Below are 55,623 nucleotides of genomic sequence, written 5' to 3' on the forward strand. Positions count from 1 at the left end.
CGGGTGGCAGGGGTGGGCGGAAGAACACGTCCCACGGTATCGCACTGAAATGGTTGCGGTAGCCCTGAGTGAAGCCGTCAGCGGGCTTTAGATCGCTGATGATCGACTCTTCCAGCACCTGAGGCTGCTTGCCTTCGTGGTACACGCTGAGCAACAGCCACAGGTCGTTGCAGGCTTTGCGCGGGTGTTCGCTCAGGGTGAACAAGTGACCACTGCGCAACGCGGGCTGATCGCTTTTGCCTTCGGCCAACTGGTAGTCGGTTCGGTGGCGTTCGAGGGCTTGCTGGGCCAACTGTCGGCCGCGATGTTCGGTGCCGATCAGAACCGGATAGTGGTAATCCTCCAGCGCTGGCGTGAACTCGGCAGTGAAGGTGTTTTCAATCAGCAGACTCGGCCGTGTCAGGTCGTAATCGCGGCGGGTAACGGTGCTGGTACGTGTGCTGAAGCGTTGGGAAAACTGTTCAACCACCGGGTAATCGGCCACGGTTCCGGTGCCTTGCCGGTAGGGCGTTTCGCCCAACGCAGGAAAGTAAGCTTGGCTGTCAGTGAATACCAGCAGGTGGCCGTCTTTCGTATGTTGGTGATGCCAGGCAATACCGTCTTCGGCACACAAGCGTTGCAGGAATAAGTAATTGTTTTCGCCGTATTGAGTGCAGTACTCGCGCACAGGGCTGGTGCGGACATTAAAAGTAAATGCGTCAGCCTGAATACCATGGCCTTGCAGGACTTTGGCGATGATCTGCGGCACGCTGTGGTGTTGGAAAATTCGCTGGTCGTAGCTGAACTGCAAATAGTGGAGTGCCGGCACCAGGGTCAAATGGTAGCGGGTCAGGCGCTTACCGACTTCGCCCACGCAAATATCTTCGATGCGCCCGTGAATGCCTTCGCCATTGTGGCCAAATTGCAGATACGCAGACTGACTTAGCAATGTTTCAAGAGCGATATCGGGGTTTTCACTGACCAGTTCAACCCCAATTGCGTAGAGCTGGCTGATGGCTTCAACACCGTTAAAAGAGAGCACTTTTAAGTCGTTGCGAACGGCGGGAATTTGTATCGAGAAATGTGCCATGTTGGCCGATACGAACATACGCTTACCCTTGAGTGGGATTTTGAATGCGGGCCTCAAAACCTTTGAAATAATGAGTTCTATCGGAGAAAAACTAGTGTGACGCGCCCAATTACCACACAAGATTAGTACCAACTATATAAATCAATATAGCTATCAGATAGTTACATCATCCGAGATTAAATCCTTTTCAGTTAAATCAGTGAAAAACCCAGAAGTTGCGCAAGAAGTTGCACACTGCTGCGCAACTTCTTGCGCACCCGTCTACAGAGTTCTAACTGCTTGGCCTGCAGCAATGTATCCACATGGTTATCCCCATTTAAGTGCGCAACAAATTGCACACTTAAGACATTACCAAAGGGTAGATTTTGTCGTGCCGCAGCGGGCCAAAGGGCACTGTGCGGATCGAGTGCTGAGGGGGTATTTTTGTAGTCACTGACAAGGAGTAAAAGCTGTTGTCGACGGCCCAGCGGCCGTTAAATCTGCATCTTTGGTACTTACTGTGTCTAAACGCAACCGGGCGGCTCAAGGCCGCCCGGGTCAGGGTTAAACAGGCAATGTCAGAGGTGAGACTCGGCGTATTCGGCCAGAATCGAACGTGGCACCCCTTGCAGCGCGATGTGCACGCCGTTGGGGAAGTCTTTGAAACGCTCCGTCAGGTAGGTCAGCCCCGAACTGGTGGCTGACAGGTACGGTGTATCGATCTGCGCCAGGTTGCCCAGGCACACCACTTTGGAACCGGCGCCCGCACGGGTAATGATGGTTTTCATTTGGTGCGGTGTGAGGTTTTGGCACTCATCGATCAAGATCAGGCTTTGCTGGAAGCTGCGACCGCGAATGTAGTTCAGGGATTTGAACTGCAAAGGCACCTTGCTCAGGATGTAGTCGACGCTGCCGTGAGTGTTTTCATCATCCATGTGCAGGGCTTCGAGGTTGTCGGTGATGGCTCCCAGCCAAGGCTCCATTTTCTCGGCTTCGGTACCCGGCAAGAACCCGATTTCCTGATCCAGGCCCTGCACGCTGCGGGTACAGATAATCCGCCGGTAACGCTTGCTGACCATGGTTTGCTCAATCGCCGCCGCCAGTGCCAGGATGGTTTTACCCGAGCCCGCCGCACCCGACAGGTTGACCAGATGAATATCCGGGTCGAGCAATGCAAACAGCGCCAGCCCCTGATAAATATCCCGCGGCTTCAAACCCCAGGCTTCTTGATGCAGCAACGGTTCCTGATGCATGTCCAGAATCAGTAATTGATCCTTGCGTACCTCTTTGATCCAGCCGACAAAGCCCTGCTCATCGATGATGAATTCATTGATGTGCACTGCCGGCAGATTTTCGTTCATCTGAACCTGATGCCAGGTACGGCCATGTCCCTGACGGGTTTCGACCTTGTTGACCCGGTCCCAGAACGAGCCGGTCATGGTGTGATAACCGCGCGACAACATCGAAACGTCGTCAACCAGTTGGTCAGTGCTGTAATCCTCGGACTCGATCCCGCAGGCCCGAGCCTTGAGGCGCATGTTGATGTCTTTGGTGACCAGCACCACACGCAACTGCGGCTCACGAGCGTGCAGGTCAATCAACTGGTTGATGATGATGTTGTCGTTGAGGTTTTCGGGCAACAGCGCGTTAGGCTCTCGGCGCTTGCTCATCATGATCGACAGGAAGCCTTTGGGCGCTCCCTTGCCACGCTGGATCGGCACGCCCTTTTCGACGTCTTCAGGGCAGGCAACCCCCAGTAACTGATCGATCAAACGGATGGCCTGACGACACTCGGCTGCCACCAGTAATTTGCCGGTTTTGAGCTTGTCCAGTTCTTCGAGCACCGTCATGGGGATGGCGACGTGGTGCTCCTCGAAGTTCAGCAGTGCGTTTGGATCGTGAATCAGAACATTGGTATCGAGTACATAAAGGATTGGCTGGTTGGAAGAAGGAGTGCGTCCGTGATCATCCATACTCGGTCACCTTTGTGGGAGCCAGTCGACGCAATACCGCAACAGTGCTGCGCCTCGAAGTGACTGCCGTAAATAACCTGCCCGATGGGTCTTGGAAGACGCCACCTGTGTTGCAGGTTTCGGCCGTCTGTCTTCGTAATACTCCTAAATGTGTGACAAAAAAAAGCTTTTTTACCGATTCAGCACTTTATTTTTTTGAATGACGAATAGCCTTGGCGGATGTCGAAAGCGGTACTAAAGTCATGTATTAACCGCATGTTTCTACAGCACTTCGCAATCTTCCCACCCCAAGCCACTTTGCGCCGTCGCCTTGAGCAACCAGGGTAATGCGGTGCGCACCTTGTCCTGAGTGTCGTGAAAGGTAATCACACCGTGACGCCAGAGCAACATCAGACTCAACACCCGCTGTGCTGACTGTTCAGCGCTAAGGCTGGCTGCCATGTCCTGGGCATCAATATCCCACAGCGCCACCTGCAAACCCTGCGCCTCGAAAAACGCCCCGCTGTCTGCCCGACGCTGCCCATAGGGCGGGCGAAACAGAGGCACGTAATTGAGCGGCACAACCTGCTTGAGCAAGGCAGTGCTGCGCAAAATCGAGTCCTGCCAATCCTGCCAGTGGCTGTGAGAGCGATATTCCCATCCCTGCACACCTACGCACTGCCCCTTGTACAGCGCTTGCAACGCCTGCTCACCGCCTTTGTCCAGACGCACCTGCACACTGTTGCCCAGCACAAAAAACCTCGCACTCAAGGACTGCTTGCGCAAGTAATCGGTCAACCAATCGGTAGTGCCGGGCAATTGGGTGGGACCGCTGTCGAAGGTCAGCATAAACAACCGGTCATGCATCCCGTCTCCGTTGCTTTCCTGCTCGCCGAACAGCTCGATTTCGCTGCTGATTTGCGGAAACAGCGCGGCCTTGCGCAGTTGTTCATCCAGATAACGCTGGTGGAATTCACGGCTTGGCTCAGCCCAGGTTACGTAAAACGAGTCATCCGCGATTGCAAACTTGCCTGCCTGCTCACGAAGACTGTCCATGCCGTCGACGTAATAGCAAAATGAAGCGTCCTGATCGCAGCTTTGCTGGGCAAAGTTATAGTTGGTCAACAGTCGCTGCCACATCCGTTTGCGCACGCTATCAATGGCATCGAGGTTGATGATTTTCAGGCCCAGGCGCTGCTTGAGGGCGTTTTCATCCAGCGCTTCGCTGGCCAGCAGGGCGTGGGCGAAGGTGAGAATTTCAGCCCGTGAGGCCACATCGAATAAAGCTGGACTGATCAATTGCTCGGGCCAGGTGCTGCGATCCAGGGTCGCTGGCTCATTGGGGGCTGCAACTGCCCCCAGACACACCAGCCAGGCCGAGAAAAAAAGAGCGATGCGCACGGGTCAATCTCCCAGTAAAAACTGCTCGCACTATACCTGTGGGAGCGGGCTTGCTCGCGATCGCATCAACACAGTTCTGTTGAAGGACTGGGTTATTTGCATTGCATTCACGCTCGCGCCCACTAACTTTGCGCAGTGCCTATCACCGTCATAGGTGGAGTCAAACCGCCCAACCCCCTAGAATCCCCCGACGCTAAAAGGAGACGACCTCATGCTGATGGTGATTTCACCCGCTAAAACCCTCGACTACGAGACGCCGCCGGCCACTGCGCGTTTCACCCAGCCGCACTACCTGGACCATTCCCAGGAGCTGATCGAGCAATTACGTGAACTGAGCCCGCAACAGATTGGCGAGCTGATGCACTTGTCCGACAAGCTTTCAGGCCTCAATGCAGCGCGTTTCGGCAGCTGGACACCCGCGTTCACCCCCGAAAATGCCAAGCAGGCACTGCTGGCGTTCAAGGGCGATGTGTACACCGGGCTCAACGCCGTGGACTTCAACGAGGCGGACTTCGACTACGCGCAAACCCATCTGCGCATGCTCTCGGGGCTGTACGGCCTGTTGCGTCCGCTGGACCTGATGATGCCGTATCGCCTGGAGATGGGCACCAAACTGGCCAATGCCCGCGGCAAGGATCTCTATGCGTTCTGGGGCACCCGTATCAGCGAGTGGCTCAACGAAGCGCTGGCCGAGCAAGGCGATGACGTGTTGCTCAACCTGGCGTCCAATGAGTACTTCTCGGCAGTCAAAAAGTCAGCCTTGAACGCACGCATCATCAACACCGAGTTCAAGGACCTGAAAAACGGTCAGCACAAGATCATCAGCTTTTACGCCAAAAAAGCCCGCGGGATGATGAGCCGGTTCGTGATCAAGGAACGCATCAACAACCCCGATCACCTCAAGCAGTTCGATGAGCAGGGTTATCGTTTCAGCGCAGAGCAGTCAAAGCCCGACCTGCTGGTGTTTTTGCGTGACCACGCTCCCGAATAAGCCCCCTCATGCTGATGCACCCCAGTTGCAGTGAACATGCGCCCTCGCCATTGGCATCTAAGCTTCAGTAGGATGTACGTTCATTTTCTGTGAGGGGAGCGTCATGCTTATCGGCGTTCTACTGATCATCACGTGGCTGATCCTGCTGCTGCGTTATCCGTCCAAAGCCTTCCCGGTGTCGATGGCAGCACTGATCGGGTTGGCGCTAGTGGCCATATCGGTGGCGTGGCTGGATCATCGCGAATCTCAACAACTGGCACGCCTGGAGCTGCGTATCGTCTATGACCCTGTGCAGTGCCCGGCAGACCGGCCACTGCAACTCACGCTGCAAAACCGCAACACCGTGCCATTGGTCGAACTCGGCTGGCGCATCGCGGCCTATGCACCGGGCGATACCGTCAACCTTGCCGACAACCTCTACACCGCCCCGCGCTACCGAGGGCCTGGCGAGCTGCAACCCGGAGCAAGCTGGCAGGACTGCCTGCCGATGCCGCCCCTGCGTGCCGGTTATCGTGCGCAAACCCTCGAGTTCCGTGCAGAGCGTCTGCAAGGCAGCTTTTCCAACTAAGGATTTTTCAATGCTCCGTGTTTTGATCACCGGTTGCTCCAGCGGTATTGGTCGCGCCTTGGCCGACGCCTTCAAGGCGGCGGGTCATGAGGTGTGGACCAGCGCCCGCAAGCCTGACGATGTGGTCCGATTGGCCGCAGCGGGGTTTAACGCGGTCCAGCTAGACGTAAATGACCCGCTGGCGCTGGCACAGCTGGCCGAACGCCTGACACAAGACGGTGGCGGGCTGGACGTACTGATCAACAATGCGGGTTTCGGCGCCATGGGTCCGTTGCTGGATGGCGGCGTCGAGGGCCTGCAACAGCAGTTTGAAACCAATGTTTTTTCCGTGGTCGGTGTCACTCGTGCCCTGTTTACAGCGCTGCGCCGCAGCAAGGGCCTGGTGGTCAATATCGGCAGTGTCTCCGGTGTACTGGTGACCCCGTTTGCCGGGGCCTATTGCGCCTCAAAAGCCGCCGTTCATGCCTTGAGCGATGCCCTGCGCATGGAGCTGGCACCTTTTGCCATTCGGGTGCTGGAAGTGCAGCCGGGCGCTATCGACACCCACTTTGCCAAAAATGCCAGTGCCCAGGCCGAACAGCTAATCGACCAGCAGTCCGCCTGGTGGCCCGTGCGTGAGGGTATTCGCGCCAGGGCCAAAGCCTCGCAAGACAACCCCACCCCGGCAACAGACTTCGCTGAAGCGGTGCTCAAGGCCGTACAAAAACCTGTTCCGCCAATACTGTTGCGTCACGGCAATGGCAGCCGGGCCTTGCCCTTGCTGGCCGCGCTGGTACCCCGCCGCTTGCTGCAAAAGATCCTGATGAGACGGTTCGGGCTGAACGCATCCTTGTGATGCTCAGGTACTTGTGGGAGCGGGCTTGCTCGCGATGGCATCTCCTCGTTTTTCCTGAAGGACCGCAGTGTTTGTATCGCGAGCAAGCCCGCTCCCACAGTGCCTGCGAAACCACGTTCAAGCATGGCCCTTCATGAAATCGATGAACACCCGCACTTTTAGCGGCAAATGGCGGGTGTCAGGGTACAGCGCATAAACCCCCTGGCGGGTCAGTTGCCATTCGGGCAACAACCGCACCAGTCGGCCGGCCTGCAAGTCCTCTTCGATCAGCCAGTCAGGCAAGATCGCCACCCCCTGCCCCGTTAGGGCAAAAGCCTGCAGCACCGATGAATTCTCCGCCTTGATCCGCGCCCGCGAAGGGTTGGGCTGGTAAGGCCTGACCAGGCCACTGCTGGTCTCGGTAATATTCAACTCCCCTACCCGCCCATGCTCCAGCCACGGTGTTTGCTCGAGGCCTTGCACGCTGTTGATGGGCGCCACGCTGGCGATAAAGGCCGGAGACGCCACGGGCAGAATCTCGAAAGTGCTCAATTGCACGGCACGATGGCTGGAATCAAGCACGCGGCCCAGTCGCAAGGCCACATCAAAACGTTCCGAGATCAGGTCCGCGTGGGTCGAGGAGGTCGACAGATGCACATTGAGATCGGGATGCAAGGTGCGGAACAGCTCGAGTGCTGGCACCACCTTGGCCAGCGCATATTCCACCGTGGTGGTGATGCGCAGGGTGCCCTTGAGTTCGGTGTGTTCGCTGCGGGCTTCGTCAATCGCCAGTCGGGCCGCCTCCAGCATGCTCAGGCAGCGCAGATAAAAGCGCTCACCGGCCTCGGTCAGGGCCAGCCTCCGGGTGTTGCGTGTAAGCAAGGTCACACCCAGTTCGGCCTCAAGCCGCTTGATATTAAAACTGACCACGGCACGGGTTTGCCCCAGCAAATCGGCAGCTGCTGTAAGGGATCCGGCTTCGACCACCGCTTTGAAAGTGTCGAATCGATCGAGGCTAACCATGGGCAATCCTGCCTATTGTCAAAATAATTTTGACAATCTAGCAGCAGGCGCACGGTTCCTCCACACGCAAAAGCTGCTTACTGTGCGATCTCCTCTCAAGGAGCCGACCATGGCTTACCGCAACAAAATCGCATGGGTGTACCTGCTGGGCTTTGCGCTGGATCTGGTCAACATGTTCGCCGCCTCAATTGCCTATCCCGACATCAGTCAGGAGTTACAGGCGTCGGTCGGTCAACTGGCCTGGATCGGCAATGCCTACATGCTCGGTCTAATCCTGATCATTGTGCCCAGCGTATGGTTGACACAGATAGTTGGCGAAAAACGCCTGATCGTACTTTCACTGGTGCTGTTCAGTGTGGCGTCGTGGTGCGTGGCCCGGGCAACTTCGATCGAGGCACTGATAGGCTGGCGCCTGCTTCAAGGATTGGGGGGCGGGCTGTTGATACCGGTCGGTCAGGCCATGGCCTATCGACACTTTCCGATCCGCGACCGTGCACGCCTGACCTCGGTGATTTTACTGGTCGCCCTGCTGGTACCCGCGCTGTCACCCGCCTTGGGAGGCTGGATGGTCGAAGCGCTGTCCTGGCGCTGGGTGTTTTACGCCAACCTGCCGCTGGCCTTGATCACGCTACTGTTAGCCGGGTGTTGGTTGAAAACAGAGCCACGCCCAGACAACCCGTCACCTCTGGATTATCGCCGCGTACGGACTGGAGCCATCAACATGGGCCGCTTGCTCAAAGGCCCGCTGCTGCGAGTGGCGATGCTGACTTACCTGTTTATTCCCGGAATTTTTATCGGCACGCAACTGGTGAGTATTTTGTATCTGCACCAGCTAGGTTTTAGCGCCACGCAAACCGGGGCGCTGATGCTGCCTTGGGCGCTGGCTTCTGTGCTGGGCATCACATTGAGCCGTTATCAGTTCAACCGCCTTGGCCCCAAGCCCTTGTTCCTGTTGGGCATGAGCGCACAAGCCGTGGGCATTGCCCTGCTGATCCAGATCGATGACTCCAGCACCTGGCTACCAATGGCGCTGTACGCACTGATGGGTTTTGGCGGCAGTCTAAGCAGCAGTACCGCGCAGAACACGGCGTTTATCGACATCTCACCCGAGCACATGGGTCATGCCAGCGCGCTGTTTAACATCAACCGCCAGTTGAGTTTTTTGCTCGGCCCGGCACTGATGATGGCTCTGTTTGGTGCATTGACCGCGATCACCTCGACGCCCCACGCCTTTGCCCTATGCTTTGCCATCGGTTGTGCATTGACGCTGGTGCCGCTTGTCCCCGTTTTGCGCCTTGATACACCCCGCGTGCTGGCCTTGCTTGCACCTTAACCTGGAGATTCTGATGACTGATTATGCGAGCTACTTCGACCTGGTAACCGAAACCCACGTCGAAATCGAAGGCTGGTTTTCCGGGCTGGAGCCCGGCGTGTTGCCAGTTCTACTGGGACGTTTTTCGCCGCAGTTTTCGATGATTGCACCCAGCGGCACAGTGCTGGATATCGATGGCGTTGAAGCACTGTTTGAACAACTGCGCGGTGCGCGCCCGGGCCTGAACATCACCCTCAGCGAGTTCAAGGGTATTGCCCTGCACGCGGGCGGTGCAGTGGTCAGTTACCGCGAGCTGCAGGAAGAGCATAACGGCAACCGCACCGACCGCCGCGCCACCGTGGTATTCGAGAAAGACGCCAGCGGCAAGGTACTGTGGCGGCATTTGCATGAGACGTTTTGCGCGGCTTGAACCCGGTCTCGATCGTGTGGGAGCGGGCTTGCTCGCGATGCAGTCACTGCGCAGTTTCAGTTAAACCGCGTCGTGGCCATCGCGGGCAAGCCCGCTCCCACATTACTCGGCCTTGCCCTGATCCACGATCACCGTACACGTCGTACCCGCTGCCAGCAGGAAGCCATCCGGGATTTCATCAATGTGGATGCGCACCGGCACCCGCTGCGCCAGACGAACCCAGTTGAACGTAGGGTTTACGTCAGCCACCAGTTCACGGCTCTCAGGGTTGTCGCGGTCGTAAATGCCGCGCGAGATGCTTTCCACGTGACCTTTCAATACTTCGCCGCTCATCATTTGCAGATCGGCTTTGTCGCCCACGCGGATATGCGGCAGTTTGGTTTCTTCGAAAAAGCCATAAACCCAGAACGAATCTTTGTCGATCACTGCCATTTTCGGATCACCCACCCGCGCATAGTCACCGCGATGCACGTTGAGGTTGGTCACGTAACCGTCGACCGTGGCCAGCACTTTGGTGCGTTTGAGGTCGAGCTGAGCAGCGTCCAGTTGAGCCAGAGCGTGCTGGTAATCGGCCAGGGCCGAGTCGGCGATGTTGCTGGCGTCGTCACGGTTCTCGCGGGAGATCACCAGGTTGTCCATGTCGGCACGGCGATGGGCGTTAACCTTGCGCATTTCCCAGGTCGCCTTGCGCGATGCCACCAGCGACTGTGCCTGCTTGACCACGATCTGATAGTGCTCAGGGTCGATTTCCAGCAGCACGTCGCCCTTTTTCACCAACTGGTTGTCTTTGACCGGTACGCCGACCACATAGCCGTTAACGTCGGCCGCGACGTTGATGATGTCGGCCCGCACCCGTCCATCACGGGTCCACGGGGTGTTCATGTAATGAACCCACAGGGTTCGGCCGATCCATATCGCAAGGGCCAAAACCAGCAAGGTGGCGAGCAGGCTGAAGAACTTTTTCATCGGATCGGTCTCAACGGTAAACAGTGAGCGCCATGGCGCCAAAAAGACAAGCAAACAGGCTCAGGCGCAGCAGCGCCGGGTGCCAGAAGAAGCGGTACAGGTCATAGCCGGAAAACAGTCGGTCAAAGCCCCATGCCAACCCTGCCGCGATAAAAAACATCAGGGTCATGGTGGGCATGTAGACGCCGTGGAAGGCGATTTCACGAGGCATGTTCTAGTCCTTGCGGCTGGGCGTAGACGGCCAGCGGCGATTGCGGGTCGAGCAGTGAAGTACGGATAAAGTGCAGGTAGCTTTGCACCCGGACCAGCGCCGAGGTGTCGAAGTTGCGGGCAAAAGGTTCGTCGGTGGACTGCACCCGGCCGATGGCGTGATCGACGGCAATCAGCGCACGTTCCAGATTGCTTTCGCTGGGGGCGATAAACAGCCGGACCAGTGCCCGCCCCATCACCCGAATGGCCTGACGCCACGGCTGAGCTTCGGCGTAAGCCGGGTGAACCGGCAAAATCGCCTGCTCTTTGCGCAGCTCGATAATCGCGTGGCCGACTTCCAGCACCACAAACATCCAGCGCAGCAGTTCACGCTGTACCTGCGGGTTACCGGCTGCCAGGCCATATGCCTGATGCATAAGATCACGGGTACGGCTTTCCAGACTGGAGCTCAAACCACGCAACTTGCCGCTGATGGCGTACACCACTTGCTCGCGCAGATCCTGCTCCAGACGGCTCCACAACCAGCGACTGTTAGGCGGTAAAATAATTGCCCCCGCAGCAGCACAGACCAGCATGCCCAGCACCATGGCGATGTAGTCGTTGATGAACTGGTACGGGTTATAGATCGTCAGGTTGTCGGGAACCGAGCCGATGCTGAAAAAAATCAGCAGCCCCAGGCCGACACCGGCGTAATTGGCCCGCGAAGTCAGGAACGAGCCGAATACAATCACCGGCGTCAGCACCAGGCACAACAGCGGGAAACCATCGATGTACGGCAGTACAAAAAACATTTCAACGAAGCCCACCAGCGCCCCGATAAAGGTCCCGCAGGCCATCTGAAACGCCATGCGTTTGGGGTTCGGCGTGGCCGCTGACAAGCCCACAGTGGCAGCCGCGACCAAGGTCATGGTGGCGCCGCTAGGCCAGGCGGTCATTACCCAGTAGGTGCCAAGCACCACCAGAATAAATGCGGCCCGAATCCCCGAAGCAGCAGCAGACCACCAGTTGGTTTGCGAGATAAAGGGCTGGTCCCAACGCTCACGCTCGTGGGTATGATCGGCCAGCGAGGCGTGGGTCAAGGCGTAGTTGTGCAAGTCGTCGACAAAGCGGAACAACAGCTCATACGCCGTGTTGAAGTCCAGAAAGTCCGATGAGCTGGGTTCACTTTCCAGGAACTTCACCCGCAGTGCACGGACATGCCCCGGCAGGCTCGCCTTGAACGCATCCAGTTGCTCGGCCAGCAAAGCCGCGTCTTTATCTGTCATCGAGCGACCGGCGTAGGTGTCGAGCAACTGAGCGAGCATTTCCAACTCGGGTTCAATGGCCGACACCACGTCCACCACACCACGGCTGCGTAATCGTGCGAGCAACTGGTGCAAGGCATTGAAGCGCGTGGTGATGGCCATGAATTCACTGTTCAGACGGCTCAAGCGACCACTGCGACGACGCATGTGCGGGTCTTCAAACACCGTCACGCTACGCATGCCTTCCAGCCCTACGCTCTCACCGATAAAGCGCACGTTGCTGGCTTCATAGGCTTCCTGAGAAGACTGGCCGCGCAAGCCCTCGGCAACAAAACCGGCAAACACACCAAAGCGTTTATACAGCGCGTCATGCATGGCCGCGCCTGCTGTTTTAGGCAAAATGGCGGCGCTGACCACTGTGGCGCACAGGATGCCCAGCGAGATTTCCAGCACTCGCCACACCGCAGCCATAAAGGCGCCGTCCGGGTGCGCCAGGGCAGGCAGGCCAACCATCGCTGCGGTGTAGCCGGCTAGCACAAAGCCATAGGCGCGAAAGTTGCGGCAACGGGCAGCACCGGCCGAGCAGATACCCACCCAGATGGCCATGGCGCCGAGATACAGCACCGTGTTTTGTGCAAACAGGGCGATCAGCGCGACCATCACCGCCGAGCCGGTCAGCGTGCCCAAAAACCGGTAAAAGCTTTTGGCGAACACTTGGCCACTTTGCGGCTGCATCACGATAAACACGGTGATCATCGCCGTACGCGGTTGCGGCAGCTCAAGACGCATGGCCAGCCACAGGGTCAAAAAGGCCGCGACCAGCACTTTGAAAATATGCACCCAGGTCACGCCATCGCTGCGTGCCCAGTCAAAAAAGCCACGGCGCCATTCCAGGGAATACAGCCAGCGTACCGGGGCGGGCAAGTGGTTCATCTACAGGCTCTCAAAATTAGCCATCAGGGGTTTAGTGATTGAACAGCGCCATGACGGCCGGGGGTTTGTCAGGGGCATAGCGATCATCCTTGGGCACATCAGCGCCAGCCCCAAGACCGCCACCCAGCGCTGTTACCAGCTCGGCATGGGCACTCAGGCGGGCAGCCTGGACTTGCTGCTCAATCTGCTGCTGCTTGAACAGCAGAGTTTGTGCATTCAGTACGTTGAGGTAGTCGGTCAGCCCACGCTGGAACGCGACCATGGCGATGTCGTAGGTTTTCTGAGCCGCTTGAACCGATTCGGCGGCGAACACCTGCTGCTTTTCCATCGACTCGCGCTTGATCAACTGATCGGAAATGTTCTTGAGCGCCGTCACCAGCGTCTGGTTGTACTTGGCCACGGCCATGTCATAACCACCGGACGCCACGCCCAGTTCGGAGCGCAGGCGACCGCCATCAAAAATCGGCAGCGAGATTGCCGGGCCGACGTTGTAATTGAGCTTCTTGCCGGTCAAAAAGCCCAGCGCGCTACCACCGGTGGCCATAAAGCCAATGCTGCCAACGAGATCGACATTGGGGTAGAAACCGGCATGGGCGACATCGATGCCTCGGGCCTGCGCCGCCACTTCCCAACGACTGGCGACCACGTCGGGACGCTGCCCCAACAGTTGCGCGGGCAAGGCCGATGGCAGTTTGAGTGCGGTCCCCAATGCCAGGGTCGGCCGCGTCAGCCGTGCGCCCTCGCCCGGGCCTTTACCGGCCAGCGCCGCCAATTGGTTGCGGGTCAGGGCGATTTCTTCTTCCCGGGCGTCGATCTGGCGATGGATCTCGGGCAGCGGCGCTTGTGCCTGGCTGACCTCAAAGTGTGTGCCGATGCCGCCGTCCAGGCGCTTTTGCGCCAGATCGAGGATCTGTTCTTGCTGATGCAAGGTCGATTCGATGATGTCGAGCTGGGCGTAGTGCAGGGACAACTGGATATAGGCGCGAATCACATTGTTCTGCAGTTCGAGCTGGGCTTGGCGCGCCTCCGCTGCACTCATGTGCGCCATGTCCAGTGCCTGTTCGGTGGCATTGCTTTCGCGGCCCCACAGGTCCAGCGCAAAGCTGAAGCCCAGTGCTGCGTTGTTGTCCCAGGTCGTGGAGTTGTCCAGCGCGCCCGGGCCATAGAATGGGTCCGATGGCCAGTTGTGCCGCTTAAGGGTCGACTCACCCTTGATTTGCAATGATTCAGCCGACTCGGCAACCCCCGCCATCGCCCTGGCCTGACGCACTCGGGCCGCGGCCATTGCCATGGTTGGGCTACCCTGAACAGCCAGACTGATCCAGTGATCCAGTTGCGGGTCGCCGTAAGCGTGCCACCATTGGGCTTTAGGCCAGTTTGCGTCTTTCGCGGCGCTTTGAATCGCCTCGTCGGTGGCCAGGGCATTGGCTGGCAACATCGTGCCCTTGGGCGCAATACCACCAAAACCGATGCAGCCATTTAATGCTAACGATAAAGCCAGAACACTGAGGGCTTTAAGCTCTCTGCTGATGCGACGCTGCACTGCTGCAAATTCCTGAAAAGGAGGGGGATACTTGAGATAGAGAAGTCTATGGCTTGGCAGGCACTACGATAAGCGGGCATAAATGTGAATCTTTATTACCGTTCTTGGGATAATCCGTTGGGGAAGGCCTGAAGTACTGTCGCGGTGAGTTAATTCCGGACACCTCAATAGGTGATTTCAACGCCATCCCCGCTCGTAAGGGGTCGGTGGCAGCTGCCGAACCAAGCGGTACATTACTTACGGTGTTGCTCTGAGGTCAGCAGCTTTCCGATCCCGGGCGGCCCCAGCGTCGAACAGCCATATCACCAAGATTAAGGTCACGATAAACCTGCGTAACACTCAGGCCCCGATCCTTGATCATCTTTACGACTTCCAGCTTGAAACTATCGTCGAATACTTTGCGTTTGTCGGTCATGGAGAACGCCTCAATACGTGCATTTCCACTTACCGGGCGGGCCGGGAAAATTAGTCCACCACACTCATCGCAATAGACAAACATGCAGGACCCGCCTAAAAATCACGAAGATACTTCCTGCACGACAGATATTTATGGAGACTAAAGTGCGTAATATTGAACTGACATCATGCGCCATAAGTTGCACATTGAAGTGTGGATAACCCTGTGAATAAATCTCTACAAGGCACGCACTTAAACACTAACAGACAAGTGCGCAAGAAGTTGCGCAGCATTGCGCAACTTCTTGCGCACTTTTATTGATAATTCTTATATCACTAATTAGTAAATCCCAAGACTTTGAATGCAAGTCATTGATAATCAAAGGACTTAATTTAGTTGGTATAAACCTTGATGATTGTTTTGGAACCTGCAGCGCAAACATGCCTGTGGGTCCCTATATTCTCAGCAAGGAGAGCATTCATGGCTACGCCAGCATATATGTCCATCACGGGTACCAAGCAGGGCCTGATCACCGCCGGTGCTTTCACCGCTGACTCGGTCGGCAACACCTACCAGGAAGGTCATGAAGACCAGGTCATGGTTCAGGGCTTTAGCCACGAAGTGATCATTCCCCGTGATCCGCAATCGGGTCAACCGACCGGCCAACGCGTTCACAAGCCTGTCAAAATCACCAAGGTGTTCGACAAGTCCTCGCCGCTGCTGCTGGCTGCACTGACCTCCGGCGAGCGCCTGACTGAGATTACCATCCAGTGGTATCGCACCTCGGCAGCGGGTACTCAAGAGCACTACTTCACCACCAAACTCGAAGACGCGATCATCGTCGACATCAAGGATTACATGCATAACTGCCAGGACCCGTCGAACTCACACTTCACCCATCTGGAAGACGTTGAGTTCACCTACCGTAAAATTACCTGGACCCACGAAGTATCCGGCACCTCCGGTTCTGATGACTGGCGCACCCCTGTCGCAGGCTGAAACTGATCTAGCTGTTTCACGGCATCAATCTCTTTATCGGTTGGTGCCGTTTCTTACATCTAAGGTGTCCACCTTGAGGAACAACGGATGTTCAGCCCAGCCAATGACACACAGTTCAGCCTGACCATCGAGGGGCGGGAGCACGGTTTTCGCGTACTTGAGTTTCAGGGGCGGGAGGCGATCAGCACACCCTTTGCGATCAATGTAGAGTTGATTAGCGAACGCCCTGATCTTGACCTGGAAATTCTACTTCACCAGCAGGCCTTTCTGGCTTTTAACAAGAGTGGCAACGGCATTCACGGGCAGATTTACCGTATTGCTCAGGGCGATTCAGGCAAACGTCTGACTCGTTATAGCCTAACGCTGGTACCTCAGCTCTCGTACCTTAGGCATCGCACCAATCAGCGTATTTTTCAGCAGCGCACAGTTCCGCAGATCATTGCAAAAGTTCTCGAGGAACACGGGATCCATGGCAATGCCTACCAGTTCCAACTGAACTCAATCTACCCGCCGCGTGAGTACTGTGTTCAGTACGACGAGTCAGACTTACACTTTATTCAGCGCTTGAGCCATGAAGAAGGCATTCATTACCACTTCCAGCATTTCGAACACGCTCATTTGCTGGTATTCGGCGATGACCAGACGGTTTTCCCCAAACTGGACAAAGCCACAGCGTATGTACAGGGCAGCGGAATGGTGGCGGATGAACCTGCCATCAAGCACTTTAATCTGCGTTTTGAGGCCCGCACCAGCCGCACTACACGTCGAGATTACGACTTCGAGAAGGCCGGGGTTCTGGTTGAAGCCACCCACAGTCCTGAAGCACGGAGCCTTCAGCCTGACCTTGAGGACTATGACTACCCTGGACGGTTCGTACAACGCCAGCGCGGCAAGCCCTTGACACAACGCGCCCTTGAACGCCACCGCGCCGACTACCGGCAGGCCGAGGGCAAAAGCGATCAGCCAACACTGGTCAGCGGGCACTTCATGTTGCTCATCGAGCACCCGCGCAAAGAGTGGAACGCGCTCTGGCTGCTCACTGAAGTCCATCACCAGGGCTACCAGCCTCAGGTTTTGGAGGAGAACATAGCAAGTGACAGGTTGTCTGATGAGCGCTTTGAGCAGGGCTATCGCAACCGCTTCGTAGTCACCCCGTGGGACGTGTTTTATCGCCCGCAACAAGCGTACCCCAAGCCTCGAGTACTGGGCAGCCAAACGGCCTTGGTGACAGGTCCTGCCGGGGAGGAGATTTACTGCGATGCCTATGGCCGAATCAAGGTCAAGTTCCACTGGGATCGCGAAGGCAAAGCCGATGACAAGTCCAGCTACTGGCTGCGTGTGGCCTCCAGTTGGGCCGGCAGCAGCCACGGCGGCGTCACGATTCCACGGGTAGGGATGGAAGTGTTAGTCACCTTCCTCGAAGGCGACCCTGATCAGCCATTGGTCAGTGGCTGCCTGGCCAATAGCCTCAACCCGGTGCCTTACGAGTTGCCTGCACACAAGACCCGCAGCGTATTGCGCAGCCGCAGCTCACCGGGCAGTACCGGATTCAACGAGCTGCACCTCGAAGACCGTACGGGTCAAGAGCTGATCTATCTGCGCGCTCAGCGCGACATGGAACAGAAAGTTGAAAACGACAGTCGTCTTGAGGTCGGTAACGAGCGGCATGAAACCATCAAAGGCAACAACATCGTGGTGTTCGAAGCCGAGGATCAGCGCACCGTGACGGCGGATCGCAAGGTAGAACTCAAGGCCAACGATTACTTGCAGGTAGCCAGCAGCAGTCACACCCGCGTCGGACAGACCTTAGTCGCCGAGGCTGGCCAGGAAGTCCATCTCAAGGCCGGGGGCAATCTGATCCTCGACGCGGGTGCGAGCATTACCTTGAAGGCCGGCGGCCAGCACATTGTCATCGGCCCCGGCGGCATCTTCAGCAGCACCGAGATTCAAATCGGTGGCGCACCTATCAGTGGAACAGCGGCGGCGCCGTTGCTGCCTAACTTACTCGGCCTGTTGGCCGTGCCGTCCTTACTGGAACAGAAACAAAATCAGTCGAATCAAACCTCTCTGGAAACCGAGCCGCCACTGCAGCCAAAACCGGTGTGCAAGGATTGTTTGTTAGCCGCACAGGTCAAGGCCGAAGCGTTGGTGCCGCGTTAACACTTATTTAGCGAACACCATAGAACAAGGAAGGCTCATGTTACCGACCGCGAAGGATTGGCTGCACCGCCTGATGAAAGAGGCCCGTAGCGCACAACTTGATCACCTGGATGTACTGATCGATTGCGCGGCGCTGCCAATCCCACTGCTACCGACGCTGCTTGAATTGACACCTGCATCTTCGTGCGCCTGGCTATTTGAGCAAACGCCTGAGCAAGAATTGACGAATCAGGGCCCCGTACTGTTGCGCATTGTGTTGGCCAGCCAAGAGCAGTGTGCGGGGATTGCGAAGCTGCTTAACGCGGTCCATCACAACTTTTGTGCGCTGATACTTATCAGTCGCTGGCCCTTCGCGGAATTGGCCGCGCACTTGCGCGGTGCTACCCAGGCTACCTGGAGCAATGGAGACTGCTGTGGTGTGCTGCGTTATTACGACACGCGCCTGTTCAGGTATTTTTGCGACCAGCTTTCCCCCCACCAGCAAGAGCTTTTCCACGCCCCGGTCATTCAGTGGCACTGGATCGACCATGACAGCAAAGCCGCAACTCTTTCCGGGTTCGACAGCCGTCCAAACAACCAGAATACGCTGAGTGGCATGAGTATGAGCGATGAGCACGTTTTGCACTTGCAAGCCGTAAGCGCTGCAATTCGGTGGTTCAAGGTCTACGAAAAAACGCCAAACGAACATGGGTTCACCTCACGCGAAGCCATGATTCGCTGCCTGATCACAGTCCACCTGGATATCAGCCGGCAGAAACTGGAAAAACGGCATCACGAAGATTTTATCGCCAGCGCGCTGAGCGAACACCTTCCACTAACCCTGACTCGTAACGAGGCCGTCTTATGATCCGTTTACTCCTTGTGATGTTAATGAGCGGCCTCTCGCTGCAGGGCTGTGCGCAGTCCCAGCCTGAGAGATTAGGCACGCCTATCGAGGGCTATAGCCATACCTCGGCGGCGATTAATCGGTTCTCGGTAAATGGTAATGGCGGGCCGAATCTGTCCCCTTATGGATACGGGGGCGGCCAAATGTGCTGCGCACCGCTTCCAGTGAAGTGGCACCCCGGCTTGACCGTGGTGGTTGAATGGGAGAAAGACCCCAATCCGCATGCCTCAGCAAATTGGCCTCCGCTTGGGACAGATGGTTATCGGGCTGCTTACAAGTTGCATGCAGCCAAATACACCCGTCATCGCGCGGTTGTGGCTGTCGCGCCATATGAAGACTTGGGGTTGGTAAATGTGCATTTCTTAGCCTGTAACCAGGTTGCTGTATCGGCGGGCGCTACGTATCCCGGTCGACCTGATTATCCGTTCCAATTCCCTCAAAAAATGGAGGAACCAGCCACATGTCCGCAGCCATGACCCCACCAGTCCAAAAGCCTGCTGCGGCATTCCTCAGCCCGACACCTGATTTCAAAATGGGCGGGCTGCTGCCGCAAATGCCAGGGGATGTATTGCGTAATTATCGGACGCAACAGGTGGCCTTCCACCCGTATGAACAACAGGCGATGGACGCAGACCGTGCAGCTGGAAGGGTTTACGCAGGCGCGCCATGCATGAAGATCGTGACGGTCACGCTGTGCTTTGACGGCACGAACAACCATGAGCCTTCAGACAGCCTGGCATTGCCTTCACCTTCCACTAACCCTGACTCGTAGCGAGGCCGTCTTATGATCCGTTTACTCCTTGTGATGCTAATGAGCGGCCTCTCGCTGCAGGGCTGTGCGCAGTCCCAGCCTGAGAGATTAGGCACGCCTATCGAGGGCTATAGCCATACCTCGGCGGCGATTAATCGGTTCTCGGTAAATGGTAATGGCGGGCCGAATCTGTCCCCTTATGGATACGGGGGCGGCCAAATGTGCTGCGCACCGCTTCCAGTGAAGTGGCACCCCGGCTTGACCGTGGTGGTTGAATGGGAGAAAGACCCCAATCCGCATGATTCCGCTAATTGGCCAGATCCTCCATTTTCTGATGCTTGGCGCAAGGCGGCCAGAGAGCACGAAAATCACTACACCCGTCATCGCGCGGTTGTGGCTGTCGCGCCATATGAAGACTTGGGGTTGGTAAATGTGCATTTCTTACCCTGTAACCAGGTTGCTGTATCGGCGGGCGCTACGTATCCCGGCCGACCTGATTATCCGTTCCAATTCCCTCAAAAAATGGAGGAGCCAGCCACATGTCCGAAGCCATGACCCCACCAGTCCAAAAGCCTGCTGCGGCATTCCTCAGCCCGACACCTGATTTCAAAATGGGCGGGCTGCTGCCGCAAATGCCAGGGGATGTATTGCGTAATTATCGGACGCAACAGGTGGCCTTCCACCCGTATGAACAACAGGCGATGGACGCAGACCGTGCAGCTGGAAGGGTTTACGCAGGCGCGCCATGCATGAAGATCGTGACGGTCACGCTGTGCTTTGACGGCACGAACAACCATGAGCCTTCAGACAGCCTGGCATTGCCTTCAACCACGACCAATGTGGCTCGCCTGTTTCATGCGAGCCTGGGAGGTTCTGGTTCCGAATCAGAAGAGAGAGAGGGTTTTTACCGTTACTACATGCAGGGGGTGGGCACCGAATTCAAAGAAATAGGCGAGTTCAAACCCGATAGCCAAGGGCTGACGATGTCGACGGGGGGCGAGAACCGGATCAACTGGGGGTTGACCCGTTTGATTGATGCGCTGAAAAGGGCATGCGGTGAGAAACCACTGAAAGTACCTGATGCCTACGCCCTCGTGCAAAAAATGGGCACCAGCCTTACCGAGGACGCGCTCGGGGCTTCGATATTCAAAAGCAGCTATACGCGCCGCCGAGAGGTTTTGGCTCAACCGTTGGCGGAACTTGAAAGCCAAATTGATGCCGCTCATAAGGCCAAGTCGATCCCTAAAATCATGGCAGTGCGTCTGTTTGTTTATGGTTTTTCACGGGGGGCTGCCGAGGCGCGAGCATTTGCCACCTGGCTTGAAGCCTTGACCAAGGTCGATGTGGAGGGTGATACCTGCTACTTGTTGGCCGGGCTACCGATCAAAATTGTGTTTATGGGGTTGTTCGACACCGTGGCCTCGGTGGGCATTCCGTACTTGGCGCCGTTTGCTGCCGGGCACATGGGCTGGGCCGATGGCAGCATGCGGTTGTCGGATTCGGAGACGTTTCTTGAGCACTGCGTGCATCTGGTTGCGGCTCACGAACAGCGCAGTTGCTTCCCCGTAGACTCGATTCGGCGCAAAGCCGACGCTGACGATCCACACTGCCCTTCCACCTATCGCCAAGGCACAGCGGAATACATCTACCCCGGCATGCACTCCGACGTCGGCGGCGGCTACCCGCCCGGCGACCAAGGCAGGGCCGCAGAGGGTGGCCACTTGGTGTTGTCGCAAATCGCTCTGCACCATATGTACAGTGAGGCCTACAAGATTGGGGCGCCGTTGCAGGCCCCTTCAAAGGCGTTTAGCAATGAGTTGAAAGAGCGTTGGCCATGGTTAGTCATGAGTGACGCGACTTACCTTGAATACGCGGTGGGTTCCATGCTGATCGAGCGCTTCAACACCTGGCTCGACGCCATGGATAACGGCCCATTGGAAGAGGTGATGGCCCGCGAAGCAGGGTTGATTACCGGTTGGCGAATCAGTCGTTATGCCAAGGGGCGGGCCAACCACACTGACGCTTATGTCAAAGTGATGAAAAACGGTCCGCAGGCAGACATGACCTCCGAGGAAGTCGACGCCTTTGAAGCTTTACACAATATGCAACTTGAGGAGGATGCGGCCAACCGTGCCGGCAGCTCGGCGCCTGTCTGGTCTGAAAGTCAGTTGGCAACTCAAAAAACTAATCAAGCTACCAAGTTGGAGTATGAACGTCGTACCGGCACCACGTCCGCGAACGCCTTCAACACCAGCAAGATGTATGAGCCGAACCTTGATTGTCGACAGTTGCTCAACGCCATGGCCGATTTTCGGCGTGATTATGTGCCAGAGTGGAGCTTGAGCGCAGGAGAAATATTTAGTCTTGGCACCCTTGCCAACACCTTGGTGGGTGGGCTTGTGTACATGACCAATTCGCAGGACGAAGCCCAGCACTATGCCGACCTGCGCAAGGCTGGAGAGATGAATTACGCCGCACTGTTTGGCGCAGACGGCAAGTCGTTAAACGATAAAGTCTTTCCGATTATCCGGTTGTTTGATGAGCATGTGCATGACTCTCGGGCATGGTTTATGAACGCGGCATTGAATGAGCGGGAAGTTTTCAGCGACTACTTTCGTTATCGCGGCATCTTTTTCGACAATGAATCCAATAACGAGCTATCGCTCTTGGTCACCGCTGAGCGAGTGGTTGGCGTGGCGTTGGCGGTGACCAGTGTTGGTTTGACCATTAAACGCCGAGATCCACGCTTCTTGGTGGGGCTCATTCTTCCGTCGCTGGGCACCCCGGTATTTCGCGGCAAGGTGGGTTTCCCAAGCATCAGTGCGTTTGACCGCGTGACAGGTCTGGCACTGCCGATGCTTGATGGGTTGGAGTCGATTCGCACCTTTACCGCCGACACGGGCGCTCTGTCAAAAGCGGCCCAAGCGTTGCCGGTTCCGCCGGCACTGACTGAGAAAACCGCCACCACTGATGACTTGATTGCGATGCTCAAAGCCTCGCAAGCACTTAAAGCAGCAGTGCCCACTTCGTCGGCCACCCTACTTGATGGAACGTTGGCCCAGACACCACCCCCCAAAAGCTGGTTGGATCAGGCGAAGGGCACGGTGGAAGATCTCACAACCTAGAGCTGACGCTGAGTTCGATTGCAGGGTGGAAACGTCATGGTTCGCACTGACATTCAAGTGAAGCAGCTTTTACTCCACGCACTGAATTCGCCGAAGCCGAGTACGCAGGCAAACCCATAAAGAGCGTTTCCTGATCGTGATGGATCAGGTCGTGCCCTGGAAGGGGTTGATCAATCGGATAGAGCCTCATTACCCCAGAGGCGAAAATGGGCGAGGTGCGCCTGTAATGCGGAAAAATGCCTTGGACAGGTACTGCTCGAAGGAAACTCGATGAGTTAAAAGCGGGAAAAGTCTTATCATATGATTGTGCGAGCTTTTTTAACCTCATGCTGCGAGGGCATCAAAAATCGATGCCTACTTCAGAGTTTCTTTAGTCGAATGAAAACCGGCCAGTAATATCCGAAACTTCATGTCACAATTTGTTGATGTGTAATCGGTTGCTGTCCCCTATATCGACCCCTTGAGAGCACTTCATGGACACTTTGCAAAACATGCGCGCCTTCAGTTGCGTGGCCGAAGCCGGAAGTTTCACGGCTGCTGCCGTCATGCTGGACACAACCACTGCCAACGTTTCGCGCGCGGTCTCCAACCTTGAGGCCCACCTGCAAACACGTCTGCTTAACCGCACCACCCGCCGCATCGCCCTGACCGAAGCCGGCAAGCGTTACTTGTTGCGCTGCGAGCAAATCCTGGCCTATGTCGAAGAAGCTGAAGCCGAGGCGAGCGACGCCCACTCGCGCCCTGCGGGCCAATTGAAAGTGCACACCATGACCGGTATCGGTCAGCACTTCGTGATCGACGCTATTGCCCGCTATCGCAAGACTCACCCGGATGTGACCTTCGACCTGACCTTGGCCAATCGTGTGCCTGACTTGCTCAACGAGGGTTACGACGTCTCCATCGTGCTGGCCAGCGAGCTGCCCGATTCTGGCTTTGTGTCCCAGCGTCTGGGCATCACCTACAGCATCGTCTGTGCATCGCCCGGTTACGTGAAGGCCAACGGCACAGCCACCAAACCCAGCGACCTGCTCAACCATTCCTGCCTGCGCCTGGTCAGCCCGGTGATTGCCCTGGATAAATGGGTGTTCGAAGGCCCGGAAGGTCAGGAGATGGTCCTGATCAACTCCTCACCGTTTCTGGTCAACTCAGCCGATGCGATGAAAACCGCGATCACCAGCGGCATGGGTGTGGGGGTATTGCCGGTTTATGCCGCCATCGAGGGTCTGCGCAACGGCACACTGGTGCGCCTGTTGCCCAAGTACCGTTCCCAGGAGCTGAACCTGTACGCCATCTACCCGTCGCGCCAATACCTGGATGCCAAGATCAAAACCTGGGTCGAGTACTTGCGCGGTTCGCTGCCGGAGATTTTGACCGCGCACCAGACTGAGCTGGCCACTTATAGCTAGAACAGCGCTGGTCTTCTGTAGCCGCTGCAGGTATTGGCGCCGTGCTGTCGAGAATGTTAGCGTGCTTACATTCCCGACAGCCGATGAGCCTTGTTCCGATGAGCCTTTCCAGCACAAAAAAAACCGTACTCGCCTTCAGCCGTGTCACGCCCGAGATGATCGAGCGCTTGCAGCAGGACTTCAACGTCATTGCCCCCAACCCCAAGCTGGGCGATATCAACGCACAGTTCGATGAGGCCCTGCCCCACGCCCACGGCTTGATCGGCGTCGGCCGCAAGCTGGGTCGCAAGCAACTGGAAAACGCCAAACAGCTGGAAGTCGTGTCCAGCGTGTCGGTGGGTTACGACAACTACGATGTCGACTATTTCAACGAGCGCGGCATCATGCTCACCAACACCCCGGACGTACTCACCGAAAGCACCGCTGACCTGGGCTTTACCCTGATCATGAGCAGCGCCCGCCGGGTTGCGGAGCTGGACGCGTGGACCAAGGCCGGCCAGTGGCAAGCCAGCGTGCCGCCCGCCTTGTTCGGCAGCGATGTGTACGGCAAAACCCTGGGGATCGTCGGCATGGGCAATATCGGGGCAGCCGTTGCTCGCCGGGGTCGATTGGGGTTCAACATGCCAATCCTGTACAGCGGCAACAGCCGTAAGACCGAGCTTGAGCAAGAGCTGGGTGCTCAGTTTCGCAGCCTGGACCAACTGCTGGCCGAGGCAGATTTTGTCTGCCTGGTGGTGCCGCTCAGCGAGAAGACCAAACACCTGATCAGCCATCGCGAACTGGGGCTGATGAAGAAAAGTGCCATCCTGGTGAACATCTCCCGTGGCCCGGTGGTCGACGAGCCGGCCCTGATCGAAGCCCTGCAAAACGGCACCATTCGTGGCGCGGGCCTGGACGTTTACGAGAAAGAGCCCCTGAGCGATTCACCGCTGTTCCAGCTCAAGAATGCCGTTACCTTGCCCCACATCGGATCGGCCACCCATGAAACCCGTGAAGCGATGGCCAACCGTGCGCTGGCCAACCTGCGCAGCGCCCTGCTGGGCGAGCGCCCGCAAGACCTGGTCAACCCGCAGGTGTTCAAGGGCTGACGCAAGGCCTGTTGTGGGAGCGGGCTTGCTCGCGATGACAGCGACGCGGTGTATCAGTCACACCTCGGCGATCCGATCGCGAGCAAGCCCGCTCCCACAGGGGGGGAAGCTCACGCCAGCTTGGCGTTCAGTGCCACCGGTTTGGGCTTGCGAAACACCAGCACGTTGCCCAGCATCACCAGTACCAGCCCGGCCAAAGCTGGAGCCGTCCACTGGTAGCCTTCAACAAACGCCGACACGTTGAGGGCCACCAACGGGAACAGCACTGTGCAATAAGCGGCGCGCTCCGGGCCCATGCGCCCGACCAGCGTCAGGTACGCGGTAAAACCGATCACCGACCCCGGTATCACTAGATACAGCAATGAGCCGATGTAGCGCGTGTTCCACTCCATCTCGAACGGGATGCCATTGAACACGCAGTACATCGCCAGCATGCTGGCGCCATAGAGCATGCCCCAGGCGTTGGTGGTCAGCGGCTTGAGGCCTGCCTTCTGCTGCAAGCTCGACAGCATATTGCCCGCCGAAAAACACAGGGTGCCGATCAGCGCCAGGCCCAATCCGAGCAGGATATGTGGCGTCGCGGTATGCCCGCTTAATTCCGGCCAGAACAGCAAGCCCAACCCAAACATCCCCAAGGCACCACCGGCAATGACGTTACGGGCGATTTTTTGCTTGAAGAAAATCCGCGCATTCAGCGCGTTCCACAACGTGGCCGTGGAAAACACCACCGCGATCAGCCCCGTGGTCACCCACTGGCTGGCCGTCAAAAAACACATGAAGTTGACGCAAAACAAACACAGGCCCTGAGCCAGGCAAATCAGATGCCCGCGCCTGTTCATCACCTGCAATTTGCGGCTGAGCAGCAGCACAACAAACAACACCAGCGCCGCCAGACCAAAGCGATACACGATGGACACTGGAATCGCTACCACTCCCAGTTGCAGCTTCAGGGCGATCCACGTGGTCCCCCAGATCAGTACGGTCATTACATACAAAAAAAGATTCATGGCGCACTCCAGACAATGGCTTTCAGTCTGTGCCCGAGCCTGTGCGCGCACTTGCAGATTCTTGCGCTTTTGTTGGCCCGGGGCTGGCAGCCCGGGCGCTACGGAGTAGGATGCAAGGCGTTGGAGAACTGACTATGCACACACTGCAAACCCTACAAGTCTTTCAAGCCATGGGCCGCTCGCCCAATGCGCGCCTGGAACACAGTGCCGAGCTGGGAGAAGGCATGTCCGCGGCCATGTGGAGCAATCACCACGACACCCGGGACTATGAAGCACCGACTCACCACACGCTGTCGTGCTACATCTCCGGTGGCACGGGCACCTTTCGTCGTGAAACGCCTGGGGCCAGAGGCGCGCCGGGCAAGCTCTGCGTGCTGCCCGCCGGGCATCAATCGGCGTGGATCATCAATGGTGAGATTCGTCTGGCCCACGTGTATGTCAGCCAGGAGCAGTTTGCGTTGAGCTGCATCACCCTGCTCGACCGCGAACCCCGGGAACTGCAGTTGCGTGAAATCACCTTTCAGGATGACGAGCAGCAGACCCGCCGTTTCCACCAACTGATCGGCATGAACTGGGACGAACCCGGCGAACGCTTGCTGACCAGCAGCCTGGCCAGCGCCCTGCTCGACCATGCCGTGCTGACTCAAGTGGGCTTGCGTGACGGGCTACAACTCAAAGGCGGGTTGGCGGCCTATCAACGGCGTCAACTGGTCGACTACATCGAACACCAGCTGGCCGAGCCCTTGAGCATCGGCCAACTGGCAGCCCAGTGCGCGCTGTCGCCTTATCACTTTGCGCGCATGTTTCGCGAAAGCTTCGGCGTGCCGCCCCACCAGTATCTGTTGGCTCGCCGCCTGGCCCGCGCCCGCGACTTGCTGCGCCACAGCGCCCTGGCACTGGGCGACGTGGCACTGGCCTGCGGCTTTGCCAGCGCCAGCCACTTCGCCAACCGTTTCAAGCAAAGCCTGGGCAGTACGCCGGGGGAGTATCGGGTGGCGTTCAGGTAACCCCTGAACGCTATCCTGTGGGCGCGAGTTTAAAACTCCAACGTGCTGGAGAACGTCACCTGCCGTGAATCCCCGATCGAGACAAAGGTCCGGCTGGCCGCCGAGGTGTAGTAAGTACGGTCGAATAGGTTTTTGACGTTGAGCTGGAATTTGACCTTCTGCCCTTCGATCCGGGTGTCGTAGGTGGCGAATGCATCGGCTACGGTGTAACCCGGCAGGTCGAAGTCGTTCAGAGCATCACCCGCCCGCTCACCCACGTAACGGGCACCGGCGCCAATGCGCAGCTTGTCACCGCCTACGATATTCCCAACGTCATACACCGCCGACAGCGAGCCGGAGTTTTTGGCCACGTTCTGCAAACGCATACCCTCGTATTTCGTGTCCTTGGTCACTTCGGCATCGGTGTAGGCATAGCTGCCGATCACACTCCACTGCTCACTCAACTGGCCGCTGACGTCCAGTTCAAGCCCACGTGAGCGAACTTCACCGGCGGCCGAGTAGACGGTATTGCCGGCCTCGGTCGTCGATACCAGTACGTTGCGCTTTTTGATGTCGAACAGCGCCACGCTGCCGGTGATACGCCCAGGCATATCGAGTTTTGCACCAAGCTCCCAGGACTTTGATTCCTCTGGCGCAATCGCCGAATCCAGTACCACACCCCCTGTCAGGGGCGCGATGGTGGAGTTGGGCTTGAACGATTCGGTGTAGCTGCCATAGAACGACAGTTCATCGGTGTAGCGGTACACCAGGCCAGCACGGGGGATCCATTTCACGCCGTTGGTATCCGTGTTGGTCTTGAACGGAATGGCTTTGCCTGCCAGTTGGTCGTACTTCTGAAAGCGCGCACCCGCCACCAGAATCCATTGATCGGTGAGGTGGATGGAGTCCTGGGCAAACAGCGAATCGCTGCGTAGCAAGTCGGTCTGGTTGCTGTCACTGGCGCTGACGGTGGTGCCGGCAACTTCATTGCCATACACCGGATTTACATAACTGAAGGTTGACTGGCTGTTCTGGCGGATCAGGTCGGCGCGGTAGATTTTGCGGTATTCGTCATCCACGCCAAACACCAGATCGTGCTGCATGCCCGCCGCCTGAACCTTGCCTTGCAGGCTTACGGTGGAAAAACGGTCGGTGGTGATGGCGCCTTGGGTGCCGTCCATTTTGCGGGTCAGGGTGCCGTTCGGGTTGACCTCGGTGACGCGCACCTGGCTGGCGTCGTAGGTTTCGCGATTCCAGCTGTAGCCTAAATGGGCTTTCCAGTCGTCGTTGAGGTCGTGATCGACTTCAAGCCGGTACAGGTCCGAGCGCCCTTCCATGTTGTTGAACGGTTCATCCAGACGACGCGTGGCCGGAATATCCAGTGGATGGTTGGTGGCCGGATTAATCGCCGTGCCCCGGTCAAAAGGGGTCAGGAATTCACGATGTTCGTAAGCCAGCAGCACTTGGGTGTTGTCGCCATACCAGGCCAGCGACGGCGCAATCAGCGTCTCGCGATGCACACCGAAGTTGCGCCAGTAATCTTCGTCTTCATGGTCAATGATCATCCGGTAAGCCAGCCCTGAATCACCCAACGGGCCGGTACTGTCCAGACTGCCGCCGCTGCCGTTTTTGCCCGAGCCATAGGTTGAGCCACGCACGGTGAGCGCGTTGTATTGCTCCAGCTGCGGTTTTTTACTGACCACGTTGACCACACCGCCCGGGTCTTGAATCCCGTAGAGCAGCGAGGCCGGGCCCTTGAGCACTTCAACCCGCTCCGTGGTGGCATTCATCGCACGTCCCTGCACCAGCGGCATGCCATCGCGCATGATCGAACCGTCACGGTTGTCACCAAAACCGCGTTTCATCACCGAGTCCTGGGTGCTGCCCAGCGTGTTGCCCTGGGTGATGCCGCTGACGTTGTTCAGTGCGTCATCCAGATTGCGCGGCGCCTGATCGCGAATCACCTGGGCAGCCACCACGTTGATGGTTTGCGGGACTTCCATGGTCGAGCCCGTACCGCGCATGACCGAGGTATTCACCGGAGGCTGATAGCTGGTGTCATTGGAAACCTGCGACGTGATGCTGGTGGCGCCCAGGTTCAAGGCGCCTGCCGTGGGCTGGGGTTCGAGGGCGAAGGTGTTGGCGTCGGTGCGTCGCACAGTGAAACCCGACTGAGCGAGCATCTGCTGCAAGGCCTGATCAGCACTCATGCGGCCCATGATGGCAGGGGCTTGCAGGCCGAAGGGGGCTTCGTCGGTATAGACCACGCTCAGACCGGTCAAACGGGAGAAGTCGTTGAGGGCTTGGGGCAGCGGTTTGGCCGGCTGATTGAAATCGAACAGGGCGCCGGCCTGTTGCTGAGCACCCTCGCCGGCCATTGCTGCGTAAAGCGGGTTGAGTGCCAACCCGGCCATCACTAAAGCAGAAGCCCCCAACCACTGTTTCACCGAATTTGCCCTGGACTTCATGCTCATGACCTGTGTGCCGACCTGATGGGGAATACGAATTTTTCGCATTTTCAAGCACTACACGGATGGGCCCGAGGTTTACCTCACCTGAAGCTGAAAAATAATTGCGGGTGTGGGAGCAGGCATCAACGCAACACAATCAGCCCAAACACGCTGTGCTGCTCAAACCCCAGTACGCCTTGCAACGAATTGAGCACCGCTTGCGGGTCCTTGCTGGGGAAACTGCCGCTGATGCGCCTTGTGCCCAACTGGCTATTGAGCAGCACGATCTGACCTGGGTAATAGCGCTTCAGGTCTGCCACGACATCGACCAACGGCGTTTTGTAGTAGGTCAGCCAGCCCGAGCGCCAACCCAGTTGGGCCTGACTGTCAACACGGTGCACTGCGTCGGTCACTCCAGCGTCATAGGCCATTTGCTGATCGGCGATCAGAATCTGCTGGGCCCCGTCCTTGCTTGCCTTGACCCCTACCCGCCCGGACAGCACCGTGACTTGCGCACCAGCGGGTTGCAGACGCACCTCGAACTCCGTGCCCAGCACCCGCGCTTCACCGCCCTGGGCATCGACCACAAAGGGATCACCGGTGTGGGTGACGTGAAAAAAGGCCACCCCACGGCGCAATTGAACATGCCGTTCGCCCGCACTGAAGTTCACCGCAATGGCGCTGTCGGCATCGAGCGTAACCCTGGTTTTATCGGCCAAAACCACCGTGCGCACTTGCCCTGGCGCGCTCACATAATCTGCGCCCAGATCGTCCAGCCATCGCGCTGGCTGCCAACCGGCAAACACGCCGACCATCATCAGCAAACATGCAGCAACGGCCAGCCCGCCGGACCAATACCTGACGCGGCTGAGTCGGGAGGTGTTCATCGCGGTCAGGTAACGCTGCATGACCAGCGCTTCTTCGTCAGCCAAAGTGCTACCCGCCACTTCGCTCAACTCCCATACCACTTGGGCCTGGGCGTAGGCCTCGGCGTGGGCGGGATCGGCCTTCAGCCAGCGGCTGAAAGTGGCCTGGTCACCGCTATTAGGCTGATCGTGCAGCACACTGAGCCACTCCAACGCTGTGCGTTCTTGCTCGGGGGTGACGGGAATTCTCGTACGACTGATCACAACGCTGTCCCTGATGGCGGCTCACGCAAACTGGCCTTGCAGGCCTCAAGGGCGCGCATCATATGTTTTTCAACCGCACTTTGGGACAGCCCCATGACCTTGGCGATCTCGGCATAGGTACGACCGTGAATCCGGTTGAGCAAAAAGATATGCCGCGTGCGCTCGGGCAGGCTGCGCAAGGCGGCCTCGACTTGGCGCAAGTCATTACCCGCCTCAAGTGCCGCTTGGGGCTCGCAGCAATTGGCGTCCGGCTCGGGCTGCCAGTGATGGCTGATCCGCCCGCGCGTGCCTTCGCTGCGCAGGTGATCGATGGCAATGTTGCCCGCGCAGCGCAGCAAATACGTGCTGAGCTCTTCGACCTGCACCAGTGGCCGCCGCCAAAAACGCAGAAACAAGTCCTGAACCAGATCAGCTGCCGTTGCCCGGCATCCGACGCGGCGGTTCACCAGCGCTTCCATTTGCGGACGCTGGGATAAAAACACCTGCAAAAAATGCGCGCGTCCATGGCGAGCCTCACTGCTAGGACCATTCTCAAGTTCAGGTGGGATCATGGACATCGGCGCGCAGGTCAAAAAGGAAAGCGATACTAATGATAAATATTCTCATATGCAAAAGCAGATGACGGGGTGCGCTCTTGTCATTGATCAGTGGTGATTGCTCAATGCAATCACCCACCCCTACAATGCGAACAATTCTTGTTCTCTAAAGCGTTTTCAGCGCAGCTGGAGTGGTCGTTGCCGCAGTCAAATACCGTCGAGGTTCTTTACCAGAACCACCACAGCTGGCTTACAGGCTGGTTGCGGCGCAAGCTGGGCTGCCCGCAAAGTGCCGCAGACCTGGCGCAAGACACCTTTATGCGGCTGCTGACCGCCCGCGAAACCCCGACCCTGGCCGAGCCCCGGGCTTTTTTGACCGTTGTCGCCAAGCGCGTTCTGTTCAATCACTACCGCCGCCAGGATCTGGAGCGGGCTTATCTGCAAGCGCTCGCCGAAATACCCGAACAGGTGGTCCCCAGCGAAGAAGAGCGGGCAATTATCCTGCAAACCCTGATGGAGTTGGATCAGTTACTCGACGGCTTGCCCTGCCCAGTCAAACGCGCCTTTTTGCTGGCACAGATTGACGGCCTCAGCCACGCCGACATCGGCGCCCGACTGGGTATTTCGGTTGCCACCGTCAAACGTCATTTAACCAAGGCAGCCCTGCGCTGCTATTTCGCCCTGTGAGCGGCGCGTTCAACCACCCGCCCGACATCGGTTCAGCCGTCGCCGAGCAGGCCGTGAGCTGGTTGATCGAAATGCAGGATGGCGGGCTCAGCCCAGGGCGTCAGCAGGCATGGGAGCAATGGCTGCAGGCGCACAGCGAACACCAGCGGGCGTGGGAGCATATTCAACGGATAAACCAGCGTTTACGCGGTTTATCGTCACCACTGGCCCACGCGGCCTTGAATGCGCCCAAAAGCAACAGTCGCCGCCAGGCCCTTAAATTATTGCTGCTGTTGGGCGCTGGCACGGCCCTGACCTATGGTGTGCGCGATCAATTGCCCATCACCCCGCTGCTGGCAGACTTCAGCAGCCCGGTGGGTCAGCGACGCACACTGCAATTGCACGATGGCAGCCAAGTCCAGCTCAACACCGCCAGCTCGGTAGATGTGAGGTTTAACGGCCAGCAGCGTGTGATTCGCTTGCTCGAAGGCGAGATGCTCCTGACCGCGGCTCAAGACCCACGGCCTTTACATGTACTGACAGCCCACGGTGTTTTGCAGCCTCAGGCCGCACGCTTGAATGTGCGCCAATTCAGCGATCGCACGGAGGTCGCGGTGTTTGATGGCCAGGTCGAGCTCATGCCAACCGCGAATTCGGGTAGCCCGCTGTGGATCCAGCCTCATCAGCAACTGAGCTTTAACCGTCAGGCCTGGAACCCGCCGCGCCCACTGGATGCGGGAAGTGGCGCCTGGACCGACGGCATGCTGGTCGCCGCCCACATGCGCCTGGCCGACTTTTTGGCCGAACTGGGGCGCTATCGTCGCGGCCAGCTCAACTGTGACTCGAACGTGGCCGACCTGCTGATTTCAGGCACCTATCCGGTAGACAACAGCGAGCGCGTGCTGGACCTGCTTGCTGTCAGTTTGCCGGTACGGATCAGGCGATTTACCCGGTACTGGGTGACGGTAGAAGCAAAGGCATAAACAAAAACTGCGGCAGCGGCTACAGGGAAAATTTAAATTTCAAATACTGTGAGCTGATTTCAAATCTGGCGTGACAGAGAAGGCAAGCCACTTCGATTTTCATCTTCTCAGGATCCGTTCATGCCCGCTCAGCCCTTGCGCCTCACGTCCCTGACCCGTTTGCTACTGGGTGCCAGTTTGAGTTTCAGCGTTCTGCCGATGGCCTTTGCCGACGCCAAGGCTTATCACATCGCCCCCGCCTCACTGGAAAACGCCCTGAACCAGTTCGGCCGTGAAGCCGGGGTGCTGATTTCCTTCAGTTCCGCCACCGCCAGCGGCATTCAGAGCAAGGGCCTGGAAGGCACTTACGAGCCCGAACAAGGCCTGCAAGCCTTGCTGGAAGGCACAGGGCTGCAAGCCCGCGCCGAAGGTCAGGGGGCGTTCAGCCTGCAGCCGGTGACCGCCTCGACGGCACCCGCCAGCATTGAATTGGGAACCTCCAGCGTGGTCGGTGACTGGCTGGGAGAGGCGGCGCAGGCCGATGTGTTCGAACACCCCGGCGCACGTGACGTGATCCGCCGCGAAGAGTTCGAACGCCAGGGGGCCACCACTGCCCGCGAAGTACTCAATCGCATTCCCGGCGTCAATGCCCCGGAAAACAACGGCACCGGCAGCCATGATATGGCCCTCAACTTCGGTATTCGCGGGCTGAACCCTCGGCTGGCGACCCGCTCTACGGTGTTGATGGACGGCATCCCCGTGCCCTTCGCCCCCTACGGTCAGCCGCAGTTATCGTTTGCCCCGATCAGCATGGGTAACATGGACGCGGTAGACGTGGTTCGCGGCGGCGGCGCAGTGCGGTATGGCCCGCAAAACGTCGGCGGTATCGTCAACTTCGTGACTCGCGCTATTCCTGATGAACCTACCGTCAAGGCCGGTTTCCAGACCGAGACCAGCCCGTCATCCACCCAGGATGGCTTCAAGAAAACCGCCAACCTGCTGGCCGGTGGTACCGCTGACAATGGCCTGGGTGGCGCCTTGCTGTACTCCGGCACCCGCGGCGGCGACTGGCGCGAGCACAGCGACACGCGCATCGACGACTTGATCCTCAAGGGTAATTACCAGATCGACGAAGCCAACAGTCTGCATGCCATGGCCCAGTACTACGATGGCGAAGCTGATATGCCCGGCGGCCTGAGCACTGCGGCCTACAAGGCTGACCCCTATCAATCGACCCGCCCGAACGACAAGTTCTGGGGGCGCCGTACCCTGGTCAACTTCGGCTATCGCTATCAGGAAGACCGCCGTGAATTCACGGTCAACAGCTTCTTCACGAAAACCCTGCGCAGCGGTTACCTGGACCAGGGCACTTTCCTCTCGCTGTCGCCGCGGGAATACTGGGTGCGCGGGGTTGAAACACGCATAGCCCAGGGCTTTGATCTGGGCAATACCAGCCACGAAGTGGGCGCGGGCTACCGCTACATCAACGAAGCCGGCCACGAACTGCGCTACCGCACACCGATTTCAGCCAACGAACTGCCCACCTCCAATAGCCGCAATGACCGCGATACACGGGGCGCCACTGAGGCCCATGCGTTCTTTATCGACGACAAGATCGACATCGGCAAGTGGACGCTCACCCCCGGCATTCGCTACGAGATGATCGAGCAGCAGCAAACCAACCTGCTGACCCATGTCAAATACAAGGGCGACTACAACACGCCGCTGCCTGCCCTGAACGTGATGTACCACGTCACAGACAGCTGGAATCTCTATGCCAATACCGAAGGTTCCTTCGGGAGCGTGCAGTACAGCCAGATGCCCAACCGCGTTACCGGCGGCGAAGTAAAACCGGAGAAAGCGCGCACCTGGGAAATCGGCACCCGCTACGACAATGGCAACTTGCGCGCGGAGATCGGCGCATTTCTCATCAATTTCAACAATCAGTACGACAGCAACCAAACCACCGATACCGTGATCGCACGGGGCAAGACACGGCATCAGGGCATCGAGGCCAGCGTCAACTACGCGCTGGATGGCCTGAGCCCCGTACTGGCCGGTTTCGACATATACGCCACCTACGCCTATGTTGACGCGACTATCCGCGAAGAGGGACCGAACAAAGGCAATCGCGTGCCGTTCTCCTCGAAAAACAAAGGCAGCATCGGCGTCGGTTATACCGAAGGCCAGTGGAAAGCCAATCTGGACACAACCTTCCAGAGCAACCAGTTCGCCGATAACGCCAACACCCGTGCAGAAAGCGCCGACGGCAGCAACGGCTTGATCCCTGGCTACATGGTTTTCAACAGCCGCGTGGGCTATGACTTCGGCCCTCAACTGTCTGACCTGAACGTGGCAGTGGGCGTGAAAAACATCCTCAATCACGAGTACTACACACGCTCGTTTGACGATAACAACAAGGGGAAATACGTGGGCGAACCGCGCACCCTCTACGTCCAGACTTCAGTCGCATTTTGATATAAATCGATCAAAGCCCGCACATGCGGGCTTTTCTTCCCGGCAAAGGCTGACGCCGATCACGACTTGCAAGACTTCCTGAAAATAGTGCTTGAAATATTTGCTCATCGGCCCAAACACTGTAACTGAGCAATGACGATGAACCTTTGAACACTCGAGGCCGTCAGACCTCACACGAGCACGCTTATATAAGGGAAGAACTATGCTTACTCACGTCTTTTCCGATAAACATATCGACAGTGACAAACGCACCCAAGACTGGGTCACCGCTACTGTTGAAGTAACGCTCGAACGCCATTTGGAAGATCTGACCCGGGTTGAGGTCCATCTCAGCGATGAAAATGGTGGCAAGTCCGGTCCAAAGGACAAACGCTGCAAAATGGAGGCTCGACCTAAAGGACACCAGCCGATTCTCGTATCCCACGACGCTGATTCGCTGACCCAGGCTGTGGAGGGTGCAGCTGAAAAGCTGGAGCACGCTCTGGAACACCTGTTCGGCAAGCTGCGTGGCAAACGCACTGCAGCCCTGGCCCCGGAAGGGTTTGAGGCAAATGAACCTAAGCAGAGCGTTGACGCTTTGCTGGAAGAAGAGTTTTTGGAAAAAGAAAAAGAACTCGAATTAAACAGCTGATACAGCGTCCAGGACGCATAAAAAAGGGCGGGCTTACTTCGGTAAGCCCGCCCTTTTTCATGAGGACGTTTATAGCTCGCCCTTCTCCACTTCCGGATGCTCCCCGGAACCGGCGCCGGTCTTGCGATGAGGATTCTCGATCTTCACCGACGGGAACTGCGAAGACGCATAGCGCACCACCAAAATGGCAAACGCCAGCAACAGGATTGCCCCGGTCAGATACACCACGCCCATGTCCGGCGGGTTGTGATGGGACACGTTGGAAATCAGCAAGCGGGTCAGCGCCGTGATCGCCACGTAAATCAGGAAGCGCACGGGCATATGATTGGTTTTGAAATAAATGCCTACCATGGCGCCCAGTTCTAGGTAGATAAACAGCAGCAGGATGTCATCAATCGTGATGTTGCCCTTCTCCACCATTCCCAGAAATTCCATCACTGCTGCCCAGGCAGTGACCGCACCAATGGCAAACAACGCCAGGTAATGGAAGGTTTCGACGAACAGATTGCCCATCGATTCGGCCAGTTCATGAACCTGGCGACGTAGCTTCTCAGCTTTGTTAACTCTCACGATGCAGCTCCTTGAATCGACTCGAACGGATCATCCGCGACGCACATGACGCTTTTTACATGCAGAAAAAAGGCCAGCGACCGTTGGTGAGATGATGGCGGGCGGCTATTAGACACGTCAGGGGACCGTTGCGCCTACCAATTGCAGCTAGAGTGAAAAAGCCGCTATTCAAATCCGGGTGTTTGGCTTATCCTTTTCGCTGTATATAAATACAGTAATCGCAAGATAATTTACGTGAAGGCATATGAGGTGGTAAATGGCCGTCGAAGTGGTATACCGCAGCAGCCGAGATCTGGAGCGTTTGTTCATGGATAAAGCCGAAGCTGACCGTCATGACAAAATGCTGGAACTGGCAGAATTGCTGGCCGAAGTGTTGCAAAAAGCTGTGCCGTCCCTGAGCGAGCAACAGGTCGAAGAAGCCGGCATCTACATGGCGAAAAATCGCGATGTTTTTGCCAAGGCCTTCAAGAGCCAGCCGGACGCCCTGTCCGAGTTGCTGGTCGACAGCGAGTAAATGCACCACGTCCTCGCTTGACTCTCCCCTACGGGGCAGACCCTACCCTCAAAGGCCCCCTTTCAGGTTGGCGTCACGATGAGCAAGCGAGTACTGGTGATCCTGGGTCACCCCGGCACCGACAGTTTTTGTGGCGCACTGGCAGACAGCTATGTTGAGGCGGCCAAGAGTGCCAACCATGACGTACGTGTCATGCAGTTAGGTACCCTGCGCTTCGATCCGGTACTGCATGAGGGTTACAGGCAGATCCAGGCACTGGAGCCAGACTTGCTCAACGCTCAGGCAGACATCCTCTGGGCCGAGCACCTGGTTCTGGTCTATCCGATCTGGTGGGGCGGAATCCCCGCTTTGATGAAAGGTTTTTTCGACCGCATCCTGCTGCCCGGCTTCGCCTTTCAATACCGCAAGGGCAAGGCATTCCCCGACAAGCTCCTTAAAGGTCGCAGCGCGCACCTACTGGTAACGATGGACACGCCCCCTTGGTACTACAAATGGGTGTACCGCATGCCAGGGCTGCATCAAATACGCAAAACCACCTTGGCGTTTTGTGGCATAAAACCCCTCGCAACCTTGACGTTTGGCCCGATACTCGACGCCACACCCGCACAAAAAACCACATGGCTGCAGCAAGCCCGCGCGCTCGCGAACCGATGAGCGTCAGCCTCGCCGGCGACCATTGAAAAAGGATTTTTCATGTACATCGGCAAAGCCGCCCAGCTGTCCGGTACCACCATCAAAAGCATTCGTCACTACGAAGAGATTGGCCTGTTACCGCCGCCGCAACGCCGGGGTGCCTATCGTGTCTACTGCGAGCAAAGCGTTGAGCTGTTGATGTTTATCAAGTGCGCGCAGCAATTGGGTTTCAAACTCAAAGAAATGCAGGCCATTCTTGATGAACACCGTGGCCAGGCGCTCCCATGGGAGGTGGTAAGCGACGCAATTGCCCGCAAAAAACTGTCCGTGATGAGCCAGATTGAAACGCTGCAACAGGTGCATGCGGGGCTGGTGGAGTTTGAAACACGCTTTGGCAATGCTCAGGACCTGTGCCAGCTGCAGCAAGGTCATGGCTGACAGAGCACCTAATCCTTCGGATACAACAACCGGTGCGCCAGCTCATCTGAAACCCGTGCTGGCGAACGCTTTTCAGCCTGGGCGTGGGCGTAGATGCCGGTCAATCGCTGGCTGATCCGTAATAACTGCTCATTGATGGCCTCGGGCGTTGCGCCTTCATGGGTCAGGGCCATATAGATCAACCCGCCGGAATTGATGACGTAATCGGGCGCATACAAAATCCCCCGCCGTTCGAGCTGATCGGCCACTTGCAGGTTAGTCAGCTGGTTATTCGCACACCCGGCCACAGCCGAGCAACGCAGTTGCGCCACACTGTGCCAGTTCAACACGCCACCCAGACCGCACGGCGCAAGAATGTCACAGGGCGTGCTCAGCAAGGCTTCGCACGCGATGGGATGCGCCCCGAGCTGCTCCATGGCCAGGCGCACTTTGCCGGGGTCGGTATCGCAGACCAATAACTCGGCACCCGCAGCATGCAGCTGCTCGGCCAACGCGTAACCAACCTTGCCCAAGCCTTGCACGGCCACCCGCAGGCCTTCCAGATTGTCACTGCCCAAGCGCGACGAGGCGGTGCTGCGAATTCCGGCAAACACACCCATTGCCGTATGGGGCGACGGGTCGCCTGCAGCACTGGTGCTGGTGACGTGTCGAGTATGTTGGGCGATGCAATCCATATCGGCGGTAGAGGTGCCACTGTCGATGGCGGTGATATAGCGCCCGTCCAGCTGATCCACGCAGCGGCCAAACGCCTCAAACAGCTCGGCACGACTCTCGACATGGGCCGCACGAATGACCACAGCCTGCCCACCCCCAACTGCCAGACCGGCCAGAGCCGCCTTGTAGCTCATGTCTTGAGCCAGATGAATGGCATCGTTCACAGCACTTTCGTCGTTGGGATACGCCAGATAACGGCAACCGCCCAACGCTGGCCCCAGATGAGTGTTATGAATGGCAATCACGGCTTTGAGGCCTGTAACGGGGTCTACGCTTAGGTGCAACGACTCCAGCTGAGCGCTTTGCATGAGAGCAAACATCATCAGGCCCTCGAACGATTATGGGTAATCGCCAGTATAGGTGGCGCCAGAAAATTCGCTGAAGTGCGCAGGAATAAGCCTGTGCAGTTTTTGGGGTTTCGGACATATCCCGGCGGGATCGGATTGTGTGGGAGCGGGCTTGCTCGCGATACAGGCAACGAGGTTATCCAGCAAGACCGCGTTGATTCAATCGCGAGCAAGCCCGCTCCCACAGTGAGTTCAGGCAGGTGTATCAGGCTGATTGGCCGGATGCGCCAGGATAAACGCCGGGTGTTGCTCAGCCAGCGCTGCCACACGGGCAATGCGCGGGTACGCCGCCATTGGCACGCCAAAACGCTGCGCGGCGTACAACTGGGGGATCAGGTACACATCCGCCAACCCGGGCTGCGACCCGAAGCAATATCCGCTGTCACCGATCAATTGCTCAATGGCACCCAGCCCTTGGGTGATCCAGTGACTGATCCACTGCACCACTTGCTCTTCGCTCTGCCCCAATTGACGCAGTTGATTGAGCACGCTGACGTTGTGCAACGGGTGAATATCGCAGGCCACCAGGGCCGCCACCGCCCGTTCGTGAGCGCGGACGGTAAGGTCCGGGGACAGCAGCGCTACCTGCGGGTAACGCTCTTCAAGATATTCAATGATCGCCGGCGACTGGGTCAGCACGCGGCCCTCATCGGTGCGCAAGGCCGGCACGCGGCCTTGCGGGTTGATCGCCAGATATGGCGCCTGGCGGTGTTCACCGCCAAGTGGCGCAATCAGGTTGACCGGCACTGCCTGATAATCCAGTCCCTTGAGCGCCAGCGCGATCCGCACCCGGTAAGAAGACGTGGAGCGGTAATAGGTAAAGAGTTCCATGACCCGCTCCTTTTAACGCGCGGCGACAACCTTGCCCCGGCACTCGCCGAAACCAATGGAGGCATGGCCTTCGCGAGTACAGCGAGCACGCAGGATGATTTCATCACCGTCCTCCAAAAACTTGCGCACCTCGCCCGAAGCCAGCTCGATCGGGAGTTTGCCGCCTTCGGTGATTTCCAGCAGGCTGCCCAGCTGCGAGCGGTCAGGGCCCGACAGAGTCCCCGAACCGAACAGGTCACCTGACTGCAATTGGCAGCCATTGACGCTGTGGTGAGCCACCAGTTGTGCAGCGGTCCAGTACATGTTCAGGCTATTGCTCAACCCCAGGCGATGGGCGGGCAGATTTTGCTTGCGCATCGACTCGGTCAACAGCAGCACTTCAAGTTCAATATCCAGGGCGCCATTGGCCTGATCCTTGGGGTCGAACAGATACGCAAGCGGCTGCGGATCACCTTCAGGTCGGGCCGGTTGCGCACGGCGGAACGGCTCCAGCGCTTCAGCAGTGACCACCCACGGCGAGATGCTGGTAATAAAGCTCTTGGACAGAAACGGGCCCAGCGGCTGGTATTCCCAGGCCTGGATATCCCGGGCCGACCAGTCGTTGAGCAAGCAGAAACCGGCGATGTGCTCGCCTGCTTCGCTGACGGGGATCGCATCCCCCATGTCATTGCCCTGGCCAATCCAGATCCCCAGCTCCAGCTCATAATCCAGGCGCGCGCATGGACCAAAAGTCGGCTCGGTATGACCCGCTGGCAAGGTTTGACCCTTGGGACGGCGGACTTCGGCACCCGACGCACGGATGGTCGAAGCACGGCCATGATAGCCAATGGGCACATATTTATAGTTGGGCAGCAGCGGGTTGTCGGGACGGAACAGTTTACCGACGTTTTTGGCGTGCTCGATGCCGACATAAAAGTCGGTGTAGTCGCCGATCCTGGCAGGCAAATGCAGCTGACAATCGGCCGCCAGTGGCAGCAATGTTGCGCCCTGAGCTTCGATTTTTCCGCGCAGGGTGCTGCCTTCGCCCAGCAGCTCAAGCAGGCGTTCGCGCAGAGCAACCCGAGCGCTGCGACCCAACGCAAAGTAAGCATTCAACGCGCCGCCCAACGACGCTTCTACCGCGGCCTTCGCCTGACCTTCAAACAGACCGGCCGCCAGCCCGGCTTCGAGATCAAAAATGGCATCGCCAATGGCAACTCCGCTACGCGGGGCAGACCCATCAATACTGAAAATGCCCATCGGCAGGTTTTGCAGCGGGAAGTCGCTGTGACCGTTTGCGGAGGCAATCCAGCTGCGGGTGGAAGTGGACTGGGTCATGGGTTATCTCCGATTCGGGGTGAAGGTTGCGGGCAGCGAGGCCCAGCAAGCGTCGTAATTCGATTGCAGTTGCGCGCACTCAAGTGCAAACCGGCTAGGACGCAACACCTGACTGGTCTCAAACATAAAGGCCATGGTGTTATCGATTTTGCTCGGTTGCAGCTCGGCCGCAATCGCTTTGGTGCAGGTTTCGCCATCCGGGCCATGGGCGCTCATGCAGCTGTGCAGCGAGGCACCACCCGGCAAGAAACCTTCGGCCTTGGCATCGTAGCTGCCCTGGATCAGGCCCATGAATTCGTTCATCAGGTTGCGATGGAACCACGGTGGCCGGAAAGTGTTTTCAGCCACCATCCAGCGCGGCGGGAAAATCACGAAGTCCAGATTGGCCAGGCCCGGCACGCTGGTTGGCGAGGTCAGGACGGTAAAGATGGACGGATCGGGATGGTCGAAGCTGACCGTACCGAGGGTGTTGAAACGGCGCAGGTCGTATTTGTACGGCACGTTATTGCCGTGCCACGCGACCACGTTCAGCGGCGAGTGATCCAGTTCGCAACCCCACAGCTCGCCGAGAAATTTTTGCACCAGTGTCGTACGGCTCTGGTCGTCCTCGTAATGGGCGACCGGCGCCAGGAAGTCACGGGGGTTGGCCAGGCCATTGCTGCCAATCGGCCCCAGGTCAGGGAGGCGCAACGGCGCGCCGTGGTTTTCGGCGACATAGCCACGGGCCTGCGGATCGAGCAATTCAACCCGAAACTTCAGCCCACGAGGAATGACCGCAATTTCCAGAGGCTCCAGATCCAGACGCCCCAGCTCCGTACAAATACGCAAGCGACCCTGCTCAGGCACCACCAGCAGCTCGCCATCGGCATTGAAAAACACACGCTGCATCGAGGTGTTGGCACGGTAATGGTAAATGCTGATGCCCGAGGGTTTTTCCGCCCCGCTATTGGCCACCATGCCCACCAGACCATCAATAAAATCAGTGGCCTCGACAGGGATCGGCAGCGGATTCCAACGCAAGCGATTAGGCGTCACCGGACCCAGTGGGCCGCCGGCCAATTGCCGTTCAAGCTTGACGAAAGCGGGATGGTTGGCGGATGGCTGGATGCGGTACATCCAGGTGCGCCGAGACTCGCTACGGACCATGGTGAACGCCGTGCCGGACAATAATTCGGCGTAGAGACCGTACGGGGCTTTTTGCGGAGAGTTCTGGCCGACCGGCAAGGCGCCGGGCAGTGCTTCGCTGCTGAATTCATTGCCAAACCCGGATTGATAGCCAAGGACTGGCGAAGACGCGTCGAGGTTCATGGAGCCTCCAGAGTGGAGAAAACAGTGGACTGCGCGTTGCTGTGAAACAGTCTGCGCGTCGCTGCGTTATTTTTATCGTAATTCAATTACGCATAACGTAATTTGATTGGTATTAAGCGTCAAGCTATAAAGACGCCCATTCGTCCCGAGATATAAGCACCACCATGGAAAAGCCCCGTAGCAGCAATGACAGTGCCGGCAAACAAAAAGTGCGGTCGGCCGAGGTCGGTACAGACATCCTCAAGGCCTTGGCCGAGCTGTCACCTTCGACTTCGCTGTCGCGTCTGGCCGAGCACGTACAGATGCCCGCCAGCAAGGTGCATCGCTATTTACAGGCGCTTATTGCCAGCGGGTTTGCCGAGCAGAATGTCGCCACCAACCATTACGGCCTGGGGCGTGAGGCTTTGCGAGTGGGCCTGGCCGCGCTCAACAGCATGGATGTTCTGAAGGTTGCCGCCCTGCCCCTGGCCGAGTTGCGTGATGACTTGAACGAAACCTGTTTTCTGGCCGTGTGGGGCAATCAAGGGGCCACGGTGGTGCATATCGAACCGGCGGTGCGGGCAATCACGGTGGTAACCCAGCTAGGCTCGGTTTTACCCTTGCTGAGTTCATCCACGGGGCTGGTGTTCAACGCTTTTTTGCCGGATCGAGAAACAGCCGACTTGCGCGAACTGGAATTAAAAACCGATCTGGTTCACCCGCTGGAAAAACCCGAGGCCTACACCCGGCTCTGTGAGCAAATCCGTCAGCGCGGCTTGCACTTTGTGCACGGTTTGCTGATGCCGGGCGTCGATGCACTGTCGGCCCCGGTATTCGATGCAACCGCCAAGGTTGCAGGCGTACTGACCGTGGTGGGCCCCACATCGCTGTTCCATGCCGATGAAACCGGGCCGGCAGCCAAGCGTTTGCTGGCTGCCAGCCAGGCCATCAGCTGGCGAATGGGTTATCAGCCAGGCTGACGATCAGCGGCTTCAAACCATCCATTTGTATTTGGCTTCATCGAGCAGATCTCTCATCAACTGCTCGATGTACTCGATGGCGAACTGATGCATTCGGTGGCTGTCCTGGAACGTACTGGGTTTAGAGAACACGCCTGTTTCCCAGTCGTTGTGGGACTGGACCGTGCCCCACTCCAGCGTGTCCATACCCAGGCCCAGCAGGTTCTGGCTAAAGGTCAGGACCTGATCAACGATGTTGTTGATCGTGTTGAGATAAATACTTTCGCAGTCTATTGCATGGTGTCGCAGCTGCTCATTCAGAAATGAGCGCACCCGCTCGAAGACTTCAGGGCTCGGTTTAAGGGTGAACGTGTCTGAACCGAACGCGCGCTTGTCCGTAGTGCTCATGATGTACCTCCTGTTATTGCTCCCGGCCTGCGGAACATCGTGCTGCACAGGCCGGGAGAAACTATGTGAAGGTGCATTCAACACGGCCAATAGCCGGGGCATGAACTGCATAGTTATGACCTGCTCATCGGACAGGTAACCCTTTGAGCTACAGCCATTTTTTCGCCACAACTGTTGTCGAAGCTGTAAAAGAGATTGTCGCAAAGCGGCCTTACTCCGCAGCGGGCAAGTCCTTATTCTTGTCGAACTTTCCAGCACGGACACACGTCCAACGCATCGAGTCGCACCGACTCTGCACCCCGATTTACCCTGACGTTGATTTGTAGCTCCTTGATGAACGTCTTCCTTGGCCGCTGTTTACAGCGGCCTTTTTTATGCCCGTAATAAACCCAGGGAGCGAGCTTGTGTGGCGCTTCTAAAAGTGGAACACCATCGTCAGCAGCGGCGCGGCGAACAAGTTGAGGATGCCGGTCAGCACCATCACCAATCCTGCCACCGACCCTTCTTCACTCCCCACTTCCCGGGCACGGCTCACGCCAGCACCATGGGCACCGATGCCGAACAGCGCCCCCCGTGCCAGGCTGCTGCGCAGCGGCAACCACTTGAGCAAGATCCCTCCCAGCAACGCGCCGAATACCCCGGTAAACATTACAAACACAGCCGTAAGCTCCGGTACGCCCCCCAAATTTTGCGCCAGCGGCATGGCAAACGGGGTGGTGATGGAGCGTGGCACCAATGACATCGTGAGCGCAGTGTCGAGTGACAGCGCCCTGGCCAACCAAAACGAACTGCCGATGGACGCCGCGCTGCCGGCCAGCATTCCCAGCAACAAAGCCACCCAATGCCGAGCCAGCAACCTGCGCTGCTGCCAGATCGGCACGGCGAACGCGACTGTCACCGGTCCCAGAACCAGCATCAGCCAATGGGTATTGCTTGAATATTCGGCATAGGCGGTGTGCAACGGCACGGCCACGGCAAGCAGCAAGGCAGGCACCAGAATCAGCGGCGACAGCAGATAGCGACCGGTGCGCCGATACAACCAGCGGCTAAAACCGTACGTCACCAGGGTGAACAACAGCCAGAACATGGGCATCAGCTCAAGCTTCATGGCGCACCCTCCAGCGGCATACCGCCTCTACGGTAAACGCCGTGACGACCATCACCAGCAGTGTGCTGACGCCGATCACCAGCAGGATGCGCCAGCCGTCATCACGCACGATCACGCCGTAGTCGAGCAGGCTCATCAACGCGGGAATAAAGAACAACAGCATTTCAGCCATCAGCACGCCGGCCCCCAGCTGCAGGGTTGCTGGCTTGACCCAGCCCTGGGCAAACGCCAGCAGCAACAGCGTCATGCCCACCACACCACCCGGTATTGGTAAGTGCCACCAGGCCGCGAGCTGGCAGCCCAAGAAGTAGAGCGCCAACAAGACCGCCAGCTCACTGATCAGCCGACCCAAGCGTTTCACATCGAAGCGTTTCATGATGTTTCCATTTCAGACAGGCCGTCAGTTTAAAGAGCCTGTTACCATCCCGAAAACGAATTGTAAGACTTATAACCATTCCAAAATGGAATCGCATCAATGGAATTCAAACACCTGCGCACCTTTGTCGAAGTCGCACGCCTGGGAGGCTTTACCCAGGCTGCCAGCGGCCTGCACATCAGTCAGTCAGCGGTAAGCAAACAAGTTGCACAGCTTGAGCACAGCCTCGGCACACCACTGCTCGACCGCTTGGGCTCACAGGTGCGGCTGACATCAGCAGGCACGGTGGTGCTACAGCGAGCCGAGGCCATGCTGCGTTTGCACAATGAATTACTGAGCGAGCTTGACGACTTGAGCCATCTGACCCGGGGTGAGTTGCGAGTTGGCCTGCCGCTACTGGGCAGCAATACGCTGTTTGCCGGGCTGTTTGCTGAATACCGGCGGCGCTATCCCAATATTCAAGTGCAGCTGCTGGAAGAAGGCAGCTTGAATATTGAAAAGGCTGTTTTAAGTGGAGAACTTGAACTGGGCGGTAGCCTGACTCCGAAGAACCCTGCATTTGCTTACCAGCCGTTTTGTGACGAACCTCTGGACGTTTTGATCCCGGCTGATCATCCGCTGGCAGAAGGCCCCTGCGTGCGCCTTGAACAATTGGCCGACACGCCGTTTTTGCTCTATCAGCGCAGCTTTGTGCTCAACGATCGCGTTCTGAAGGCCTGCCAGCAAGCGGGCTTTACTCCCAAGGAAGGCGGGCGCAGTGGTCAGGCGGATTTTTTGGTGGCGCTGGTAGCAGCAGGCCAGGGCGTGGTGTTGCTGCCCAGCGTGGTTGCCCGCGGGCTAGTGCGCCCCGGCGTGGTTCGGGTCAAGCTGGTAGCACCGGATTACCTGCGCTGGGACATCGCATTTATCTGGCGCGATGGCGCGTATTTGTCACGGGCAGCCCAAGCGTGGCTTGAGCTGCTGCGTGAACGCCCAGTTACTGGCTCAGGGCTTTGATCAAGTCTGCAATCCAGGGCTCTGAATCTTCTTCCGGGGTCACCGTAACGCTGGAATCCAGACGCAACATCGGCAGTACTTCGCGAACGCCAAGCTCGCCAAACAGCTCGCGCAGTTGCTCGCCGCCACCGCAGAAGGTATCGCCGTAGCTCTCGTCACCCAAGGCGATCACCGCACCCGGCAAGCCGCGCCAGGCGCCAGGCAGCTGGTCACGAATGGCGCTGTACAACGCCACAAGGTTGTCAGGCAGCTCACCCATCCCCGTGGTCGAGGTCACAGCCAATAAAGCCTGCGGAGCGAACGCCTGAATATCGGCAAGGGTGGCGCGGGAATTGAGAAACACCTCAAAACCGGCATCAGTGAGCAGTTGCTTGGCATTACGGGCGACTTCTTCAGCGGTGCCGTAAACCGAGCCGCAAAGGATGGCGACTTTCATCAATCTGATCCTGTAACTGACTAAAAGGCTGGGATATTAACAGGTGCGGCACCGCTCTCGTACCAATGCCTTAAGATGCATCAATCCGTACAACTAAAGAGAATTGCACGATGATCAACGCCCGCTTGTTGCAGCGCATGGTAGACGCGTCCCAGGACGGCATTGTGGTTGCCGAACAAGAGGGCGAAGACAACATCCTGATTTATGTTAACGACGCCTTTGAAGCCCTCACCGGCTACAGCCGCGATGACATCCTGTATCAGGACTGCCGCTTTTTGCAGGCTGGCGACCGCGACCAGCGTGGCCTGCAGTTGATCCGCGAAGCCATTGCCAGCGGCAAGCCAACTCGCCAAGTACTGCGCAACTATCGCAAGGATGGCACGCACTTCTGGAATGAGCTGTCGATCACGCCAGTGTTCAACGAGAACGACAAGCTGACCTACTTTATTGGTGTGCAGAAGAATGTCACCCAACAGGTCAAGGCAGAGCAGCGGGTCGCGCAGCTCGAAGCCCAACTGGCCGCTGTACAGGCTGAACTGCAAGCGCTCAAGGCGACGAGCGGATTAAACAAAACGTAAAAAAAGCGGTCTGAACCTCGCTATCCCGATTTTTTCAGACCTTTTTTGAGCCCCATCATGTCCCACGATGCCCTTTTGACTCAGGACGAGCTGGATTTCATCCAAACGATGCACCAAAACCCTCTGCTTAACAGACGGGATGCGTCGTCCAGCCTGATGGTCAATGGCATGTCGCAAATTCGTGATCTGCTGACACGCCTGGCGGCCCATGAGCAAGTCACTATCCATGCGCAATTCGCCAACCAGCAAATGAGTTTTCCACTGCGTCTGGTTGAGGACGAATTCCATGCTCAGCATCTGCAACTCGGTGCTCCAAGCATCTTCGAAGACGGGCCAAAAGCTCGCCCTTGGCGCCTGACGCTGCCAGAACCGGTCCCCCTTGAAAACATCAGGGGCAAAGCCGGTCATCTGTGGATCACTGAAGTCTCGTTCAAAGGGGTTCTGGTTGAAATGCGTCACGACAGCGAGCCGCCCCGCCAGTTTTCCCAGTGGTTCAACCCCGGCGGATACGAGCGAATTGCCTTACGCGGCACCCTGGAACGCAAAACCGAGCTGGGCCTTTACGCCTACCGGCTAAGTCAGCGTGACAAAGGTGAAACCGAGCGGTTGCGCCAATACATGCTGCACCAACACCGCCTGACGCATCCAGGCCTGCACGGCTGACCTTGATCAACTGCCCAGTGTTGCCTTGAGATCAGCGTCCAATCGCTGGTTCATCAACAGTGCCTCGCTGCCCAGGCAACCAATGGATGAACCCGCCAGCGCCTCCTGAGCCACATTCGAGCCGGCCCCGGCCAATGACACCGAGCAATCCAGGGTCTGCGCCAGCCGCATCAGTCGCCGATGGTGCGCCGTCCCCAGTGCATGACTGGCATACAGTACAACCGCCTCAGGCTCGAGTTTTTCGCAGACCAGTGACAACTCTTCCAGGGGTTGGCCGATGGCCAAAACCCTGACCACCCGATCATTGCGGGTCAACAGCAAGCCCGCCACCAACAATTCCAGCTCGCGGCACAGCTCAGGCATTGCCACCACCATCACACACTGCCTGGCATCCGCCACCTGCAATTGCAGACGATGCTGCACCCGCCCGCGCAAGAACCCGTCCAGCATCAGCCATTCGCTGGTCCGGCCAAACACATCCTGAACTTTTGACAACTGTTGCCACAGGGGCAGGAAGATCCCCTGAAACACCACTTCGACCGGGTAGCTGGAATAAATCTGACCATAGAGGCGTTCCAGCTCCGACTCATTGAAGGCCGTGAGCGCACCGCTGATACGGCTTTGCCATTCGCCATACTCGCTGGCCTCGGGCTGCGGATTGTCAGCGGGCTTCGTGTTTGCAAGTAATTGCGCGACTTTGCTGACGGCAACCCCACGCTCAAGCCAGCCCAAGATCAGGCGAATTGACTCAATATCGGTCACTGAGTACAGCCGATGCCCACTTTCGGTGCGTTTTGGTTCGATCAAACCATAACGCCGCTCCCACGCACGCAGGGTTACCGGGTTGATGCCGGTGAGCCTGGCCACTTCCCGGATCGGGTAGAGACCTTGGCAGTCATCAGCCTGTGTAATGGGCTCAGCTTCAGTAATCACGGGCATTGGTAGGACACAGTTTGCAGTAGATCGGCGCATTCTACGCTCCATTTCCCATGAGCGCCCCCGCTCCCGAAGCAACTGCCTATGGCTGCTACGCAAGCTGGAAGGGCTGTATTGCGGAACGATACTTGCTTGTTTTTCATCACTCAGCCCACCACCCCGGCGCTGTGTTTTGTGTCTGCCCTACCCGGGCAGCATTAGCCTCATGGAGATACACGATGTCTACCTCCCCTGTCACGTTGATGGTTGCGCGCCGCGTCGCCAAGGGCCGCTATCAGGAATTGATTGCCTGGTTGCATGAAGGCGAACAACTGGCCACGGACTTTTCCGGATACCTGGGTTCCGGCGTGTTGGCCCCGCCACCGGGCGACGATGAGTTTCAAATCATCTTTCGCTTTGCCGATGAAGCGACATTGCATGCCTGGGAGCATTCAGTGTCGCGCAAGGCCTGGTTGCTGCGCGGCAGTGACTTGTTTGCCAACCCTTCAGAGCACCGCGTCAGCGGAATCGACGGCTGGTTTGGCGCTGCCGGGCAAAGGCCACCGCGCTGGAAGCAAGCCGTTGCCATCTGGCTGGCCTTCTTCCCCGTGTCGTTGTTGTTCAACTTTGTATGCGCCCCTTTATTGAGCGAATTGAGCCTGCTGCCTCGGGTACTGGTCAGCACCCTGGCGTTGACACCGCTGATGGTTTATCTGTTTATTCCGCTGTCTACCCACTTGCTGGCCAACTGGCTGCACCGCTCGCCAGACAAACCCCTGCGCAGCGCAATTGCGACACACCGCAACTAAGCTCGGGCTTGGGCTTTACGTCGCGGACGCTGGTATAGTTTTGCCATTGCGCCGCGACTGTTTCCGGCGTTCCTGCACCGAGTCCGTCATGCCCACTTCTTCTGCTCCAATCCTGATCACGGGTGCCGGCCAGCGCGTAGGTTTGCACTGCGCACAGCAACTGCTGGCAGACGGCTATCCGGTGATTTTTACCTATCGCAGCGAAAAACCTGGCGTACAAACCCTGCGTGACCTGGGCGCTATTGCGATGTTTGCCGACTTCTCGACCGAGGCCGGTATTCTGGACTTTATCCGCCAGCTTAAAGAGCACACCGACTGCTTGCGGGCCATTGTTCATAACGCCTCGGCCTGGCTGGCAGAAACCCCGCAGACTGAAGCCGACGCCTTTACGCACATGTTCAGCGTGCACATGCTCGCGCCTTACCTGATCAACCTGCATTGCAGCGAGCTGCTCCAGCGCTCAACTGCGGCGGATATCGTGCATATCAGCGACGATGTGACACGCAAGGGCAGCAGCAAGCACATTGCCTATTGCGCCACCAAAGCCGGGCTCGACAGCCTGACCCTGTCATTCGCGGCTAAACTGGCGCCACAGATCAAAGTCAACGGTATCGCCCCGGCCATGCTGTTATTCAACCCTGACGACGATGCGGCGTACCGCACCAAAGCGCTGGCCAAATCCGCGCTGGGCATAGAACCCGGCGCAGAGGTGATCTACCAGAGCCTGCGTTATCTGCTGGACAACCCCCATGTGACTGGCACTACCCTGACCGTCAATGGCGGCCGGCATCTTAAATAAGCCGCCCCCGCGAGGAAGTATTTTCATGAGCGCATCACTGCCCGGGCATTACCGCGAAATCCTCATTGATATCGGCGAAGACCCTGACCGCGAAGGTTTGCTCGACACCCCCAAGCGCGCAGCCAAAGCCATGCAGTACCTGTGTCATGGCTATGAACAGAGCCTGGAGACCCTCGTCAACGGCGCCTTGTTCGCCTCTGACAGCGACGAAATGGTGATCGTGGCCAATATCGAGCTGTATTCACTCTGCGAGCATCATCTGCTGCCGTTTATTGGCAAGACCCACGTGGCATACATCCCGACCGGAAAAGTGCTGGGGCTGTCGAAAATCGCCCGCATCGTCGACATGTATGCCCGTCGCCTGCAAATCCAGGAAAACCTCACCCGGGAAATCGCCGATGCCATCCAGAGCGTCACCCAGGCTGCCGGCGTTGCTGTGGTGATTGAAGCTCAACACATGTGCATGATGATGCGCGGTGTAGAAAAACAGAATTCGACCATGAACACCTCGGTCATGCTGGGCGAATTTCGCGAATCGAGCACCCGTATGGAGTTCTTGCAATTGATTGGACGGAGTAAGTCGTAATGCCACAACTTCAGCCAGGAATGGCCCGTATTCGCGTCAAGGACCTGTGCCTGCGCACGTATATCGGTATCAATGAGGAAGAAATCCTCAACAAGCAGGATGTGTTGATCAACCTCACCATTCTCTACGCGGCACAGGAGGCGGTGCGTGATAACGACATCGACCACGCGCTCAATTACCGCACCATCACCAAGGCCGTGATCCAGCACGTCGAAGAAAACCGCTTCGCCCTGCTGGAGCGCCTGACCCAAGAACTGCTGGATCTGGTAATGGCCAACACGGCCGTGCTGTATGCCGAAGTCGAAGTCGACAAGCCGCACGCGCTGCGCTTTGCCGAATCGGTGTCGATCACGCTGGCGGCAAGCCGCCAGGCTGCAACTTCCTAACCTCGGTGAACCCCATGACCCCCCAAGAACAACTCGAACTCGAAGCCGCCGCATTTCGTCGTCTGGTCGCCCACCTCGACAGCCGCAAGGACGTGCAAAACATTGACCTGATGAACCTCTCGGGTTTTTGCCGCAACTGCCTGTCCAAGTGGTACAAGGCCGCCGCGGACGAGCGCCAGATCGACATCAGCCTCGATGACGCCCGTGAAGCGGTGTACGGCATGCCGTATGCCGAGTGGAAATCCCACTACCAGAAAGAAGCCAGCGCCGAACAAACCGCGGCGTTTGCCCAAGGAAAAAAGTAATGACTGATTTGAACACCCTGCGCGCCAGCCTCAACAGCGGCGAACATCTCTTCGCCGACACCCTGGCATTTATCGCAGCGCACTACGATTACCTGCCGCAAGCCTTCAACAACGGCGGCGTTGAAAACGCTGCGGGGCAGAATGAAGGTTCGTGCAAGACCCTGGGCCTGGCGTTGCTGGAAGGTTTGAGTGATCAGCAGGCGCTGTTGGCGTTTGGCGAGCATTATCGTTCGGTGCTTGCCACGCCTGAAGGTACAGACCACAGCAATATCCGTGCGCTGATTGCCCACGGCCTGGCCGGTGTGAAATTCGACGCACAGCCGCTGACGCGCAAGGCGTAAGCCAAAATCGATAATTTCGTAGCAGCTGCCTCGTTCCTTCGGCAGCTGCTACGGGATCTCTTACTCCTAGACACAAAAAAACCGGCCTCGGCCGGTTTTTTTGTTGGGATGGGCTATCAGAACTGGGCGTTCTGCAGGCCGTCCAGGTAGCGTTCAGCGTCCAGCGCAGCCATGCAGCCGGCACCCGCCGAGGTGATGGCCTGACGGTACACGTGGTCAGCCACGTCGCCGGCGGCAAACACGCCTTCGATGCTGGTGGCAGTCGCGTTACCTTCACGGCCGCCCTGCACAACCATGTAGCCGTCTTTAAGCTCAAGCTGGCCTTCGAACAACGAAGTGTTCGGCGTGTGGCCGATGGCAATGAAGACGCCGTCCACTTTCAGCTCGTCAAAGCTGCCGTCGTTGTTTTTCAGGCGCGCACCGGTCACACCCATGTTATCGCCCAGCACTTCGTCCAGGGTCGCGTTCAGCTTGAGTTCGATCTTGCCTTCAGCTACACGGGCGTGCAGTTTGTCGATCAGGATCTTCTCGGCGCGGAAGGTTTCGCGACGGTGAACCAGGGTCACTTTGCTGGCGATGTTGGCCAGGTACAGCGCCTCTTCAACGGCGGTGTTACCACCACCTACCACGGCAACCGGCTTGTTGCGATAGAAGAAACCGTCACAGGTTGCACAGGCGGAAACGCCCTTGCCCATGAACGCTTCTTCAGACGGCAGCCCCAGGTAACGGGCGCTGGCGCCGGTGGCGATGATCAACGAATCGCAGGTGAACGTGCCGCTGTCGCCCTTGAGGGTGAACGGCTTGTTTTTCAGATCCACTTCATTGATGTGGTCGAAAACGATTTCAGTCTCGAAACGCTCGGCGTGCTCACGCATGCGGTCCATCAAGGCCGGACCGGTCAGGCCGTGTACATCACCCGGCCAGTTGTCAACTTCAGTGGTGGTGGTCAATTGACCGCCAGCCTGCATGCCCGTAATCAGCAGTGGCTTGAGGTTGGCGCGGGCCGCGTAGACCGCGGCGCTGTAACCGGCAGGGCCGGAACCCAGAATAATCACACGCGAATGACGTACTTCAGACATGACTCACTCCTATGACCGCCCGCAGTGAAACCGGGTCGGAATGCCGCATTACCGGCTGGAATAAAAAGAAACCGTAAACCTGCCCAGGCTATGCCTGATACACGCAGATCCTGAAAAATATGGGTGAAGCTTATAGAGGCCGAAGAGAGTAAGGAAATACGCATTAACAATCCAGCTCATAGCAGGTCTCTATGTAGGCGAATTCGATTTTAGACGGCTTTGTTACAGTTATTGTCGATACTGCGACAAGGCTTTCGTCCTACAGCTAAAGCCGTTAAGGTCGCCCGGTTTTCCACTGCTCGGAGCACTCTATGCCCGCCCCCGTTCTCTCTGGCCCGCAGTACCTGCGTGAAGGCCTAAAGTTGGTTCTCAGCCCTGGCCTGCGCTTGTTCGTGCTGCTGCCGTTGCTGATCAATCTGGTGCTGTTCGTCGGATTGATTTACTTCGCCGGGCATCAGTTCAGCCTCTGGGTCGATACCCTGATGCCGTCGCTGCCCAGCTGGCTCAGCTTTCTCAACTACGTATTGTGGCCGCTGTTCGTGGTCCTGGTGGCGTTGATGGTGTTTTTTACCTTCACCATGCTGGCCAACATCATTGCCGCGCCGTTTAACGGTTTTCTATCGGAAAAAGTCGAGGCCGTAGTACGCGGGGTCGATAACTCACCGCCCTTCAGCTGGGGTGAACTGATGGCGATGGTGCCCCGCACCCTGGCCCGTGAAATGCGCAAGCTGGGCTACTTCCTGCCACGGGCCATTGCGCTGTTGATCCTTTCGTTCATACCGGTGCTCAACCTGATCGCGGCGCCGCTGTGGCTACTGTTCGGGATCTGGATGATGGCTATCCAGTACATCGACTACCCGGCCGACAACCACAAGCTGGGCTGGAACGAGATGCTCGCCTGGCTACGCGAGAAGCGCTGGCAGAGCATGAGTTTTGGCGGCATCGTCTATCTGGTGCTGTTGATCCCTGTGGTCAATATCCTGATGATGCCGGCCGCCGTGGCCGGAGCGACGCTGTTCTGGGTGCGCGAGCGGGGCGAAGAGGCGCTGGCGTCCCGCTAACGGCTTCATAAATCCATCATCACCGTGACACATGGGCGTCATGACCCCCCGACACACTGGGGTCATGACCACAGCCCTGCATATCGCCCTGATCACCGAAACCTTCGCCCCTGAAATCAATGGTGTCGCCAATACTCTTGGCCAGCTGTGTGATGGCTTGCGCGCGCGCAATCATCGCGTGGAACTGGTACGCCCGCGCCAGGCCGACGATGGTGGCCAGCGCAGCAACGATGAGCTGATGCTGTGCCGGGGTCTGCCGCTCCCCGGTTATCCCGGCCTGCAATGGGGCCTGACCTCCACCCATCGCTTGACCAAACGCTGGCGCCAACAACCTCCGGATGTGGTTTACATCGCCACTGAGGGACCGTTGGGCTTATGTGCACTGCGGGTTGCGCGTCGCTTGGGGATTACTGCGGTCACGGGGTTTCATACCAACTTCCAGCAGTACTTGCGTCAACACGGCCTGACCCTGTTCACCCGCGCACTGACGCACTATTTGCGCTGGTTCCACAATCGCTCGGCCTTGACTCTGGTCCCCAGTACCAGCCAGCGCGTGGAGCTTGCGCGCAGGCATTTTGAACGACTGGAACTGCTCCCTCGCGGCGTCGACAGCCAGTTGTTCAGCCCTGCAAAACGCCAGGACGCGTTGCGCCGCAGCTGGGGGCTGGGAGAAAACGATATTGCGCTGTTATATGTGGGGCGTCTGGCACCGGAAAAAATCTGGGCGCTCTCAAGCGCTGTCTTGATGCGCTGCAAGCCCGATATCCCGCGCGCCGCTTCAAGTTGATCGTGGTGGGCGACGGTTCAAAACGCTCGACGCTGGAAGCCTCATTGCCTGAAGCGATATTTTGCGGCCAGCAGTCAGGGCAAGCCCTGGCCAGTCATTACGCGTGCGGGGATGTGTTTTTATTCCCGAGCCTGAGCGAGACATTTGGCAATGTGGTGCTCGAAGCACAGGCCTCTGGCTTGGGCGTGGTGGCCTATGACGAGGCCGCTGCGGGCCTGCATATCCGACACGGTTACAACGGAGTGTTGGCCATGCCGGGGGACGAATACGCATGGATCGAAGCCGCC

Annotated in this window: 57 protein-coding genes and 1 pseudogene (2 of these 58 only partly in view); 34 read left to right on the top strand and 24 right to left on the bottom strand. The window is 57.8% G+C overall.

Annotated features, from left to right (window positions below):
* The 3 genes from RGV06_RS09760 to RGV06_RS09770 all read right to left on the bottom strand — a co-directional run.
* Positions 1–1,087: the 5' portion of a type VI secretion system tip protein VgrG gene (locus RGV06_RS09760; RefSeq protein ID WP_322149901.1), read on the bottom strand. Its footprint begins 983 nt before the window's first position; 1,087 of the gene's 2,070 nt are visible here — the first part of the coding sequence; the start codon lies at positions 1,085–1,087; its stop codon lies beyond the left edge, outside the window.
* 539 nt (positions 1,088–1,626) lie between these two features.
* Complete coding sequence (locus RGV06_RS09765; RefSeq protein ID WP_019824867.1) at positions 1,627–3,021, bottom strand: PhoH family protein; 1,395 nt, start codon at positions 3,019–3,021, stop codon at positions 1,627–1,629.
* 261 nt (positions 3,022–3,282) lie between these two features.
* The gene (locus RGV06_RS09770; RefSeq protein ID WP_019824869.1) at positions 3,283–4,401 is read right to left on the bottom strand and encodes a polysaccharide deacetylase family protein; all 1,119 of its coding nucleotides are present in this window, start codon (positions 4,399–4,401) and stop codon (positions 3,283–3,285) included.
* A 211-nt stretch (positions 4,402–4,612) separates the two neighbouring features.
* On the opposite strand from RGV06_RS09770, the gene yaaA reads away from it, so the two are divergent.
* From yaaA to RGV06_RS09785, 3 genes are all read left to right on the top strand, one after another.
* The gene (yaaA, locus tag RGV06_RS09775) at positions 4,613–5,392 is read left to right on the top strand and encodes a peroxide stress protein YaaA (protein WP_019824871.1); all 780 of its coding nucleotides are present in this window, start codon (positions 4,613–4,615) and stop codon (positions 5,390–5,392) included.
* 103 nt (positions 5,393–5,495) lie between these two features.
* Positions 5,496–5,960, top strand: coding sequence for a hypothetical protein (locus RGV06_RS09780; RefSeq protein WP_048351344.1), 465 nt, complete (start codon positions 5,496–5,498; stop codon positions 5,958–5,960).
* Positions 5,961–5,970: 10 nt separating this feature from the next.
* Entirely contained in the window at positions 5,971–6,795 is an 825-nt protein-coding gene (locus RGV06_RS09785; RefSeq protein WP_322149902.1) for an SDR family oxidoreductase, read from the top strand.
* A 117-nt stretch (positions 6,796–6,912) separates the two neighbouring features.
* On the opposite strand, the gene RGV06_RS09790 is transcribed toward RGV06_RS09785, so the two are convergent.
* Positions 6,913–7,797 (bottom strand): LysR family transcriptional regulator, encoded by an 885-nt coding sequence (locus RGV06_RS09790; protein WP_046809694.1) that lies wholly within the window; start codon positions 7,795–7,797, stop codon positions 6,913–6,915.
* A gap of 109 nt (positions 7,798–7,906) precedes the next feature.
* Here RGV06_RS09790 and RGV06_RS09795 point away from each other — a divergent pair, with 109 nt between their 5' ends.
* Both RGV06_RS09795 and RGV06_RS09800 read left to right on the top strand, forming a co-directional pair.
* Entirely contained in the window at positions 7,907–9,130 is a 1,224-nt protein-coding gene (locus tag RGV06_RS09795) for an MFS transporter (protein WP_322149905.1), read from the top strand.
* Positions 9,131–9,143: 13 nt separating this feature from the next.
* The gene (locus tag RGV06_RS09800; RefSeq protein WP_322149906.1) at positions 9,144–9,539 is read left to right on the top strand and encodes a DUF4440 domain-containing protein; all 396 of its coding nucleotides are present in this window, start codon (positions 9,144–9,146) and stop codon (positions 9,537–9,539) included.
* A gap of 102 nt (positions 9,540–9,641) precedes the next feature.
* Here RGV06_RS09800 and RGV06_RS09805 read toward each other — a convergent pair whose 3' ends face one another.
* The 5 genes from RGV06_RS09805 to RGV06_RS09825 all read right to left on the bottom strand — a co-directional run bounded on the left by RGV06_RS09805 (position 9,642) and on the right by RGV06_RS09825 (position 14,850).
* The gene (locus tag RGV06_RS09805) at positions 9,642–10,505 is read right to left on the bottom strand and encodes an HlyD family secretion protein (protein ID WP_322149908.1); all 864 of its coding nucleotides are present in this window, start codon (positions 10,503–10,505) and stop codon (positions 9,642–9,644) included.
* 10 nt (positions 10,506–10,515) lie between these two features.
* Positions 10,516–10,716, bottom strand: a complete 201-nt coding sequence (locus RGV06_RS09810; RefSeq protein WP_016781859.1) for a DUF1656 domain-containing protein — start codon at positions 10,714–10,716, stop codon at positions 10,516–10,518.
* Positions 10,706–12,892 (bottom strand): FUSC family protein, encoded by a 2,187-nt coding sequence (locus RGV06_RS09815; protein WP_019824886.1) that lies wholly within the window; start codon positions 12,890–12,892, stop codon positions 10,706–10,708. Before RGV06_RS09815 ends, RGV06_RS09810 begins: the two co-directional genes overlap by 11 nt.
* 31 nt (positions 12,893–12,923) lie before the next feature.
* Positions 12,924–14,435, bottom strand: coding sequence for an efflux transporter outer membrane subunit (locus RGV06_RS09820; RefSeq protein WP_322149911.1), 1,512 nt, complete (start codon positions 14,433–14,435; stop codon positions 12,924–12,926).
* 256 nt (positions 14,436–14,691) lie between these two features.
* Positions 14,692–14,850 (bottom strand): IS3 family transposase, encoded by a 159-nt coding sequence (locus RGV06_RS09825; RefSeq protein WP_019824890.1) that lies wholly within the window; start codon positions 14,848–14,850, stop codon positions 14,692–14,694.
* Between the two features lie 462 nt (positions 14,851–15,312).
* Here RGV06_RS09825 and RGV06_RS09830 point away from each other — a divergent pair, with 462 nt between their 5' ends.
* The 9 genes from RGV06_RS09830 (at position 15,313) to RGV06_RS09875 (ending at position 25,247) form a co-directional block, all read left to right on the top strand.
* Positions 15,313–15,831 (top strand): Hcp family type VI secretion system effector, encoded by a 519-nt coding sequence (locus tag RGV06_RS09830; RefSeq protein WP_019824892.1) that lies wholly within the window; start codon positions 15,313–15,315, stop codon positions 15,829–15,831.
* 87 nt (positions 15,832–15,918) lie between these two features.
* The gene (locus RGV06_RS09835; protein ID WP_322149912.1) at positions 15,919–17,991 is read left to right on the top strand and encodes a type VI secretion system tip protein VgrG; all 2,073 of its coding nucleotides are present in this window, start codon (positions 15,919–15,921) and stop codon (positions 17,989–17,991) included.
* Between the two features lie 37 nt (positions 17,992–18,028).
* Positions 18,029–18,838 (top strand): DUF4123 domain-containing protein, encoded by an 810-nt coding sequence (locus RGV06_RS09840; RefSeq protein WP_322149913.1) that lies wholly within the window; start codon positions 18,029–18,031, stop codon positions 18,836–18,838.
* A 23-nt stretch (positions 18,839–18,861) separates the two neighbouring features.
* Positions 18,862–19,353, top strand: a complete 492-nt coding sequence (locus RGV06_RS09845; protein ID WP_322151867.1) for a DUF3304 domain-containing protein — start codon at positions 18,862–18,864, stop codon at positions 19,351–19,353.
* Positions 19,338–19,649, top strand: a complete 312-nt coding sequence (locus tag RGV06_RS09850; RefSeq protein WP_322151960.1) for a hypothetical protein — start codon at positions 19,338–19,340, stop codon at positions 19,647–19,649. Before RGV06_RS09845 ends, RGV06_RS09850 begins: the two co-directional genes overlap by 16 nt.
* 39 nt (positions 19,650–19,688) lie before the next feature.
* Positions 19,689–20,183, top strand: coding sequence for a DUF3304 domain-containing protein (locus RGV06_RS09855; protein WP_198821940.1), 495 nt, complete (start codon positions 19,689–19,691; stop codon positions 20,181–20,183).
* Positions 20,168–22,753 carry a T6SS phospholipase effector Tle1-like catalytic domain-containing protein gene (locus RGV06_RS09860; protein WP_322149914.1) on the top strand — a complete coding sequence of 862 codons (2,586 nt, stop codon included), beginning with the start codon at positions 20,168–20,170 and terminating at the stop codon, positions 22,751–22,753. The genes RGV06_RS09855 and RGV06_RS09860 overlap by 16 nt, the downstream gene beginning before the upstream one ends.
* Positions 22,754–23,226: 473 nt before the next feature.
* Entirely contained in the window at positions 23,227–24,159 is a 933-nt protein-coding gene (locus tag RGV06_RS09870) for a LysR family transcriptional regulator (protein WP_019824905.1), read from the top strand.
* Positions 24,160–24,257: 98 nt separating this feature from the next.
* Positions 24,258–25,247 carry a 2-hydroxyacid dehydrogenase gene (locus RGV06_RS09875; protein WP_198821826.1) on the top strand — a complete coding sequence of 330 codons (990 nt, stop codon included), beginning with the start codon at positions 24,258–24,260 and terminating at the stop codon, positions 25,245–25,247.
* Between the two features lie 110 nt (positions 25,248–25,357).
* Here the strand turns inward: RGV06_RS09875 and RGV06_RS09880 are convergent, their stop codons facing one another.
* On the bottom strand, positions 25,358–26,254 hold the full coding sequence (locus RGV06_RS09880; protein WP_048351338.1) for a DMT family transporter: 897 nt from the start codon (positions 26,252–26,254) through the stop codon (positions 25,358–25,360).
* Between the two features lie 134 nt (positions 26,255–26,388).
* On the opposite strand from RGV06_RS09880, the gene RGV06_RS09885 reads away from it, so the two are divergent.
* Entirely contained in the window at positions 26,389–27,261 is an 873-nt protein-coding gene (locus RGV06_RS09885; protein ID WP_322149915.1) for an AraC family transcriptional regulator, read from the top strand.
* Positions 27,262–27,290: 29 nt separating this feature from the next.
* Here RGV06_RS09885 and RGV06_RS09890 read toward each other — a convergent pair whose 3' ends face one another.
* The 3 genes from RGV06_RS09890 to RGV06_RS09900 all read right to left on the bottom strand — a co-directional run bounded on the left by RGV06_RS09890 (position 27,291) and on the right by RGV06_RS09900 (position 31,377).
* The gene (locus tag RGV06_RS09890; protein WP_322151869.1) at positions 27,291–29,708 is read right to left on the bottom strand and encodes a TonB-dependent siderophore receptor; all 2,418 of its coding nucleotides are present in this window, start codon (positions 29,706–29,708) and stop codon (positions 27,291–27,293) included.
* Between the two features lie 125 nt (positions 29,709–29,833).
* Positions 29,834–30,820, bottom strand: a complete 987-nt coding sequence (locus RGV06_RS09895) for a FecR family protein (RefSeq protein WP_046810010.1) — start codon at positions 30,818–30,820, stop codon at positions 29,834–29,836.
* Positions 30,817–31,377, bottom strand: a complete 561-nt coding sequence (locus RGV06_RS09900) for an RNA polymerase sigma factor (protein ID WP_173667406.1) — start codon at positions 31,375–31,377, stop codon at positions 30,817–30,819. Before RGV06_RS09900 ends, RGV06_RS09895 begins: the two co-directional genes overlap by 4 nt.
* 177 nt (positions 31,378–31,554) lie before the next feature.
* Between RGV06_RS09900 and RGV06_RS09905 the strand changes: the two genes are divergently transcribed.
* The 4 genes from RGV06_RS09905 to RGV06_RS09920 all read left to right on the top strand — a co-directional run bounded on the left by RGV06_RS09905 (position 31,555) and on the right by RGV06_RS09920 (position 36,093).
* Entirely contained in the window at positions 31,555–32,043 is a 489-nt protein-coding gene (locus RGV06_RS09905) for a sigma-70 family RNA polymerase sigma factor (RefSeq protein ID WP_048351334.1), read from the top strand.
* Complete coding sequence (locus RGV06_RS09910; RefSeq protein ID WP_322149916.1) at positions 32,040–33,005, top strand: FecR family protein; 966 nt, start codon at positions 32,040–32,042, stop codon at positions 33,003–33,005. The genes RGV06_RS09905 and RGV06_RS09910 overlap by 4 nt, the downstream gene beginning before the upstream one ends.
* Positions 33,006–33,125: 120 nt before the next feature.
* Positions 33,126–35,462: a TonB-dependent Fe(3+) dicitrate receptor FecA gene (fecA, locus tag RGV06_RS09915; protein ID WP_322149917.1), complete on the top strand. Its 2,337-nt coding sequence runs from the start codon at positions 33,126–33,128 to the stop codon at positions 35,460–35,462.
* Positions 35,463–35,664: 202 nt separating this feature from the next.
* Entirely contained in the window at positions 35,665–36,093 is a 429-nt protein-coding gene (locus RGV06_RS09920; protein WP_019824935.1) for an HPF/RaiA family ribosome-associated protein, read from the top strand.
* A gap of 69 nt (positions 36,094–36,162) precedes the next feature.
* On the opposite strand, the gene RGV06_RS09925 is transcribed toward RGV06_RS09920, so the two are convergent.
* Positions 36,163–36,663 (bottom strand): phosphate-starvation-inducible protein PsiE, encoded by a 501-nt coding sequence (locus RGV06_RS09925; protein WP_016781843.1) that lies wholly within the window; start codon positions 36,661–36,663, stop codon positions 36,163–36,165.
* A gap of 256 nt (positions 36,664–36,919) precedes the next feature.
* Between RGV06_RS09925 and RGV06_RS09930 the strand changes: the two genes are divergently transcribed.
* From RGV06_RS09930 to RGV06_RS09940, 3 genes are all read left to right on the top strand, one after another.
* Entirely contained in the window at positions 36,920–37,177 is a 258-nt protein-coding gene (locus RGV06_RS09930; RefSeq protein ID WP_019410845.1) for a YebG family protein, read from the top strand.
* Positions 37,178–37,255: 78 nt separating this feature from the next.
* Positions 37,256–37,831: an NAD(P)H-dependent oxidoreductase gene (locus tag RGV06_RS09935; RefSeq protein ID WP_019824940.1), complete on the top strand. Its 576-nt coding sequence runs from the start codon at positions 37,256–37,258 to the stop codon at positions 37,829–37,831.
* Between the two features lie 39 nt (positions 37,832–37,870).
* The gene (locus RGV06_RS09940) at positions 37,871–38,248 is read left to right on the top strand and encodes a MerR family transcriptional regulator (RefSeq protein WP_019824942.1); all 378 of its coding nucleotides are present in this window, start codon (positions 37,871–37,873) and stop codon (positions 38,246–38,248) included.
* An 8-nt stretch (positions 38,249–38,256) separates the two neighbouring features.
* Here the strand turns inward: RGV06_RS09940 and RGV06_RS09945 are convergent, their stop codons facing one another.
* The 4 genes from RGV06_RS09945 to hmgA all read right to left on the bottom strand — a co-directional run bounded on the left by RGV06_RS09945 (position 38,257) and on the right by hmgA (position 42,765).
* Positions 38,257–39,282 carry a Leu/Phe/Val dehydrogenase gene (locus tag RGV06_RS09945; protein ID WP_048351508.1) on the bottom strand — a complete coding sequence of 342 codons (1,026 nt, stop codon included), beginning with the start codon at positions 39,280–39,282 and terminating at the stop codon, positions 38,257–38,259.
* Between the two features lie 219 nt (positions 39,283–39,501).
* Positions 39,502–40,140: a maleylacetoacetate isomerase gene (gene maiA, locus RGV06_RS09950; RefSeq protein WP_019824946.1), complete on the bottom strand. Its 639-nt coding sequence runs from the start codon at positions 40,138–40,140 to the stop codon at positions 39,502–39,504.
* Between the two features lie 12 nt (positions 40,141–40,152).
* Positions 40,153–41,457, bottom strand: coding sequence for a fumarylacetoacetase (gene fahA / locus RGV06_RS09955; protein ID WP_322149918.1), 1,305 nt, complete (start codon positions 41,455–41,457; stop codon positions 40,153–40,155).
* A 3-nt stretch (positions 41,458–41,460) separates the two neighbouring features.
* Complete coding sequence (gene hmgA, locus RGV06_RS09960) at positions 41,461–42,765, bottom strand: homogentisate 1,2-dioxygenase (protein ID WP_048351329.1); 1,305 nt, start codon at positions 42,763–42,765, stop codon at positions 41,461–41,463.
* A gap of 164 nt (positions 42,766–42,929) precedes the next feature.
* Between hmgA and RGV06_RS09965 the strand changes: the two genes are divergently transcribed.
* Positions 42,930–43,724: an IclR family transcriptional regulator gene (locus RGV06_RS09965; protein WP_019824952.1), complete on the top strand. Its 795-nt coding sequence runs from the start codon at positions 42,930–42,932 to the stop codon at positions 43,722–43,724.
* 12 nt (positions 43,725–43,736) lie between these two features.
* Here RGV06_RS09965 and RGV06_RS09970 read toward each other — a convergent pair whose 3' ends face one another.
* The 3 genes from RGV06_RS09970 to RGV06_RS09980 form a co-directional block, all read right to left on the bottom strand.
* Complete coding sequence (locus RGV06_RS09970; RefSeq protein ID WP_048351328.1) at positions 43,737–44,111, bottom strand: hypothetical protein; 375 nt, start codon at positions 44,109–44,111, stop codon at positions 43,737–43,739.
* Between the two features lie 415 nt (positions 44,112–44,526).
* Entirely contained in the window at positions 44,527–45,219 is a 693-nt protein-coding gene (locus RGV06_RS09975) for an LrgB family protein (protein WP_046810017.1), read from the bottom strand.
* Positions 45,209–45,595, bottom strand: a complete 387-nt coding sequence (locus tag RGV06_RS09980; RefSeq protein ID WP_322149919.1) for a CidA/LrgA family protein — start codon at positions 45,593–45,595, stop codon at positions 45,209–45,211. Before RGV06_RS09980 ends, RGV06_RS09975 begins: the two co-directional genes overlap by 11 nt.
* A gap of 99 nt (positions 45,596–45,694) precedes the next feature.
* Here RGV06_RS09980 and RGV06_RS09985 point away from each other — a divergent pair, with 99 nt between their 5' ends.
* The gene (locus tag RGV06_RS09985; protein WP_322149920.1) at positions 45,695–46,591 is read left to right on the top strand and encodes a LysR family transcriptional regulator; all 897 of its coding nucleotides are present in this window, start codon (positions 45,695–45,697) and stop codon (positions 46,589–46,591) included.
* On the opposite strand, the gene RGV06_RS09990 is transcribed toward RGV06_RS09985, so the two are convergent.
* Complete coding sequence (locus RGV06_RS09990; RefSeq protein WP_019824959.1) at positions 46,572–47,027, bottom strand: flavodoxin; 456 nt, start codon at positions 47,025–47,027, stop codon at positions 46,572–46,574. The genes RGV06_RS09985 and RGV06_RS09990 overlap by 20 nt on opposite strands.
* A 110-nt stretch (positions 47,028–47,137) precedes the next feature.
* On the opposite strand from RGV06_RS09990, the gene RGV06_RS09995 reads away from it, so the two are divergent.
* On the top strand, positions 47,138–47,605 hold the full coding sequence (locus tag RGV06_RS09995) for a PAS domain-containing protein (RefSeq protein WP_019824960.1): 468 nt from the start codon (positions 47,138–47,140) through the stop codon (positions 47,603–47,605).
* Positions 47,606–47,662: 57 nt separating this feature from the next.
* Positions 47,663–48,268 (top strand): hypothetical protein, encoded by a 606-nt coding sequence (locus RGV06_RS10000; RefSeq protein ID WP_046810018.1) that lies wholly within the window; start codon positions 47,663–47,665, stop codon positions 48,266–48,268.
* A 6-nt stretch (positions 48,269–48,274) separates the two neighbouring features.
* Here RGV06_RS10000 and RGV06_RS10005 read toward each other — a convergent pair whose 3' ends face one another.
* Complete coding sequence (locus RGV06_RS10005; RefSeq protein ID WP_046810019.1) at positions 48,275–49,207, bottom strand: MerR family transcriptional regulator; 933 nt, start codon at positions 49,205–49,207, stop codon at positions 48,275–48,277.
* Between the two features lie 215 nt (positions 49,208–49,422).
* On the opposite strand from RGV06_RS10005, the gene RGV06_RS10010 reads away from it, so the two are divergent.
* From RGV06_RS10010 to RGV06_RS10035, 6 genes are all read left to right on the top strand, one after another.
* Complete coding sequence (locus RGV06_RS10010; RefSeq protein WP_019824964.1) at positions 49,423–49,992, top strand: antibiotic biosynthesis monooxygenase; 570 nt, start codon at positions 49,423–49,425, stop codon at positions 49,990–49,992.
* A gap of 88 nt (positions 49,993–50,080) precedes the next feature.
* On the top strand, positions 50,081–50,791 hold the full coding sequence (gene folM, locus RGV06_RS10015) for a dihydromonapterin reductase (protein ID WP_019824965.1): 711 nt from the start codon (positions 50,081–50,083) through the stop codon (positions 50,789–50,791).
* 25 nt (positions 50,792–50,816) lie between these two features.
* Positions 50,817–51,377: a GTP cyclohydrolase I FolE gene (gene folE / locus RGV06_RS10020; protein ID WP_322149921.1), complete on the top strand. Its 561-nt coding sequence runs from the start codon at positions 50,817–50,819 to the stop codon at positions 51,375–51,377.
* Positions 51,377–51,763, top strand: coding sequence for a dihydroneopterin triphosphate 2'-epimerase (gene folX / locus RGV06_RS10025; RefSeq protein WP_019824968.1), 387 nt, complete (start codon positions 51,377–51,379; stop codon positions 51,761–51,763). Before folE ends, folX begins: the two co-directional genes overlap by 1 nt.
* 14 nt (positions 51,764–51,777) lie before the next feature.
* Entirely contained in the window at positions 51,778–52,068 is a 291-nt protein-coding gene (locus RGV06_RS10030) for a DUF1244 domain-containing protein (RefSeq protein WP_019824969.1), read from the top strand.
* Positions 52,068–52,409, top strand: coding sequence for a HopJ type III effector protein (locus tag RGV06_RS10035; RefSeq protein WP_322149922.1), 342 nt, complete (start codon positions 52,068–52,070; stop codon positions 52,407–52,409). Before RGV06_RS10030 ends, RGV06_RS10035 begins: the two co-directional genes overlap by 1 nt.
* Before the next feature lie 116 nt (positions 52,410–52,525).
* Here RGV06_RS10035 and trxB read toward each other — a convergent pair whose 3' ends face one another.
* The gene (gene trxB / locus RGV06_RS10040; protein WP_019824972.1) at positions 52,526–53,488 is read right to left on the bottom strand and encodes a thioredoxin-disulfide reductase; all 963 of its coding nucleotides are present in this window, start codon (positions 53,486–53,488) and stop codon (positions 52,526–52,528) included.
* Between the two features lie 311 nt (positions 53,489–53,799).
* Here trxB and cysZ point away from each other — a divergent pair, with 311 nt between their 5' ends.
* Complete coding sequence (cysZ, locus tag RGV06_RS10045; protein WP_046810022.1) at positions 53,800–54,549, top strand: sulfate transporter CysZ; 750 nt, start codon at positions 53,800–53,802, stop codon at positions 54,547–54,549.
* 64 nt (positions 54,550–54,613) lie between these two features.
* Positions 54,614–55,623: pseudogene (locus tag RGV06_RS10050) on the top strand (glycosyltransferase family 4 protein); it runs 180 nt beyond the window's last position.

Origin of the sequence: Pseudomonas sp. CCI3.1 (assembly GCF_034313985.1) — a bacterium.
GTDB lineage: Bacteria > Pseudomonadota > Gammaproteobacteria > Pseudomonadales > Pseudomonadaceae > Aquipseudomonas > Aquipseudomonas psychrophila.

Coding starts and splice junctions, on each gene's coding strand:
- RGV06_RS09765 (WP_019824867.1), bottom strand. CDS start 3,021: ATGGATGATCACGGACGCACTCCTTCTTCCAACCAGCCAATCCTTTAT.
- yaaA (WP_019824871.1), top strand. CDS start 4,613: ATGCTGATGGTGATTTCACCCGCTAAAACCCTCGACTACGAGACGCCG.
- RGV06_RS09780 (WP_048351344.1), top strand. CDS start 5,496: ATGCTTATCGGCGTTCTACTGATCATCACGTGGCTGATCCTGCTGCTG.
- RGV06_RS09785 (WP_322149902.1), top strand. CDS start 5,971: ATGCTCCGTGTTTTGATCACCGGTTGCTCCAGCGGTATTGGTCGCGCC.
- RGV06_RS09790 (WP_046809694.1), bottom strand. CDS start 7,797: ATGGTTAGCCTCGATCGATTCGACACTTTCAAAGCGGTGGTCGAAGCC.
- RGV06_RS09795 (WP_322149905.1), top strand. CDS start 7,907: ATGGCTTACCGCAACAAAATCGCATGGGTGTACCTGCTGGGCTTTGCG.
- RGV06_RS09800 (WP_322149906.1), top strand. CDS start 9,144: ATGACTGATTATGCGAGCTACTTCGACCTGGTAACCGAAACCCACGTC.
- RGV06_RS09805 (WP_322149908.1), bottom strand. CDS start 10,505: ATGAAAAAGTTCTTCAGCCTGCTCGCCACCTTGCTGGTTTTGGCCCTT.
- RGV06_RS09810 (WP_016781859.1), bottom strand. CDS start 10,716: ATGCCTCGTGAAATCGCCTTCCACGGCGTCTACATGCCCACCATGACC.
- RGV06_RS09815 (WP_019824886.1), bottom strand. CDS start 12,892: ATGAACCACTTGCCCGCCCCGGTACGCTGGCTGTATTCCCTGGAATGG.
- RGV06_RS09825 (WP_019824890.1), bottom strand. CDS start 14,850: ATGACCGACAAACGCAAAGTATTCGACGATAGTTTCAAGCTGGAAGTC.
- RGV06_RS09830 (WP_019824892.1), top strand. CDS start 15,313: ATGGCTACGCCAGCATATATGTCCATCACGGGTACCAAGCAGGGCCTG.
- RGV06_RS09835 (WP_322149912.1), top strand. CDS start 15,919: ATGTTCAGCCCAGCCAATGACACACAGTTCAGCCTGACCATCGAGGGG.
- RGV06_RS09840 (WP_322149913.1), top strand. CDS start 18,029: ATGTTACCGACCGCGAAGGATTGGCTGCACCGCCTGATGAAAGAGGCC.
- RGV06_RS09845 (WP_322151867.1), top strand. CDS start 18,862: ATGAGCGGCCTCTCGCTGCAGGGCTGTGCGCAGTCCCAGCCTGAGAGA.
- RGV06_RS09850 (WP_322151960.1), top strand. CDS start 19,338: ATGTCCGCAGCCATGACCCCACCAGTCCAAAAGCCTGCTGCGGCATTC.
- RGV06_RS09855 (WP_198821940.1), top strand. CDS start 19,689: ATGAGCGGCCTCTCGCTGCAGGGCTGTGCGCAGTCCCAGCCTGAGAGA.
- RGV06_RS09860 (WP_322149914.1), top strand. CDS start 20,168: ATGTCCGAAGCCATGACCCCACCAGTCCAAAAGCCTGCTGCGGCATTC.
- RGV06_RS09870 (WP_019824905.1), top strand. CDS start 23,227: ATGGACACTTTGCAAAACATGCGCGCCTTCAGTTGCGTGGCCGAAGCC.
- RGV06_RS09875 (WP_198821826.1), top strand. CDS start 24,258: ATGAGCCTTTCCAGCACAAAAAAAACCGTACTCGCCTTCAGCCGTGTC.
- RGV06_RS09880 (WP_048351338.1), bottom strand. CDS start 26,254: ATGAATCTTTTTTTGTATGTAATGACCGTACTGATCTGGGGGACCACG.
- RGV06_RS09885 (WP_322149915.1), top strand. CDS start 26,389: ATGCACACACTGCAAACCCTACAAGTCTTTCAAGCCATGGGCCGCTCG.
- RGV06_RS09890 (WP_322151869.1), bottom strand. CDS start 29,708: ATGAAGTCCAGGGCAAATTCGGTGAAACAGTGGTTGGGGGCTTCTGCT.
- RGV06_RS09900 (WP_173667406.1), bottom strand. CDS start 31,377: ATGTCCATGATCCCACCTGAACTTGAGAATGGTCCTAGCAGTGAGGCT.
- fecA (WP_322149917.1), top strand. CDS start 33,126: ATGCCCGCTCAGCCCTTGCGCCTCACGTCCCTGACCCGTTTGCTACTG.
- RGV06_RS09920 (WP_019824935.1), top strand. CDS start 35,665: ATGCTTACTCACGTCTTTTCCGATAAACATATCGACAGTGACAAACGC.
- RGV06_RS09930 (WP_019410845.1), top strand. CDS start 36,920: ATGGCCGTCGAAGTGGTATACCGCAGCAGCCGAGATCTGGAGCGTTTG.
- RGV06_RS09935 (WP_019824940.1), top strand. CDS start 37,256: ATGAGCAAGCGAGTACTGGTGATCCTGGGTCACCCCGGCACCGACAGT.
- RGV06_RS09940 (WP_019824942.1), top strand. CDS start 37,871: ATGTACATCGGCAAAGCCGCCCAGCTGTCCGGTACCACCATCAAAAGC.
- RGV06_RS09945 (WP_048351508.1), bottom strand. CDS start 39,282: ATGTTTGCTCTCATGCAAAGCGCTCAGCTGGAGTCGTTGCACCTAAGC.
- maiA (WP_019824946.1), bottom strand. CDS start 40,140: ATGGAACTCTTTACCTATTACCGCTCCACGTCTTCTTACCGGGTGCGG.
- fahA (WP_322149918.1), bottom strand. CDS start 41,457: ATGACCCAGTCCACTTCCACCCGCAGCTGGATTGCCTCCGCAAACGGT.
- hmgA (WP_048351329.1), bottom strand. CDS start 42,765: ATGAACCTCGACGCGTCTTCGCCAGTCCTTGGCTATCAATCCGGGTTT.
- RGV06_RS09965 (WP_019824952.1), top strand. CDS start 42,930: ATGGAAAAGCCCCGTAGCAGCAATGACAGTGCCGGCAAACAAAAAGTG.
- RGV06_RS09970 (WP_048351328.1), bottom strand. CDS start 44,111: ATGAGCACTACGGACAAGCGCGCGTTCGGTTCAGACACGTTCACCCTT.
- RGV06_RS09975 (WP_046810017.1), bottom strand. CDS start 45,219: ATGAAGCTTGAGCTGATGCCCATGTTCTGGCTGTTGTTCACCCTGGTG.
- RGV06_RS09980 (WP_322149919.1), bottom strand. CDS start 45,595: ATGAAACGCTTCGATGTGAAACGCTTGGGTCGGCTGATCAGTGAGCTG.
- RGV06_RS09985 (WP_322149920.1), top strand. CDS start 45,695: ATGGAATTCAAACACCTGCGCACCTTTGTCGAAGTCGCACGCCTGGGA.
- RGV06_RS09990 (WP_019824959.1), bottom strand. CDS start 47,027: ATGAAAGTCGCCATCCTTTGCGGCTCGGTTTACGGCACCGCTGAAGAA.
- RGV06_RS09995 (WP_019824960.1), top strand. CDS start 47,138: ATGATCAACGCCCGCTTGTTGCAGCGCATGGTAGACGCGTCCCAGGAC.
- RGV06_RS10000 (WP_046810018.1), top strand. CDS start 47,663: ATGTCCCACGATGCCCTTTTGACTCAGGACGAGCTGGATTTCATCCAA.
- RGV06_RS10005 (WP_046810019.1), bottom strand. CDS start 49,207: ATGCCCGTGATTACTGAAGCTGAGCCCATTACACAGGCTGATGACTGC.
- RGV06_RS10010 (WP_019824964.1), top strand. CDS start 49,423: ATGTCTACCTCCCCTGTCACGTTGATGGTTGCGCGCCGCGTCGCCAAG.
- folM (WP_019824965.1), top strand. CDS start 50,081: ATGCCCACTTCTTCTGCTCCAATCCTGATCACGGGTGCCGGCCAGCGC.
- folE (WP_322149921.1), top strand. CDS start 50,817: ATGAGCGCATCACTGCCCGGGCATTACCGCGAAATCCTCATTGATATC.
- folX (WP_019824968.1), top strand. CDS start 51,377: ATGCCACAACTTCAGCCAGGAATGGCCCGTATTCGCGTCAAGGACCTG.
- RGV06_RS10030 (WP_019824969.1), top strand. CDS start 51,778: ATGACCCCCCAAGAACAACTCGAACTCGAAGCCGCCGCATTTCGTCGT.
- RGV06_RS10035 (WP_322149922.1), top strand. CDS start 52,068: ATGACTGATTTGAACACCCTGCGCGCCAGCCTCAACAGCGGCGAACAT.
- trxB (WP_019824972.1), bottom strand. CDS start 53,488: ATGTCTGAAGTACGTCATTCGCGTGTGATTATTCTGGGTTCCGGCCCT.
- cysZ (WP_046810022.1), top strand. CDS start 53,800: ATGCCCGCCCCCGTTCTCTCTGGCCCGCAGTACCTGCGTGAAGGCCTA.